Origin of the sequence: Acinetobacter sp. YH12095, assembly GCF_013419245.1 — a bacterium.
GTDB classification, from domain to species: domain Bacteria; phylum Pseudomonadota; class Gammaproteobacteria; order Pseudomonadales; family Moraxellaceae; genus Acinetobacter; species Acinetobacter towneri.
Genome location: NZ_VPAL01000016.1, coordinates 1 through 57,461, shown reverse-complemented (window position 1 = coordinate 57,461; position 57,461 = coordinate 1). Strand labels below are relative to the sequence as shown.

57 protein-coding genes and 3 pseudogenes are annotated in these 57,461 nt (G+C 40.0%); 30 read left to right on the top strand and 30 right to left on the bottom strand.

All coding sequences use genetic code 11. The annotated features are described in order from the left end of the window. The 4 genes and pseudogenes from FTU35_RS10735 to FTU35_RS10720 all read left to right on the top strand — a co-directional run. Positions 1 to 117 (top strand): annotated as a pseudogene (locus tag FTU35_RS10735) (transposase); the annotation flags it as partial. 300 nt (positions 118 to 417) lie between these two features. Then, entirely contained in the window at positions 418 to 723 is a 306-nt protein-coding gene (locus FTU35_RS10730) for a DUF4298 domain-containing protein (RefSeq protein WP_154320729.1), read from the top strand. A 237-nt stretch (positions 724 to 960) separates the two neighbouring features. Continuing rightward, a pseudogene (locus tag FTU35_RS10725) lies at positions 961 to 1,161 on the top strand (I78 family peptidase inhibitor); the annotation flags it as partial. A 188-nt stretch (positions 1,162 to 1,349) separates the two neighbouring features. Continuing rightward, complete coding sequence (locus FTU35_RS10720) at positions 1,350 to 2,531, top strand: MFS transporter (protein ID WP_096901597.1); 1,182 nt, start codon at positions 1,350 to 1,352, stop codon at positions 2,529 to 2,531. An 83-nt stretch (positions 2,532 to 2,614) separates the two neighbouring features. Here the strand turns inward: FTU35_RS10720 and FTU35_RS10715 are convergent, their stop codons facing one another. Then, positions 2,615 to 4,105 carry an amidase gene (locus FTU35_RS10715; protein ID WP_131261947.1) on the bottom strand — a complete coding sequence of 497 codons (1,491 nt, stop codon included), beginning with the start codon at positions 4,103 to 4,105 and terminating at the stop codon, positions 2,615 to 2,617. 51 nt (positions 4,106 to 4,156) lie between these two features. Continuing rightward, on the bottom strand, positions 4,157 to 5,590 hold the full coding sequence (locus tag FTU35_RS10710) for a GGDEF domain-containing protein (RefSeq protein WP_207973578.1): 1,434 nt from the start codon (positions 5,588 to 5,590) through the stop codon (positions 4,157 to 4,159). 230 nt (positions 5,591 to 5,820) lie between these two features. On the opposite strand from FTU35_RS10710, the gene FTU35_RS10705 reads away from it, so the two are divergent. Beyond that, a complete protein-coding gene (locus FTU35_RS10705) occupies positions 5,821 to 6,303 on the top strand; it encodes a hypothetical protein (RefSeq protein ID WP_004973490.1) in 483 nt (160 codons plus the stop codon). Positions 6,304 to 6,790: 487 nt separating this feature from the next. Here the strand turns inward: FTU35_RS10705 and FTU35_RS10700 are convergent, their stop codons facing one another. The 7 genes from FTU35_RS10700 to plsB form a co-directional block, all read right to left on the bottom strand. Beyond that, positions 6,791 to 8,077 carry a mechanosensitive ion channel family protein gene (locus FTU35_RS10700; protein WP_096901601.1) on the bottom strand — a complete coding sequence of 429 codons (1,287 nt, stop codon included), beginning with the start codon at positions 8,075 to 8,077 and terminating at the stop codon, positions 6,791 to 6,793. A 261-nt stretch (positions 8,078 to 8,338) separates the two neighbouring features. Then, positions 8,339 to 8,872: a DUF2058 domain-containing protein gene (locus FTU35_RS10695; protein WP_004973493.1), complete on the bottom strand. Its 534-nt coding sequence runs from the start codon at positions 8,870 to 8,872 to the stop codon at positions 8,339 to 8,341. Positions 8,873 to 8,887: 15 nt separating this feature from the next. Then, positions 8,888 to 9,562, bottom strand: a complete 675-nt coding sequence (locus FTU35_RS10690) for a YoaK family protein (protein WP_131261946.1) — start codon at positions 9,560 to 9,562, stop codon at positions 8,888 to 8,890. Between the two features lie 37 nt (positions 9,563 to 9,599). After that, positions 9,600 to 10,796 (bottom strand): serine/threonine transporter SstT, encoded by a 1,197-nt coding sequence (gene sstT, locus FTU35_RS10685; RefSeq protein WP_154320731.1) that lies wholly within the window; start codon positions 10,794 to 10,796, stop codon positions 9,600 to 9,602. A gap of 212 nt (positions 10,797 to 11,008) precedes the next feature. Beyond that, positions 11,009 to 12,733 (bottom strand): SulP family inorganic anion transporter, encoded by a 1,725-nt coding sequence (locus FTU35_RS10680; protein ID WP_154320732.1) that lies wholly within the window; start codon positions 12,731 to 12,733, stop codon positions 11,009 to 11,011. Positions 12,734 to 12,851: 118 nt separating this feature from the next. Next, positions 12,852 to 13,163, bottom strand: a complete 312-nt coding sequence (locus tag FTU35_RS10675; protein ID WP_154320733.1) for a metalloregulator ArsR/SmtB family transcription factor — start codon at positions 13,161 to 13,163, stop codon at positions 12,852 to 12,854. Between the two features lie 192 nt (positions 13,164 to 13,355). Then, positions 13,356 to 15,860: a glycerol-3-phosphate 1-O-acyltransferase PlsB gene (gene plsB, locus FTU35_RS10670; RefSeq protein ID WP_096901604.1), complete on the bottom strand. Its 2,505-nt coding sequence runs from the start codon at positions 15,858 to 15,860 to the stop codon at positions 13,356 to 13,358. Positions 15,861 to 16,102: 242 nt separating this feature from the next. On the opposite strand from plsB, the gene cysK reads away from it, so the two are divergent. Continuing rightward, the gene (gene cysK / locus FTU35_RS10665) at positions 16,103 to 17,101 is read left to right on the top strand and encodes a cysteine synthase A (RefSeq protein ID WP_004973505.1); all 999 of its coding nucleotides are present in this window, start codon (positions 16,103 to 16,105) and stop codon (positions 17,099 to 17,101) included. 180 nt (positions 17,102 to 17,281) lie between these two features. Here the strand turns inward: cysK and FTU35_RS10660 are convergent, their stop codons facing one another. Further along, positions 17,282 to 17,890, bottom strand: coding sequence for a TetR/AcrR family transcriptional regulator (locus FTU35_RS10660; RefSeq protein WP_004973506.1), 609 nt, complete (start codon positions 17,888 to 17,890; stop codon positions 17,282 to 17,284). 438 nt (positions 17,891 to 18,328) lie between these two features. On the opposite strand from FTU35_RS10660, the gene FTU35_RS10655 reads away from it, so the two are divergent. Beyond that, a complete protein-coding gene (locus FTU35_RS10655; protein ID WP_096901606.1) occupies positions 18,329 to 19,498 on the top strand; it encodes a thiolase family protein in 1,170 nt (389 codons plus the stop codon). 99 nt (positions 19,499 to 19,597) lie between these two features. Here the strand turns inward: FTU35_RS10655 and pcaD are convergent, their stop codons facing one another. From pcaD to FTU35_RS10595, 12 genes are all read right to left on the bottom strand, one after another. Continuing rightward, positions 19,598 to 20,377: a 3-oxoadipate enol-lactonase gene (pcaD, locus tag FTU35_RS10650; RefSeq protein ID WP_096901607.1), complete on the bottom strand. Its 780-nt coding sequence runs from the start codon at positions 20,375 to 20,377 to the stop codon at positions 19,598 to 19,600. Positions 20,378 to 20,447: 70 nt separating this feature from the next. Then, the gene (gene pcaF / locus FTU35_RS10645) at positions 20,448 to 21,653 is read right to left on the bottom strand and encodes a 3-oxoadipyl-CoA thiolase (protein WP_070155120.1); all 1,206 of its coding nucleotides are present in this window, start codon (positions 21,651 to 21,653) and stop codon (positions 20,448 to 20,450) included. A gap of 138 nt (positions 21,654 to 21,791) precedes the next feature. Next, entirely contained in the window at positions 21,792 to 22,445 is a 654-nt protein-coding gene (locus FTU35_RS10640) for a 3-oxoacid CoA-transferase subunit B (protein ID WP_104851987.1), read from the bottom strand. Positions 22,446 to 22,467: 22 nt separating this feature from the next. Next, on the bottom strand, positions 22,468 to 23,154 hold the full coding sequence (locus tag FTU35_RS10635) for a 3-oxoacid CoA-transferase subunit A (protein WP_104851986.1): 687 nt from the start codon (positions 23,152 to 23,154) through the stop codon (positions 22,468 to 22,470). A 27-nt stretch (positions 23,155 to 23,181) separates the two neighbouring features. Next, the gene (gene benE / locus FTU35_RS10630) at positions 23,182 to 24,402 is read right to left on the bottom strand and encodes a benzoate/H(+) symporter BenE (protein WP_154320734.1); all 1,221 of its coding nucleotides are present in this window, start codon (positions 24,400 to 24,402) and stop codon (positions 23,182 to 23,184) included. A gap of 59 nt (positions 24,403 to 24,461) precedes the next feature. Continuing rightward, positions 24,462 to 25,247 carry a benzoate diol dehydrogenase BenD gene (gene benD / locus FTU35_RS10625; protein ID WP_004973522.1) on the bottom strand — a complete coding sequence of 262 codons (786 nt, stop codon included), beginning with the start codon at positions 25,245 to 25,247 and terminating at the stop codon, positions 24,462 to 24,464. Positions 25,248 to 25,285: 38 nt separating this feature from the next. Next, positions 25,286 to 26,302, bottom strand: a complete 1,017-nt coding sequence (benC, locus tag FTU35_RS10620; protein ID WP_154320735.1) for a benzoate 1,2-dioxygenase electron transfer component BenC — start codon at positions 26,300 to 26,302, stop codon at positions 25,286 to 25,288. Positions 26,303 to 26,397: 95 nt separating this feature from the next. After that, on the bottom strand, positions 26,398 to 26,889 hold the full coding sequence (gene benB / locus FTU35_RS10615) for a benzoate 1,2-dioxygenase small subunit (RefSeq protein WP_154320736.1): 492 nt from the start codon (positions 26,887 to 26,889) through the stop codon (positions 26,398 to 26,400). After that, positions 26,886 to 28,274: a benzoate 1,2-dioxygenase large subunit gene (benA, locus tag FTU35_RS10610; protein ID WP_167846022.1), complete on the bottom strand. Its 1,389-nt coding sequence runs from the start codon at positions 28,272 to 28,274 to the stop codon at positions 26,886 to 26,888. The genes benB and benA overlap by 4 nt, the downstream gene beginning before the upstream one ends. A gap of 73 nt (positions 28,275 to 28,347) precedes the next feature. After that, on the bottom strand, positions 28,348 to 29,268 hold the full coding sequence (gene catA / locus FTU35_RS10605) for a catechol 1,2-dioxygenase (protein WP_004973528.1): 921 nt from the start codon (positions 29,266 to 29,268) through the stop codon (positions 28,348 to 28,350). A gap of 147 nt (positions 29,269 to 29,415) precedes the next feature. Further along, positions 29,416 to 29,706, bottom strand: a complete 291-nt coding sequence (gene catC, locus FTU35_RS10600; protein WP_096901615.1) for a muconolactone Delta-isomerase — start codon at positions 29,704 to 29,706, stop codon at positions 29,416 to 29,418. Between the two features lie 13 nt (positions 29,707 to 29,719). Continuing rightward, positions 29,720 to 30,829, bottom strand: a complete 1,110-nt coding sequence (locus FTU35_RS10595) for a muconate/chloromuconate family cycloisomerase (RefSeq protein WP_004973532.1) — start codon at positions 30,827 to 30,829, stop codon at positions 29,720 to 29,722. A gap of 116 nt (positions 30,830 to 30,945) precedes the next feature. On the opposite strand from FTU35_RS10595, the gene FTU35_RS10590 reads away from it, so the two are divergent. The 3 genes from FTU35_RS10590 to FTU35_RS10580 all read left to right on the top strand — a co-directional run bounded on the left by FTU35_RS10590 (position 30,946) and on the right by FTU35_RS10580 (position 34,989). Further along, positions 30,946 to 31,860: a LysR family transcriptional regulator gene (locus FTU35_RS10590; protein ID WP_096901617.1), complete on the top strand. Its 915-nt coding sequence runs from the start codon at positions 30,946 to 30,948 to the stop codon at positions 31,858 to 31,860. A 288-nt stretch (positions 31,861 to 32,148) separates the two neighbouring features. Further along, entirely contained in the window at positions 32,149 to 33,522 is a 1,374-nt protein-coding gene (locus FTU35_RS10585) for an MFS transporter (protein ID WP_180064721.1), read from the top strand. A 108-nt stretch (positions 33,523 to 33,630) separates the two neighbouring features. Then, positions 33,631 to 34,989, top strand: coding sequence for a DcaP family trimeric outer membrane transporter (locus tag FTU35_RS10580; protein WP_179988977.1), 1,359 nt, complete (start codon positions 33,631 to 33,633; stop codon positions 34,987 to 34,989). Positions 34,990 to 35,065: 76 nt separating this feature from the next. Here FTU35_RS10580 and FTU35_RS10575 read toward each other — a convergent pair whose 3' ends face one another. Continuing rightward, positions 35,066 to 36,490: a PLP-dependent aminotransferase family protein gene (locus FTU35_RS10575; RefSeq protein ID WP_180037748.1), complete on the bottom strand. Its 1,425-nt coding sequence runs from the start codon at positions 36,488 to 36,490 to the stop codon at positions 35,066 to 35,068. Positions 36,491 to 36,697: 207 nt separating this feature from the next. On the opposite strand from FTU35_RS10575, the gene FTU35_RS10570 reads away from it, so the two are divergent. The 5 genes from FTU35_RS10570 to FTU35_RS10550 all read left to right on the top strand — a co-directional run bounded on the left by FTU35_RS10570 (position 36,698) and on the right by FTU35_RS10550 (position 39,576). Beyond that, positions 36,698 to 36,847 carry a hypothetical protein gene (locus FTU35_RS10570; RefSeq protein WP_004973540.1) on the top strand — a complete coding sequence of 50 codons (150 nt, stop codon included), beginning with the start codon at positions 36,698 to 36,700 and terminating at the stop codon, positions 36,845 to 36,847. 187 nt (positions 36,848 to 37,034) lie between these two features. After that, entirely contained in the window at positions 37,035 to 37,922 is an 888-nt protein-coding gene (locus FTU35_RS10565; protein WP_131261930.1) for a DMT family transporter, read from the top strand. A 141-nt stretch (positions 37,923 to 38,063) separates the two neighbouring features. Then, on the top strand, positions 38,064 to 38,441 hold the full coding sequence (locus tag FTU35_RS10560; RefSeq protein ID WP_096902818.1) for a hypothetical protein: 378 nt from the start codon (positions 38,064 to 38,066) through the stop codon (positions 38,439 to 38,441). Next, positions 38,431 to 38,889, top strand: coding sequence for a hypothetical protein (locus tag FTU35_RS10555; RefSeq protein WP_228274460.1), 459 nt, complete (start codon positions 38,431 to 38,433; stop codon positions 38,887 to 38,889). Before FTU35_RS10560 ends, FTU35_RS10555 begins: the two co-directional genes overlap by 11 nt. A 198-nt stretch (positions 38,890 to 39,087) precedes the next feature. Further along, a complete protein-coding gene (locus FTU35_RS10550; protein WP_004973550.1) occupies positions 39,088 to 39,576 on the top strand; it encodes a helix-turn-helix domain-containing protein in 489 nt (162 codons plus the stop codon). A gap of 31 nt (positions 39,577 to 39,607) precedes the next feature. Here the strand turns inward: FTU35_RS10550 and FTU35_RS10545 are convergent, their stop codons facing one another. The 4 genes from FTU35_RS10545 to tusD all read right to left on the bottom strand — a co-directional run bounded on the left by FTU35_RS10545 (position 39,608) and on the right by tusD (position 41,090). After that, positions 39,608 to 39,919, bottom strand: a complete 312-nt coding sequence (locus FTU35_RS10545; RefSeq protein ID WP_026438386.1) for a TusE/DsrC/DsvC family sulfur relay protein — start codon at positions 39,917 to 39,919, stop codon at positions 39,608 to 39,610. A gap of 58 nt (positions 39,920 to 39,977) precedes the next feature. Further along, a complete protein-coding gene (locus tag FTU35_RS10540; protein ID WP_154320741.1) occupies positions 39,978 to 40,262 on the bottom strand; it encodes a DsrH/TusB family sulfur metabolism protein in 285 nt (94 codons plus the stop codon). A 65-nt stretch (positions 40,263 to 40,327) separates the two neighbouring features. Then, positions 40,328 to 40,678: a hypothetical protein gene (locus FTU35_RS10535; RefSeq protein ID WP_004973555.1), complete on the bottom strand. Its 351-nt coding sequence runs from the start codon at positions 40,676 to 40,678 to the stop codon at positions 40,328 to 40,330. A gap of 43 nt (positions 40,679 to 40,721) precedes the next feature. Next, positions 40,722 to 41,090: a sulfurtransferase complex subunit TusD gene (gene tusD, locus FTU35_RS10530; protein WP_154320742.1), complete on the bottom strand. Its 369-nt coding sequence runs from the start codon at positions 41,088 to 41,090 to the stop codon at positions 40,722 to 40,724. A gap of 61 nt (positions 41,091 to 41,151) precedes the next feature. Here tusD and FTU35_RS10525 point away from each other — a divergent pair, with 61 nt between their 5' ends. From FTU35_RS10525 to FTU35_RS10505, 5 genes are all read left to right on the top strand, one after another. Further along, the gene (locus FTU35_RS10525; RefSeq protein ID WP_180064720.1) at positions 41,152 to 42,156 is read left to right on the top strand and encodes an SDR family NAD(P)-dependent oxidoreductase; all 1,005 of its coding nucleotides are present in this window, start codon (positions 41,152 to 41,154) and stop codon (positions 42,154 to 42,156) included. A 173-nt stretch (positions 42,157 to 42,329) separates the two neighbouring features. Then, positions 42,330 to 43,724 (top strand): class II fumarate hydratase, encoded by a 1,395-nt coding sequence (gene fumC, locus FTU35_RS10520; protein ID WP_104851973.1) that lies wholly within the window; start codon positions 42,330 to 42,332, stop codon positions 43,722 to 43,724. Between the two features lie 132 nt (positions 43,725 to 43,856). Then, positions 43,857 to 44,045: a type II toxin-antitoxin system HicA family toxin gene (locus tag FTU35_RS10515; protein WP_004973562.1), complete on the top strand. Its 189-nt coding sequence runs from the start codon at positions 43,857 to 43,859 to the stop codon at positions 44,043 to 44,045. Between the two features lie 2 nt (positions 44,046 to 44,047). After that, the gene (locus FTU35_RS10510) at positions 44,048 to 44,431 is read left to right on the top strand and encodes a type II toxin-antitoxin system HicB family antitoxin (protein ID WP_004973564.1); all 384 of its coding nucleotides are present in this window, start codon (positions 44,048 to 44,050) and stop codon (positions 44,429 to 44,431) included. A 375-nt stretch (positions 44,432 to 44,806) separates the two neighbouring features. After that, positions 44,807 to 45,298: a hypothetical protein gene (locus tag FTU35_RS10505; RefSeq protein WP_180064719.1), complete on the top strand. Its 492-nt coding sequence runs from the start codon at positions 44,807 to 44,809 to the stop codon at positions 45,296 to 45,298. Between the two features lie 104 nt (positions 45,299 to 45,402). Here FTU35_RS10505 and FTU35_RS10500 read toward each other — a convergent pair whose 3' ends face one another. Further along, positions 45,403 to 46,320, bottom strand: coding sequence for a LysR family transcriptional regulator (locus tag FTU35_RS10500; RefSeq protein ID WP_104851971.1), 918 nt, complete (start codon positions 46,318 to 46,320; stop codon positions 45,403 to 45,405). 93 nt (positions 46,321 to 46,413) lie between these two features. On the opposite strand from FTU35_RS10500, the gene FTU35_RS10495 reads away from it, so the two are divergent. The 8 genes from FTU35_RS10495 (at position 46,414) to FTU35_RS10460 (ending at position 52,525) form a co-directional block, all read left to right on the top strand. Next, positions 46,414 to 47,655, top strand: a complete 1,242-nt coding sequence (locus tag FTU35_RS10495; RefSeq protein ID WP_004973568.1) for an acyl-CoA dehydrogenase family protein — start codon at positions 46,414 to 46,416, stop codon at positions 47,653 to 47,655. 130 nt (positions 47,656 to 47,785) lie between these two features. Next, positions 47,786 to 48,907 (top strand): phosphotransferase family protein, encoded by a 1,122-nt coding sequence (locus FTU35_RS10490; protein ID WP_179994188.1) that lies wholly within the window; start codon positions 47,786 to 47,788, stop codon positions 48,905 to 48,907. Continuing rightward, positions 48,904 to 49,602, top strand: a complete 699-nt coding sequence (locus FTU35_RS10485; RefSeq protein WP_004973573.1) for a histidine phosphatase family protein — start codon at positions 48,904 to 48,906, stop codon at positions 49,600 to 49,602. The genes FTU35_RS10490 and FTU35_RS10485 overlap by 4 nt, the downstream gene beginning before the upstream one ends. 10 nt (positions 49,603 to 49,612) lie before the next feature. Beyond that, positions 49,613 to 50,356, top strand: a complete 744-nt coding sequence (locus FTU35_RS10480; RefSeq protein ID WP_004973576.1) for an SDR family oxidoreductase — start codon at positions 49,613 to 49,615, stop codon at positions 50,354 to 50,356. Between the two features lie 162 nt (positions 50,357 to 50,518). Then, positions 50,519 to 51,229, top strand: a complete 711-nt coding sequence (locus FTU35_RS10475; protein WP_180064722.1) for an SGNH/GDSL hydrolase family protein — start codon at positions 50,519 to 50,521, stop codon at positions 51,227 to 51,229. 80 nt (positions 51,230 to 51,309) lie between these two features. After that, positions 51,310 to 51,453 carry a hypothetical protein gene (locus tag FTU35_RS10470; RefSeq protein WP_179988972.1) on the top strand — a complete coding sequence of 48 codons (144 nt, stop codon included), beginning with the start codon at positions 51,310 to 51,312 and terminating at the stop codon, positions 51,451 to 51,453. Continuing rightward, positions 51,450 to 51,902: an XRE family transcriptional regulator gene (locus FTU35_RS10465; protein WP_154320746.1), complete on the top strand. Its 453-nt coding sequence runs from the start codon at positions 51,450 to 51,452 to the stop codon at positions 51,900 to 51,902. The genes FTU35_RS10470 and FTU35_RS10465 overlap by 4 nt, the downstream gene beginning before the upstream one ends. A gap of 32 nt (positions 51,903 to 51,934) precedes the next feature. Next, the gene (locus FTU35_RS10460) at positions 51,935 to 52,525 is read left to right on the top strand and encodes a uracil-DNA glycosylase family protein (RefSeq protein WP_104851964.1); all 591 of its coding nucleotides are present in this window, start codon (positions 51,935 to 51,937) and stop codon (positions 52,523 to 52,525) included. Positions 52,526 to 52,602: 77 nt separating this feature from the next. On the opposite strand, the pseudogene FTU35_RS10455 reads toward FTU35_RS10460, so the two are convergent. Then, a pseudogene (locus FTU35_RS10455) lies at positions 52,603 to 54,125 on the bottom strand (phospholipase D family protein). A gap of 237 nt (positions 54,126 to 54,362) precedes the next feature. Here FTU35_RS10455 and FTU35_RS10450 point away from each other — a divergent pair. Then, positions 54,363 to 55,478 (top strand): S-(hydroxymethyl)glutathione dehydrogenase/class III alcohol dehydrogenase, encoded by a 1,116-nt coding sequence (locus FTU35_RS10450; RefSeq protein WP_004973720.1) that lies wholly within the window; start codon positions 54,363 to 54,365, stop codon positions 55,476 to 55,478. Positions 55,479 to 55,995: 517 nt separating this feature from the next. After that, complete coding sequence (locus tag FTU35_RS10445) at positions 55,996 to 57,054, top strand: 3-deoxy-7-phosphoheptulonate synthase (protein WP_104851962.1); 1,059 nt, start codon at positions 55,996 to 55,998, stop codon at positions 57,052 to 57,054. Between the two features lie 105 nt (positions 57,055 to 57,159). Here FTU35_RS10445 and FTU35_RS10440 read toward each other — a convergent pair. Beyond that, positions 57,160 to 57,461, bottom strand: a 302-nt coding sequence (locus FTU35_RS10440; RefSeq protein ID WP_306670063.1) for a transposase, incomplete at its 5' end; no start/stop codon positions are given.

Below are 57,461 nucleotides of genomic sequence, written 5' to 3'. Positions count from 1 at the left end.
TGGAAGCAGATGAAATATTATTGGCGAGATTTTCAAGTCATGACAGCTGATAAAATAGAGCAATGGGTGGAGAGAGTATCAAACCAATTCGGAAAAGAATACATGTTTACTTTTTAATGACAGCTTAATGTTGCCCCTAAAATATATTTCATTTTTGTACCTTTTCTAAAAAATTGAAGCAAACTTATACTAATGACTTTAACTTTTGATAAAAAGATGGAATTACACTTTTATACTAAATTTTACTGAAAGTAATGAAGCTAAAGTTGACTAAATAAATCAGGAATTGTCTTCTTTAAAAATTAATGCAAAAAAATATAGCAATATATGTTTCTTTAAATAAAACCTACATACACTCACATTCCTTGATCTTGAATTATTGTACGCTCATGTCATCTTAATTTTTGAATTTCAGCTATGAGTAAAAATAAAATGTACGATGCTCAAGTTTTACAGCAACAATATGAGCAATGGCATGATTTACATCGACAGATGCGAGAAGCGCAGCAAAAATGGCAAGCTGCAGAAAAGCTCTGGCAAGAATTACAGGCCTATTATCAAAGTGAACAATGGCTTGAGGACTATGAAAATGCGCCTGAACTTAGCTGCCGCGAAGGGGAATATTCTATATTATCGCAAGATACGCTATGGAATGCTTTAGAAGAGCGTCGCCAACATGCAATTGATTGGATGAAACTGAGTTTAAGTGTGATTGAGAATTAAACTTAATCCAAACTTACATCTAATTTATTTTGATCAATAAAACTATCATCACAGTTTTATTCAGTAAATTTACTGCATATTTAATCAGTTATGTTATTTTGAGTTGGTTTGAAGAAATTAAAAACGAGTATCAACATGAAAAAGTTATATAGTGTTTTGGCTGTTTTAAGTGTGGCAACTTTAGCTGCGTGTAGTAATCAGCCTATCAATGAACAAACTCAGGTGCCACAGACCATGCAAAATTGTGTCCCAGAATCTGCTGCGCAGTTAGTTGGTAAAACAGGTTTGACTGAAACACAAATTAAAGCGCTTACCCGAGCTGAAATTGTGAGAATGGTTACACCAGGTCAGCCTGTAACAATGGATTATCGTATGAATCGCGTCACTGTGGTGGTCGATCCGAAAACTAAAATTATTCTACAAGCTTCTTGCGGCTAAACAATTTTAAGAAATTTTCTCAATATTACCCTGAAAATTTGATCTGATTTTCAGGGTTTTTCGTTTTAATCAGCCAATCACTCAAAATTAAAGTACTACAGTGTTAATATATCGGTTGTCTTAAAATTTTAGATCAGGTTAGAAATGCACTTATTTATGTGTTTGAAAAATCAAGGAAATATACATTGATGCAAGCCTTGAATATATCGACACGTTTAGGTGGATTCTACTTTTTCTACTATGCAATTGTTGGGACGTTTTTGCCTTTTTGGAGCCTGTACTTAGAAGATCAAGGCTTTAATTATCAGGAAATTGGTGTTTTATCTTCCATTGCCATTTTAACGCGCTTTTTCGCGCCTTTTATTTGGGGATGGATTGCCGATAAATCAGGCAAACGGATGCTTTTGGTACGCATCGCAACTTGGATGGAAGCCAGCATTTGGTTGCTGATTTTTATTGTTCCGAATAGCTTTCAGTCTGTTGCATTACTCATGCTGATTTTTAGCTTTTTCCAAAATGCAATTTTGGCACAATTTGAAGGCGTGACTTTGTTTTGGTTGGGCGAGAAACGTGCAGAACTCTATGGCAAAGTGCGAAAATGGGGTTCTATAGGCTTTATTGTCGGGGTTTTTGGCATAGGTGCTATTTTAGAAATTATACCAATCTCCATGTTACCGATGTTGCTACTCAGTATTTCTTTACTGGCATTTCTATGGTCGTTCAGTATTCAAGAACCAAGCACCGCACCCATTGCACAAAAACAACTTGAACCCTTATTGCCCATTTTAAAGCGCCCAGTGGTCTATTCATTTTTTATTATTGAATTGATTTTGCTGTTTTCGCATGCACCATTTTATAGTTTTTATAGTAATTTTTTAAGTCAGGCAGGATTTAGCACAAGTCAGATCGGTTTATTGTGGTCTGTCGGGGTGGTTGCTGAAATCATTATGTTTGCCTATGCGAGTTTGTTTTTAAAGCGTTGGTCTTGGCGTTCACTGGTTGCCGTATGTTTAATTTTAACAGGCTTACGTTGGGTGATAGTTGGTTTATTTCCATCCATATTTTTTGCACATTTTTTTGCACAAAGCATCCATGCCTTTAGTTTTGGATTATTTCATATCATTGCCATGCGGGTGATTTTTCAAAACTTTTCTGCAGGGCAACAAGGTCGTGGGCAAGCACTTTACAGTACCATGTGGGGTTTAGGTGTTGCACTGGGGAGTATTTTGGCAGGGCATTATTGGGATATTGTTTCAGGCGAATGGATTTTTATTTTTGCAGGATTATCTACACTCGTTGGTCTGTGTTTTATTTGGGGATTGCCAAAGCAATTAGAATCGCAGTCAATGTCGAGTGATACCAAAGCCTAGTTGGTAATAGCGTTCTTTTATCAAAAATAGAAGCAAGCAACGTTGGATTAGCATAGTTTGCTTGCTTCTTACTCATTGCTACATCAAATACGGATTTTAGCGTATTGATGCCACCACGGTTGAGCCGTTTCAAGTTGTGCAGCCAGTTGTAAAAGCACATCTTCACGTGCAAAAGGCGCAATAAACTGCGAACCCAATGGTAAGTTATCTTTATTCCAATACAATGGCACAGACATTGCTGGCAGCCCAGTAATATTGGCAAGTTGAGTAAATGGCACCCATTTTAGGTTTTCTTTGACAATGCGATCGACCAATTTACCTTGCGCTAACCAATGTGCTTTACCTGCATGTAATAGTGTTTTTAAAATTGGTTTTTGCCATGCAGGAGTTTTAACTTCGCCATTTTTTGGTGCAACTGAGGCAGTTGCAGGGATGAGGTATAAATCATAACGCTCAAAGAATTGATTCATTTGCGCGACATATACCCCCCAATTATTCAAATTACGAATGTAATCTACTGACGTGGTTTTTGCGCCAAAGGCAGCCAAAGCCAAAGAGTCGAGCTCAAAATTATCGGAATGATTTGGCAGGCGAGTTTGAATTTCAGCAATTAAATAAGCAAATTGGCTAAACCATGTGGTAATAAAATCTTTGGCCAATTGCATACCATCAATAGCCGGACGGTCTTCAACAACTTCATGCCCTAAAGATTCTAAAAGCTGTACGGTTTTTTGAATGGCATTGATCGCATCTTGTGAAACAGCTGTACCAATCGGAGATTGGGTCGAATATGCGATTCTTAATTTTTTTGGCGCTTGCTGAATTGCATCTAAATAACTGCGTTCAGGAGCTTCAATTTTGAAAAGTGAATGACCATCTGCGCCATGCGTTGCATCGAGCATTGCCGCACTGTCACGTACACTTTTACTTAAAATATGTTGCATCGCTGCACCATGCATGGCTTCACTGAGTTGTGGCCCCCACGGGGTGCGTCCACGACTTGGTTTTAAACCAAACAAACCACAGTAAGACGCAGGAATACGAATTGAACCACCGCCATCACTTGCCCCTGCAATCGGCACAATACCTGCCGCAACTGCAGACGCAGAACCACCAGAAGAACCACCACTATTGTGTTTCAAATTCCATGGATTTTTACATGCACCCCAAGCATCTGGCTCGGTTATCCCTTTAATCCCAAATTCAGGCGTGTTGGTACGTCCAAAGGTAACGATTCCGCTATTTTCCCAACGATTTACAATTTCTGCATTTTGTTCTGCAAGATGATGCGCACGTTTTAAACCCTGACAACCAAATGAAGTCGGATAGCCTGCATATTGTTGAAATAAGTCTTTGACTAAAAAGGGCACACCTGCAAATGGGCCTGTTAATTTTGTTTGTGTGCGCTGCCGTGCATGTTCATGCATAGGAATAATAATGGCATTTAATTGTGGATTGGTTTGTTCAGCACGTTGTAACGCAATATCTAATAATTCTGAGGCCTGAACATCCTTTTTGGCAACGAGCTCTGCCAAGCCTAAAGCATCATATTGGAGGTATTCTGCAAGTTTCATTTCAATCCTGAAAATCTGTATTGTCAAATTGATGTTGTATGCTATTTTTGTTTAAGAAGCAAGAATGACCCGATTACGACCTTGCATTTTTGCCTGATATAGCGCCTGATCTGCCTGAATAATTAAATCTTGTAAAGGGAGATTGGTGGGTAAGTGTGTATGTGACACGCCCATGCTTACTGTAAAATGAATGGGTTCAAGGTTTTCTAAATTTAACGCTTGATGTTCAATACACATACGAATACGTTCTGCAATGCGTTGAGTTTTATTTAAGTTATTATTGTTCAGCAAAATAATGAACTCTTCACCACCAATGCGACAAAATAAATCGTGATCACGTAAATTGCTTTTAACGATGTTAGAGAGATGTTGCAAAGCACGGTCACCGACATAATGCCCATATTGATCATTCATTTTTTTAAAATCGTCGATATCTAACATAATTAAAGACAATGAATGATTGTTTTTATGCTTTAAAGCTTTTTCACTTAACTGAGTAAAACTACGGCGGTTCAGTGTTTCGGTTAAACTGTCATGATTTGCCAAATACAATACTTCTCTATACAACTGATTTCGGTTTTGGCTAATCACACATAAAATTAACGTGGCAAGACCTAAAATAATTAAACCCACACGAATAGAAATAATGGTGGTTAAATAACTCGAATTCACTTGATCTATAAACAAGCCTGTGACGCTGTGATACAGAGTTAAACAGACCAAGCTATTAATCAGTGCCAAATTAAAAAGTTGATAGCTGGCAGCTGCCCAAATTAATGCAGCCAATGGATACAACAATGCACCTGGTCCATAAAAAATATGGGTGCAGGCGATAGAGATCAGTAATGCAAAAAAGGGCAAGATATCCTGAATTTGAGTTTCTTTAGCATATTGATTATTTATAAGTTTTTTGAATTTAGACCAGCCTGGGGCAGCCAAAATTAAAGGTAAGACAATTACCGCATTTAAAATTTCACCAGACCACCAAGTAAAAAAATCAATCCAACGATTTTCTTTTAACATAAAGGTGTGCGGCAAATTTGGCAGCAGAAGAATGGCAAATAAAGCCCCAAAGAAACAGCCTAAAGTTACAGCAATAATATGTGGATATAGCTCTGACACATTATTATTGCTCGCTGGAAGTTTAGCGCGGGCAAAATTAAAGAAAAACAACCCACTAAAAACAGCTACAAAGTTGGAAAGCGTTAAACCTAGCGTCATCAGGAAAGTATTGTCTGTGACCAAATCGGCGCCCATATAGCCAAAAAAAGCACCCAAAATTCCACCAAAACTTTTTAAAGATGGAAAGCGAATGAGTAGCCCCAACAAGAGGGCGTTGCTTGGCCAAAAAAAAGAAAAGTAGCTAAGTGGGCGAGTAAAAATACCCAATAAACAAGAAAAAAATACCACAACGGCTAGCAGTCCAAAGGCAAATATTTGCTTTTGAGTCGAAGATATAGTTTGCGGTATGCTAAAGTTTTGCAAGTACTAAACTCACTTTTGCAATGGGTTGATAATTAAGAAAAAAACTTGAATGAGTGTGACGTTCACAACAGAAAGGCGATCATATCAAATAACCATTACCTACAAAGTCGATTAAATGTAAACTAAGTCACATTTTCGTTAAATAAAATTGTTGTCTTATGTTTATGCTTGCAGATTTGGATTAAAAATATGCTAAGTTGTCTAAACGGTTTATATCTTTAAATAAATGTATGAAAAAAATATATCTAACCACAGTTTTAAGCTTATGTTCTGTCTGCGCGATTGCGAATGAAAATACAACAATAGATTCAGCCAAGTTAACGCCAGTAGCAGCAGAAACGACCAATAAATTTCGTGTGGTGACCCGTCCAGAAATTGTGGGGCTGTGGGGCATGCAAATCCCAAATAATCGTAAATGTATTGAATATTACAACTTTAAAAGTAATAGCGATGTGGTGATTAAAAGCGGTCAAGAATGGTCTGCAGGTGTATATGATTATCAACCTTCACAAGACCCTGCAAATTCGTTACCGGCTTTAATTTTGCAAGTTAAATATGACAATAATGAAGTGGATTGTTCTGGATATCAGGAAGACCAAACAGGGGACATTTCACAATATTTTGTAAAATGGAAAAATGCGCACACCATTAATTTCTGTAGTAATGAAAAAGCAGAACAATGTTTTGCGACGTTGTACCGCGTCCTGCCTTAAACTTTTCATTATTTGGTCTATTAGAGATCTTTTATAAACTCGTACCCCTCATCCTGTAGCGCGTGTATTGATCATCTAGAGCGCTAAAGCACAAAAGTAGTGAATTTCAATCTTTCATTAGACGAATTATTGATGATCATTTTTCGAATCCAGAATCAATTAACAAGAGCGACACATTTTAGTGAGTTGAAAAGTTAGGTGAATTCTTAGAATCATTAGACTTTTTCAACCGGCAATGACCTTATTACATAAATTTGGAGCAAGCTGTGATTTAAAGGTTTGAGGAAATTTAAATATAATTAAAACACAGTGTTAGATATTTGTTTCAACAAAGCTCTTACAAATAAGACTTTATTTTCTCTTATTTATATACGAGTGTACGAGTGCATTTTAATTTAATGAAAATTTTATCGTCTTGCTGAAAATAAAAACGGCTACTGAGCCATGCAAGCATTTTGCGACACATGGCTCAGCAATAAATCCATAATTATGCCTCGTCAATTTCTAAAGGATTTAGACTTTGGACAGAACTTGCTTTAAATGGTGCAGCAATTTGCTTTAAATCTGAACCCGATGGGGCTTGATACACTTTTAAGCCAAACTCCGGAATAATTGCCAGCAAATGATCAAAAATATCGGATTGAATACTTTCATATTCTTTCCATGCAGTGGTTTTGGTAAAGGCATAAATTTCTAGTGGTAAACCTTCACTGCTTGGCTGTAGTTGACGAATAATCAATGACTGAGATTGATTAATGCCAGGATGCTGTTTCAGATAAAATTCAACATAGGCACGGAACGTCCCTAAATTGGTTAAACGGCGTTGGTTGTATTGTGATTGATTTGCTAACTGCTGATTAAACTGCTCAATTTCTTCATTTTTGCTATGTAAATATTGATCCAATAACAAAAACTCTTTAAGTTTGCTTTGTTCATGTTCAGTCATAAAGTGCACAGAACTTTGATCAATTAAAATGGCACGTTTAATACGTCGGGCACCAGCTTCCTGCATGCCACGCCAGTTTTTAAAGGTATCGGTAATGAGTTTATTGGTTGGAATAGTGGTCAGGGTTTTATCCCAGTTTTGCACGGTGACTGTATGTAATGACATATCAATGACATCACCATCGGCATTTAAAGAAGGCATTTCAATCCAGTCACCAATCCGTACCATATCGTAGGAAGAAATTTGTACCGAAGCCACTAGAGATAAAATGGTATTTTGGAAAACCAACATCAAAACAGCAGCCATCGCACCAAAACCTGCGAGTAAGGTAAACACATCTTTTTTCAGGAAAGTGCCTAAAATCATGAGGGCACAGACCACATAAATAATGAGTTTAACTAACTGCAAATAGCCCTTAATTGGCTTGTTGCGTGACTTAGGGTTGCGTTGATAGAACAGGTTAAAAATATTTAAAAATTCAGAAATTGCCAATGCAATGGTCAGGAATATAAAGGCTTGCGCACCCATTTGCACAAAGCTTTCTACTTTATCTGACAAATGCGGTACGGTGGTGATGCCGTTCATAATCACGACAGCTGGGACAATGTTGGCAATACGTCGGATGACACTATGCTGTGAAATAATTTCACTATTGGCAAAGGTCATTTTAGAAATCAGTTTGCGAATCCCGCGCACTACAATTTGCTTGGCAATAAAGTTGGCTAAAATTGCCAGTAGAATCACAATACTGAGTGAGGTCAGCATTTCTAACCAAGGGTATTGGTTATACCATTCCTGAATATTTTGAATAAAATTAAATTCTTGCAAAAGGTCCTCGCTTTAAGGTTGCTGATTTTCGTCTGCACGGCACTTAGAATTTTGGCCTGCAATTCACCTTAATTCTTCATTGATGTATGAAATTGTTAGATAGTGTATCGACTAAAGTTTAAATTTGAAGGCTGAGTAACTTTTTGCTACATTTCAATTATTTGTTTTTACTGAAAGTTTTCAATCAAGTTGCAGTCATAATAAAAAAGCCAGTACAGATACTGGCTTTGAATAGATACCTAGCATAAATACTTGCGTGATCTACCACATTAAATCATCTGGAATCACATAGGCTGCGTATGGATCTTCTTCATCTGTCGTGGCTTCATTTTTCTCGGCATTATTGACAATAATAAAGCCTTCCATTTTGCTATTAATACGTTCAGCTAAAGCTTTAGGCAGGAACGCATAACTGTCATTTTCTTTGGCAATCACCAAACTACCTGCCACGAGTGCATTGTAAATTTGTTGATTGATATACACTTTTTTAATCTTGCCATCTAAAAACTGATAAGCCACTTCACCATCGGTATCACGAATTTTATGCTGCTGAATCATTTGCATAATTGCTGCTTTCAGTTCTTTTTCCTGTAAAGCGGCTTTCTTTTCTTGCTCAATAGCTTGGTCTTTGGCGAGTTTTTCTTGCTGTGCCTGTGCAATTTTGGCTTTCACTTCAGCATCTTTACTTTCACCTGTGCGCTGTTCGTGTAAGGTTTGTTTAGACAGTTTTTTTGCTTTTTTATTATCCACTAAACCCGCTTTGAGCAATTGTGCCTGTAGTGCATTTTTAACCATGATAATTTCCGAAACTTAATGTTGAAGATGTCGATAGCGAAAATAAATAATCCAATACACCAAACTCAAACTTAGGCTGAGTCCTGCAGGTACCAGAAAAGAATTCAGTTTAAATGTAGGATAAATGGCTGCAGCGAGTAATCCACCCACAAAGAAACCAATTAAAATCAGTAGGTGTAAAACAATACGCCTTTTTTCAACTTGTAAGCCCCGCACTCGATAACCGAGAGCTAAGCCTAAATCGGTCAATACCCCAGATAAATGTGTGGTGCGGATGATGGTGCCTTTATAGTAGCTGATCATGGCATTTTGTATGCCCATGGCAACCGATGCCCAAAGCAGGGCATAACGTGGGAAATAAGGCAATAATGCCCAGCAGATTAAAATAAAAAATGCCACCAAACTCATGGGCAAACCATAACGACGCCCTAAGCGAAAATTGCTATTTCCTAAAATGACGCCGCTATAAAATGAGCCAATCACATAGCACAAAATCACCAGAAACAAGAAAATCATGGCTTCTGGTTTCCAGTCGATTAGCGCCATCGCCAAGATACTAACGTTACCAGTCATGTGCGAAACGGACTGGTGCAATACGGTCACCAATCCGAGTACGTTAATAATTCCAGCATTGACGGCTAGAAAAAAAGCACCAAATTGCACCCAAAGGGGTAAAGTTTGAAAAGGCATAATGGATGATTGCGTAAGTTTCCTAACGCATTGTATCTTAACTCAAACCACGGTCAACCGCAGTAGTAAATAGCACATCGGTAGATGAGTTAAGTGCAGTTTCGGTTGAATCTTGCAATACGCTAATGACCATACCAATTGCAACAACTTGCATGGCAATATCTGAAGAAATACCAAATAAGCCACACGCTACAGGAATCAGCAGTAACGAGCCGCCCGCAACGCCTGAAGCACCACAGGCCGACACCGTTGCAACCACAGATAAAATCAGCATGGTGCTAAAATCGACAGAAATTCCTAAAGTATTTACCGCAGCTAAGGTCAAAACGGTAATGGTGACCGATGCGCCTGCCATGTTAATTACTGCACCTAACGGAATTGCAACACTCGCGGTTGATTCCTGTACGCCTAAACGCTTGGCTAAGTCTAAATTGACAGGGATATTGGCTGCAGAACTACGGGTAAAGAAAGCAGTAATGCCACTTTCGCGTAAGCATTGAAAAACTAAAGGATAAGGATTGCTGCGGGTCACAAATGCCACCATGATTGGGTTGATGACCAACGCGACAAAGAACATCGTACCTAACAAGACTGCCAATAATTGAGCATAACTGGCTAAGGTGCTCAAGCCTGCATCGGCAAATGTCACGGCAACCAAGCCAAAAATACCGAAAGGCGCAAAGTTAATCACCAAGCGAATAACGCGATTGACTGCATTGGCTGCATCATTCAACAATGCTTTGGTGGACTCTGTAGCATGGCGGAAGGCAATCCCTAAAGCCACAGCCCAAGCCAAAATACCAATAAAGTTGGCTTCGGCAATGGCAACTACAGGGTTAGCAACAAAACTAAGTAAAAGATTTTTCAAAATTTCAGCAAGACTGCCCGGCGGGGTTAATTCTGACTGTGTTGCAACATCTAAAAATAATGTACTTGGGAAAAGTGAGCTTGCAATGACCGCACTGAGCGCAGCCAAGAACATACCAATCGCATACATCAGCATAATCGGTTTGATATAAGCATTGCTACTTCCAATTTTAAAATTGGCAATGGATGCCATGACCAAAATAAACACTAAAATTGGCGCAACAGACTTTAGGGCTTTAATAAATAAATCACCCAAAAGGCTTAAATAAGGCGCAGATTCTGGAAATAAAATTGCAACAGCCACACCGAGTACAATTGCAATCATAATTCGGGAGACTAAACTCAAACGCAAAAAAGCTGAAAACATACGAAAATAAGGTAAAAGAAAAGCGGCTATTTTATACTGAAATATCCATGTGCTTAAAAATAATTTTGATTTAAAAGTTAAGTCTATATTTTTAAAAGTGATATTTATTAAACTGTTTAAATTTCAGCAAGATAAAAGTACTCATTGATCAAAAAGTATGTGTGTTGAACATCCAGTTTTAAAGATAAAATTAAAGATCAATTTCTTGATCTTTAAGTCAGTTCAGGCGCAAGCTCTTGCATGGCTAAATAATGTGAAAAAAAAACTTTTCCATTTAAATGCTGCAAAAGTTTTGAGTGTTGTAATTTGTCCATTACCGGGCCTTTAATTTCAGAAAAATGCAGACAAATATTCAATTTTTTTAGTTCAAGATTTAAATCTTCCAGCATTTCGAGTGCGCTTAAATCAATACTGCTAATACTCGAACAATTCACCACTACATGCTTTAACTGAGGGTTTTGGCTGACTTGATTAATAAAAAAGCCTTTTAAAGTATTGGCATTTAAAAAGGTTAGATTTTCATCAATTCGCATGGATAGCACGTGTGGCGCGGTACGCACTTGATGCCGCTGAATATTACGAAAATGTTGTGTGCCTTCAAGTAAACCAATTACCGCAATATGTGGTCGGCTAATACGCCACAACATTAGAATAAAGGTGGACACAATTCCAATAATTAAACCTGTCGAAATATCAATCAATATGACGCCAAAGAACGTCACCCACATGGCTAGACCATCGGCTTTGGAATAACGCCAAGTTTCTTTAAAAGACTGAAACTCGACTAGTTTCCAAATTGAAACAATAATGGTTGCAGCCAAAACAGCCAGAGGTAAATCTTGGAAAAATCCCGTGAAGTATAAACTGACAATAACAATCACAATGGAGGTAAACACACCTGCCATGGGTGTTTTTGCACCTGCATCGGCATTCACGACGGTACGCGACAAACTGCCTGTGACGGGAAAAGAAGAGCTGACACCTGCGCCAAAATTGGCTAAACCGAGTGCAATGAGTTCCTGATTGCTATTTAAGTGACTGCGCTGTTGTAAGGCGGTGGCTTGTGCAATAGACAATGATTCTACAAAACTGATCATGGCAATCATGGCTGCGCCCGGAAGAAGCTGCAGAACGAGTTGTGTATTCCATTCAGGGAGATGAATAGGCGGGAATCCTGAAGGAATTTCTCCCACAGTTTTAATTCCGACTTGTTGCAAATGCAATGAATAAACCAAAGCAATCGAACCGATCACCAATACCAATGGCAAGGCTTTTAAGATAAAACCATTCCCTCGAACACGTTCACGAATGGCATTACTGTTGATGATTTTAGGGGCGTAAATTAGAAATAAAATGGCAGCAACACCCAAGAGCACGCTATAAAGATGGGTTTGTCCCACATATTGCCAAAAGCTGTATAAGAACTCGGGTAAGTTATTGGCTTTAAGGGGGATGTCTAAAAGAAATTTAAGCTGTCCAATCGCAATCATTAATGCAGAGGCAATAATGAAGCTTTTAATAACAGGATGGCTAATGAGTTGAATTAAAAAACCGAAGCGAAAAATCCCTAAAAGTAGCGAAATAATGCCGACCATCACAGCAAGTAAACAGGCTGCTTGAATATAAGCTGCCGAGCCGACTTCAAATAATGGATTGAGCGTCGCAAAGGTCATCATGGAAATAATGGCGACTGGGCCAATGGACAAGGTTGGACTGCCACCAACCAAGGCGTACATGATCATGGGGATCACGCTGGCATATAAACCCATGACAGGAGGTAAACCTGCAAGCATGGCATAAGCCATCCCTTGAGGTACAAGCATGGCAATGACGATAAACGCAGACAGCAGATCAGATTTCAATGTTTCTGCATTGTATTTTCGCAGCCATTGCCAAGCAGGCAGTACATGAGCCAAACGTGAATTGAAATCTGACATACTGAAATCTAAATCATAAATTTAGATATATTATGAACAAAAAATGCTAAGAAGTCTTTGAAATAGCAGGAGAGTATTCAAGTTTTATGGTGATGCCTGATAATACAGGCATTATCATTTAGTCCTGCGGGCAATAAAGTGCATATAGGGTATTAAGTACCTGCACCATTTTTTCATCTTTAATTGAATAAAAAATTTGCTTGCCATCACGGCGGGTATTCACCACATCACTTTTACGCAGCATCATTAATTGTTGCGATAAAGTAGGCTGATGAATTTGAGTTATTTCTTCAATTTGCGATACGTTTAATTCTTGTTGAGATAAATGACAAAGAATTAAAAGACGGTCACTATTCGCCAAAGATTTTAAAATTCCAACAACGGTATCCGCAGATTCACGCATTGATGTGATTTCAAGACCATCGTTCATTGTTTTATTTCTCTTAATTTACAGCTAACCCAATATATATTAGGCGGGAGTGGAAGATAAATTATATAACATAAATCATTATTTATATATGAGAACAAGTATCATTTAAGAAAAGATATCAGCCAATCATAAATAATGGCCTGATATTCTAATCAAAAAATTGATAAAAAAGTGGCTGAGTTACAATAAAACCTATTTTTTCACCTGTTCAAAACTTTTTAATTCTTTCTCACTAAATTCACTCGATGCAGCTAATAACTCGTGAATTTCTGGGTTATACCAAGCAAAGTATTCAGACATTTTGGCACTAAAAGTATCATCTAGGCTTATCTGCGCAGCATTGTGTTGCAACAAGGCTTGCTGATCTAAACTGCTGATAAAACTTTTTAAGGTGGCACTATCAAAATAATATGCAGACTTAAATTGTGCAGAATCTGCAGCGCGTTGTAATACGGTTTTGGTCATTTTTTCCAAAACTTTCAGATTTAAAGGGATGTGTGCGCTATAACGCTGCAAAAGCCCTTGAATCAATACGAAATTATTTAAACTTGGTTTTGCCAGTTCAGCTAAGGCATAGAGTTCATGCTGTGTAGCTGGGTTCGGCTGTAATTGCAGATTTGCTTCTGTAACCCAATTTTGCTGAATAAAGTACGCCACAATTTTTTCGATTTCTTGAGAAAGTTCTTGCGCCGTCCATGCCAAGAAAAACTCTTGCTTCAAATATGGATAAATCGCCTGCAGTTTTTGCATTAAATCTGCGCATGATAATGCTAAATTTTGTTCATTAAACTGCTGCACAATTAATGCTACACACGCAGGCAAAATAAAGCAGTGCAAAATATTATTGCTAAAATAGCTCAATAAGATTTTTTGGCTTTCTGCGACTCGAATCTGTTCTACACCATCTTGGTTATAACGCTCAACTTGTTTAAGTTTTAGCGCATATTCAATAATTTCTTGTGGATTTAAACCCGTAATAATCATACGTGGGTCGTAGCACAATTGTTTGAGCAAACGTCGATATTGTTCAATTCGGGCGAGCAGCTCATCTTGTTTCAATGCATGCTGATCGGCATTTAATAAAATCAGAGAGATGAGGGCGATTGGGTTAATCACCACCGCTTTATTGATATTTTCCAAGATTGCATGCGCAGTATGATCTACCGTGTGAATCACAGAGGTCGGTAGTTCATCATTTATGTTCAGTTTTACATCGCGTGCTTGGTTGGCAGTTAAAACATCATCTAAAAATACAGGTTCGCCAAAGTTGACATAGACCTGACCAAAGACTTTTTCAATTTTACGGGCAGAGTTTAAAATACCCCATAAAGATTCGGCTTCTTTCGGTTTGCCGTTTAATTCATTTAAATAAGATGTGCCTTCAATCAGTTTTTCATAACCAAAATACGTTGGAATAAATGCAATTGGTTTGGTTGCTCCGCGTAAATGGCTTTGAATGGTCATCGACAACATGCCTTTTTTCGGCGGTAACAATAAACCTGTACGTGAGCGTCCACCTTCAATGAAGTATTCGAGTGGGGTGTTGCGTGACAATAAACTGTGTAAATATTCTTTAAATACCGAGGTGTATAATTCATTGCCGCTGAAAGTACGGCGAATAAAATACGCACCTGCACCACGCATTAATTGACCCACAATTGGTAAATTTAAATTAATACCTGCTGCAATATGCGGCACCATCAAGCCACGATTAAAAATCACATAAGACAGCAACAAATAGTCGATGTGGCTACGATGACAAGGGGTATAGACGATTTCATAGTCTTTGGCGAGTTCGCGTACCGTGTCAAAGTGATGCACTTCAATGCCATCATAGAGCTGTGTCCAAAGCTTGGTCAGTGCCAGTTCAGCAAAACGCAAAGTCGAATAAGAAAAGTCCGATACAATTTCAGTTAAATAGCTTTTAGCACGGTTTTCTGCTTCAAACATACTGACTTTTTGTTCGATACTTTCTTTACGAATAGCTTGTTGTACTGCTTCACTTTTCATCAACGCATGAATCAAATTACGGCGGTCAGATAAGTCTGGGCCTAAAATCGCTTCTTTGTGTTGATTAAAATTGTGTTCCAGATGTTGCTCAATAAAGTGCGCAGGCGATAAGTGTGGTTGTTGTTGTGTGGCTTGTTCAATAAGCTGACGTAAGGAAATTGCTTTATGAAACTCGATGTAGTTATCACGTGAATAGAGCGAAATATTAATGGTTTGTTTAAGCTTGTTTGGCGTAGACCATGCATCGGCAAATAATGCTTTAAACCAAGAGTCTTCGTATTCGGGTGAACGTCCCCAAAGTACAGTTACGGGAACTAACAACACATCATGTTCAGGATGTTGCTCTAAGGTTTCAATGAGTCGAATCAATTTAGCAGAGTAGTGATAAGCACTGTGCTGTGGGTTTTTCTCACGCAAGACCAAAATGGAATCGTCTTCCTGATGCTCGGCAATGTTTAAAGGCGCATACACAGAAGGTAAACCACGAGATTGCGTCTGCTGATCAATCAATACGGTATTGCTGAGAGAGGCATCTTGCAGCACATAACAAAATTGTGTTTTTTCAGAGCTTTGTGCAACACGATGTTCTAATTCTGCAGTCGTGCCTAATACTTGTGGCGTCACAATCTTATCTAAGATTTTTTTAGTGAAATTACGATAAAGCTGACTGTAACGTTTATTAGACATTGCATTCCCTACATTTTGTTATGTGTTGCTATTGTCAAAAAATAAATAGCAAATTTCAAACCCAAGTGCCGAGAAAATCGACAATTAAACTGAGGTCGTCATCTCTTTATTCTAATTCGCATTTTGTTGAAAGCTAATCATATTTTTGTATAAAACAATTTTCGTGAAACATCGGCAAAAATTTTATAAAAAGGTATGATAATTTAAATTTTGTTTATATAGATATAACTTAGGGAATAATCATGACCACAGATGCAGCTTTTTCAACACCAGCAAATTTAGGGATTGCCGTATATAGCAATAATGCAGAAGCGATTGGTAACACGCCATTGGTACGCATTAACCGTTTAATTTCTGGCGATGCAACGGTTTTAGCCAAAGTGGAAAGCCGTAACCCTGCATTTTCTGTGAAATGCCGTATTGGTGCTGCTTTAATTGCCGATGCTGAAAAACGTGGCGTGTTAAAAGCAGGTATGCATATTGTAGAACCGACCAGTGGTAATACAGGAATCGCTTTGGCATTTGTAGCTGCAGCAAAAGGTTATGAGATTACACTAACGATGCCTGCAAGCATGAGTATTGAGCGCCGTAAGGTGTTGAAAGCGTTGGGTGCAAATTTGGTGCTGACTGAGCCTGCAAAAGGTATGAAAGGCGCGGTGGATGAAGCAGAGCGTTTGGCAACCGAACATCCTGAAACTTATTATTTGCCGCAGCAGTTTAATAACCCTGCCAATCCGCAAATTCATGAAGAAACCACAGGCCCAGAAATTTGGGCAGCAACAGGCGGCAAGGTCGATATTCTTGTTGCAGGTGTAGGTACAGGCGGTACGATTTCTGGTATTTCGCGTTATTTCAAAAAGGTAAAAGGTCAGGCATTGCATACTGTTGCAGTCGAGCCTGCTGAATCTCCAATTATCGCTCAGGCCAAGCGTGGTGAAGCCATTACGCCTGCACCACATAAAATTCAGGGGATTGGCGCTAACTTTATTCCAAAAAACCTAGATTTAGATTTGGTGGATGAAGTGATTGCGATTGAAAGTGCTGAAGCAATTGACTGGGCGCGTAAAACAGCAACCCAAGAAGGTATTTTAGTCGGTATTTCAAGTGGTGCAGCAATGGCTGCTGCTGCAAAATTGGCGGCACGTCCTGAAAATGCAGGTAAAAATATTGTGGTGATTTTACCTGACAGTGGTGAGCGTTATTTATCTTCAGTATTATTTGAAGATATTAGTGCAGAATGATGTGTCTTTAGACAGTCAAAAGAATTTGAAAAATCCCAAAGTTTGAACTTTGGGATTTTTTATTTAGAGAATAAATTTATGAGGTGAGTTAATACGTTCTGAAAAGCAAATTTCTTTCTACTTAGACGCTAATATTTAGCGGGATCAGCAATGAATCCAACGAAGCTAACTATGTAAAAATCAAACAATCGCAGATACTTTATCTGGCGTCATCAGTGCTTGATTAATATATAGCTTGATTAAGCGTTCACGTGACCCAATAGCTTTTTGATAATGGGTAGAATTGAGTAATAACGACGCACCATAAGTTACTGTCCAAATATAAGACAGATAATCACGGATCGACATCGCGCTGTTAAAGGACTCTAAATAGGCTTGGGTGATGTCCTTAATTTCTAAAATACGCTGCTCACGAATATCGTATAACTGTTCAAACAATTCATTTAGTTTACGTTCATTATTGGTTAAGCGTTCTTCAATCGAGTGCAGCAAAATCGTACGGTTGGAATTAAGCATGTTATACAGCATGTACTGCGAAACATAAGTTTGAAAGTTATGGTGATACTGTTTGGAAATATCCAATAAACGCTGTTCATTTAAAATAATTAACTCTAAATAGAGCTGATTTTTACTTTTGAAATATTTATAAATTGTGCCTTTGGCAATATCTAACTCTGCAGCCAACTCACTTAATGTAATATCATTATGATTTTCCAGTAATAAAACCTCAGCCATTGCCAAAATTTTCTCTTTACGACGTCGGAAATTTTCTTGGCGTAGAGTCGTCATCAATCAATATTCCAATTACAACCAATTAAGCATGTTGGAGTCTAGTGCAGTTTGAGCAACTTGAAAATAGCACCAAGGTCTTGAAAAGGTAAGTTTTAACGTATGTTCATCAGTGAACCAATGAATTTAAAAAATATCATGTGAAAAATAGCACAATCCATAAGCCAAATCGGTTGTCAATAAAACTGAACCAAACAGGTCATTTTAGTGAAATAAAATTGGATTTCTAAAACTTTTATTCTATTTTTCATAAGCAAGGCCTAAAAGTCTAAGATCAATCAAGCATAGCAATTCAGCACTTTGCGAGATTGCAATGCTCATCTTTTGATTTACATTTAACGTGAATTACTTGCTAACTCACAGGGATGTTATTTGTAATTTTAAAAAGCATGGCTTTTACGGTAATCACTTTAAAAAGACGGTAATAAGGGACTAAAAATGATTGTAATTGTAGATGCTGTACGTACCGCAATGGGCGGCTTTCAAGGTTCACTGGCAAGTTGTACAGCACCCGATTTAGGCGCGGTTGCAATTCAACACGCAGTTGCACGTGCAGGTTTAAGTGGGACTGACATTGATGAAGTAATTTTTGGTTGTGTATTGCCTGCAGGTTTGAAGCAAGGCCCTGCACGTCAGGCGATGCGTCAAGCGGGTTTACCCGATAGTACAGGTGCAACCACCATCAATAAAATTTGTGGCTCTGGCATGAAAGCTGTTATGCAGGCAGCCGATGCTATTCAGGCAGGTTCAGCGCAGATTGTGGTCGCTGGCGGTATGGAATCTATGTCGAATGCGCCGTATTTGCTAGATAAAGCACGTGCAGGTTTCCGTATGGGACACGGCAAAGTCACAGACCACATGTTTCAGGAAGGTTTAGAAGATGCTGAAACAGGCTTGTCGATGGGCGTGCTGGCGCAAGACATGGCAGACAAGAAAAACTATACCCGTGAGCAGCAGGATGAATACGCAATTCGCTCTTTAAACCGCGCGGTAGAAGCCATTCAAAACGGTTATTTTAAAAATGAAATCGTGCCTGTCACTGTTCATTCACGTAAAGGTGATGTGATTGTCGATCAGGATGAACAACCGTTAAATGCCAAAGTCGATAAAATTAGCAGTTTGCGTCCCGCATTTAAAAAAGATGGCACGATTACAGCCGCCAATGCCAGCTCTATTTCAGATGGCGCATCTGCTCTGGTGATTACATCAGATGTGGTTGCGGCAGAGCGTGGCTTAAAACCGCTTGCAAAAGTTGTGGCATACGCGACACATTCACAACATCCTTCTGAGTTTACTCTTGCTCCTGTAGGGGCGATTCAAAAAGTGCTAGATAAAGCAGGGTGGTCGGTTGCCGATGTAGATTTGTGGGAAATTAATGAAGCCTTTGCCATGGTAACCATGCTTGCGATAGATGCTTTTGATTTAGACCCTGCCAAAGTGAATATTCAGGGTGGTGCATGTGCTTTGGGGCATCCTCTAGGTTCTTCAGGTTCACGTATTATTGTGACGCTCATTCATGCATTGCAACGTATAGGCGCGAAAAAAGGCGTGGCATCTTTATGTATTGGCGGTGGTGAAGCCACAGCGATTGCGGTGGAGTTAGTTTAAGTCCAGCTCGTCTAACTGCAGATTCATCTATAAAAAATAGAGTTCTCGAAAGAACTCTATTTTTTTAACTTTTAACTTATTAACAATAACAATGAAGTTTTATGCTTGGATAAACTGCTTCACTGCTTGGTTAAATTCATTTGGCAATTCTACGTTAGAAATGTGCGATGCATTGATTTCAAACAATTGGCTATTGGCAATACGTTCAACCATAAATTGACCATCGACAACTGTTGTCACAGGGTCTTGCTGACCTGCAACCACTAAAACAGGCACAGTGATGTCTTTAAGTTGTTCACGTACATCCGCTTTAGCCAAAGCTTCGCAACAGCTCGCATAACCTTCGGCGCTGCCAGCTGCCAAGTCGTTTTGAAGATTGTTGACCACTGTCGCGTTGCTTTGGATAAAGGGTTCAGTAAACCAGCGTGATGCTGCAGTCGAAGCAATCGGTTGTAAACCTTGTTCACGTACCAATGCGGCACGGTCATTCCAAGCCTGTTCTTGACCAATTTTTGCCGCAGTATTACACACCACCACCTGATTAAAACGTTCAGGGCGATGAATCGCTAACCATTGACCTGTTAAACCGCCCATAGAAATACCACAGAATGCCGCTTTTTCAACATTTAAGTGATCGAGTAGATTTACAACATCTTGACCCAATTGATCAATGCTATATGGACCTTGCGGAGCTGATGATGCACCGTGACCACGTGTGTCGTAGCAAATTACAAAAAAGTCTTGCTGGAAAAAATCAATCTGTGCTTGCCACATTTTGAAGTTTGTACCCAGCGAGTTTGAAAAAATCAGTGCAGGTTTTGTAGCATCACCAAAAGTTTGGTAATTGATTTGCGCATCATTTGAGGTAAAAGTTGGCATTTTTTTTAAATCCTTAATCTTATAAATCCCCCTAAATCCCCCTTTATGAAAGGGGAACTTTTAATGAGGATTAAACACGTTCAATAATCAAAGCAATACCTTGACCAACACCAATACACATTGAACATAAACCGTATTTACCGCCAGTTTGTTCAAGTTGGTTCAGTGCTGTAGTGACTAAACGCGCACCAGATGCACCAAGTGGGTGACCTAAAGCAATTGCACCACCGTTTGGATTGACTTTCTCTGAACCATCTTCAATGCCTAAGTCACGAGTACATGCTAATGCTTGTGCAGCAAAGGCTTCGTTCAGTTCAATCACGTCCATTTGTTCAATGGTCAAACCTGTTTGTGCCAACAATTTTTTGATTGCAGGCGCAGGACCAAAGCCCATAATACGTGGTTCAACACCAACAACAGTTGAAGCAATGATTTTGGCACGTGGTTTTAAGCCGTGTTGTGCAACCGCTTCTTCAGAAGCAATCAGTAGGGCAGCCGCACCATCGTTAATACCTGACGCGTTACCTGCAGTCACAGTACCGTCTGCTTTTACCACTGGCTTTAATTTTGCCAATGCTTCTGCTGTGGTTGATGCACGTGGATGTTCGTCTGCAGCAACAACGACAGGCTCGCCTTTACGTTGTGGAATTTCCACTGCAATAATTTCTTTGTCAAAGAAACCGCGTGCTTGTGCAGCAGCAGTACGTTGTTGGCTGGTTAGAGCAAACAAGTCTTGATCGGCACGGTTAATATTGAACTGTTCCGCTACATTTTCAGCAGTTTGCGGCATAGTTTCTACGCCGTACATTTCTTTGAGTTTCGGGTTAATGAAACGCCAGCCCATTGTGGTGTCTTCAATTTTTTGACTACGACCATAAGCAGATTCTGATTTACCCATCACAAATGGAGCGCGGCTCATTGATTCAACACCACCTGCAATAATCAGGTTTGCTTCACCTGCTTTAATTGCACGTGCGGCCATTGCAATTGCGTCTAGCGATGAACCACATAAACGGTTTACAGTGGTTGCTGGCACTTGGTACGGTAAACCTGCTAAAAGTGCAGACATACGACCCACGTTACGGTTGTCTTCACCTGCTTGGTTGGCACAGCCGTAAATCACGTCATCAACTTGTTCCCAGTTTACAGATGGATTGCGTTGCATAAGTGCTTTGATCGGTAATGCGCCTAAGTCATCAGCACGGACTGGAGCTAAACCACCTGCATAACGACCAAATGGGGTACGGATGGCATCGACGATATATGCGTTTTTCATATTTTATTTTCCAAATATCTTAATCTCTCCCAACCTCCCTTTAAAAAAGGGAGGAGATTCCCACCTAAAATTACTTGATGGAAGTCCCCCTTTGAAAAAGGGGGATTTAGGGGGATTAAAAATTATATTTAAAGACGATTAAGCCTGAGTCGCATCAATCAGCTTTGCACCAGTCAATGACTGTAATTCCTCAAAGCTCAAGCCTTCAACTTTTTCAAGAACTTTCATGCCTTCAGGAGTTACGTCAATCACACATAAGTCAGTGTAAATGCGGTCTACACATTTCAAGCCAGTTGCTGGGTAAGTCAATTCAGCCACGATTTTTGGTTCACCTTTTTTGGTGACGTGATCGGTTGTGATAAAGACTTTTTTCGCACCAACGGCTAAGTCCATTGCGCCACCAACAGCAGGAATCGCATCTGGCGCACCTGTGTGCCAGTTTGCCAAGTCGCCATTTTCAGCCACTTGGAATGCACCCAATACTGCGATGTCTAAGTGACCGCCACGCATCATGGCAAAAGAGTCACCATGATGGAAGAATGAGCCGCCTGTTAGCATGGTCACGAATTCTTTACCTGCGTTGATTAACTCAGGGTCTTCTTCACCTGCAGGAGGTGGTGGACCGAAAGCCAATAAACCGTTTTCAGAGTGTAAGAATACGTCTTTGTCTGAAGGCAGGTAGTTTGAAATTTTAGTTGGTAAGCCAATGCCGAGGTTGACATAAGCACCGTCTGGAATGTCTTGTGCCACACGTTCAGCGATTTGATCACGTGTTAATTTGGTATAGCTCATGATGTTCTCCTTCACGTGACAGTTATGCAGATTGTTCAGGTTGTTTTGCGCCAACGGCAACAACGTGCTGAACGAAAATACCCGGAGTGATGATGTGTTCAGGATCTAACGCGCCTAACTCAACCACTTCAGAAACCTGTGCAATTGTCACATCGGCAGCCATCGCCATGATTGGGCCAAAGTTACGTGCAGATTTACGGTACACCAAGTTACCCCAACGGTCGCCTTGCTGTGCTTTAATTAAAGCAAAGTCTGCGCGGATTGGGTTTTCTAGTACGTAGTCTTTACCTTCATAATTTAAGGTTGGTTTGCCTTCTGCAAGTAAAGTACCAAAACCTGTAGGGGTATAGATTGGACCTAGACCCATACCTGCAGCCTGAATACGGCATGCCAAGTTACCTTGCGGCACCAGTTCAAGCTCGATTTTGCCTGCGCGGTAAAGTTCATCAAATACCCAAGAGTCAGACTGACGTGGGAATGAACAGATAATTTTACGTACCGCGCCAGCTTTTAGCAGTTTCGCTAAACCGTAGTCACCATTACCTGCGTTGTTGTTTACAATAATTAAATCTTTGATGCCAAGTTCAATCAAACCATCAATGAGTTCCGCTGGCTGACCTGCGGTACCAAAACCACCAATCATGATGGTTGAACCATCTTTAATTTGCGAAAGGACTTCTGTTAAAGAAGTTTGACTTTTATCAATCATAATGTGTCCTAGACAATTGCCTGTCCATTAACTTTTGGAACTTTGAGTTGAAGGTAGGGGTGCTGCTGAGTTGTCGCGTTTGGTTAATACCCAATGTGCGATCAAACCAATACAGATGCCCCAAAATACAGAACTTAGCCCTAAAAACTGCATGCCAGAGGCAGTTGCTAAAAAGGTGATGAGGGCTGCATCACGCTGTGATTCTTTACTCATTGCAACTGAAATATTGGTGGCAATTGCACCCAAAAGTGCAAGTCCAGCCAAAGCTGCAATCAGTTCTTTGGGCAATAGGCTAAATAGCATGACGATGCTACCCGCAAATAACCCACCTAAAATATAGAAAATACCGTTTGCAACACCTGCAATATATCGCTTTTCTTTCAGTTCGTGCGCATCTTTACCTAAGCATAATGCTGCAGTAATAGAGGCAAGTACAATGGTAATTCCTCCCACACACGCAACGGCAAGAGAAGCGATACTGGTCGCACTAATAATAGGCTTAGCAGGCATGTCATAACCGCTAATTTTAATAATTGCCATACCCGGTAAAAACTGCCCAGACAAGCTGACTAAAATTAAAGGTAATGCCAAGTTTAAGGTTGAATTCCACGTCCATTCAGGAACAATAAACTGTGGAATTGCCAAACTAAAATTGGTGGTGACAGGGTTAATTTTACCGAGCATTAAGCTGAGTATAATGCCTGCAGCAAGCACCCAAATCATGGCATAACGTGGACTAAAACGCTTTGCCAATAAAAATACCGCCAGCATCCCAAATACAATGTATGGCAGGGTATCGGTTGCAGTAAATAAGCCTAAGCCAAATTGAACCAAAATACCTGCCATCATGCCTGCTGCGACTTCTTGCGGAATCCAAGACAGGAGTTTGTCAAAATAACCTGTGATTCCAATCAAAAAAATCATTACAGCAGAGGTGATGTAGGCTGCAACTGCTTCATTCAGAGTAATATCGGGAAACAGTGTGACCAGCAATGCGGTACCGGGTGCAGACCAAGCGGTGACCACAGGTACTTTGTATTTAATGGATAAAAAGATACCTGCGACAGCAGCACCAATAGAAATTCCCCAAATCCATGAAATCATCATGTCTGGGGAAACTTGGGCTTGCTGTGCCGCTTGGAAAAAGATGATCAATGGCCCTGAATAGGAGATCAGCACTGCTAAGAATCCTGCAACAGTGGCTGAAATTGACCAGTCATTTTTTAAAGTTTGGAACAGGTGACTCATTGACGATTTGCCTCCTTGCGTCAAGCAATGATCCTGTTGAAGTTGGTCATGATCTTGGCTTAGCCCTGATCACCACCACCTACAGGTACAACAGTACCTGTCATGTACGATGATTCATCAGAAGCAAGGAATAAAATCGCATTCACTTGTTCCTGAATGGTGCCGTAGCGACCCAAGAAGGTACGATCAATGGTTTGATCGACTACTTGTTGCATCCACTCTTTTTCAGATTCTGAAAGTGGGTTGGCATTACGAGGCACTTTACGTGGTGGCGCTTCTGTACCGCCAGTTGCAATGGCATTGACACGAATACCATCTTTGGCATGTTCAAAGGCGAGGGAAGCCGTTAAACCGTTTACACCACCTTTAGACGCCGAATATGGCACGCGGTTAATACCACGTGTTGCAATTGAAGATACGTTTACAATGGTACCTTTCTGGTTTTTCACCATTTCAGGCAATACTGCGCGGCAGCACCACATAGTAGGGAACAATGAACGATTCACTTCTTTGATAATTTCTTCTTCAGAAAATTCTTCAAAAGGTTTCATCCAAATTGCACCGCCTACGTTGTTGATGAGCACATCAACACGACCATAGGTTTCAAGTGCTTTAGCAACCACGGATTCTGCACCTGCAAAAGTTTCAAGGTTGGCTTTTACGGTTACTGCATCGCCACCATGTTCTTCAATTTCGGCCAACACTTCTTCTACATAGGGAGAAAGGTCTGCCATAACCACTTGGGCACCTTCACTTGCCACTTGTAAAGCCACACCGCGACCAATGCCTTGAGCGGCACCAGTCACGATTACAACTTTGTTTTCAAATCTTTTTGTGCGATTCATTTTATTCTCCGACTGCGTTTATTGAATGTCTAACAAACTTAGTTGGCAGAGAATTTTTCAAATAAGAAGCTAGCAGGTTTAACGCCTTCAGCATCTAACCAACCGCGTACCGCTTCTACCATTGGTACTGGACCACATAAGTAGATGTCTACATCACCACCGTTAAGCCATTCGTTTTCGATATGACCTGTAACATAACCCTTACGCTCATGTGCAGATTCTGGGTTAGCGACTACAGTGCGATATTCGAACCAAGAGAATTTGTCTTGAAGTTCGTTTAATTTTTCAATTGCAACCAAGTCAAAATCATTGGTTACACCAAATACTAAACGTATTGGATGTTCTGAACCTTTTTCTTCAAGCACTTGCAGCATAGACATGAATGGTGCAATACCTGTACCGCCTGCTAACATCACTACTGGACGAGCAACGTTACGTAAGTAGAAGCTACCAAATGGACCCGTAAAGGTCATTTTGTCGCCAGCTTTGGCATTTTGGCTTAAGAATTCGCTCATTTTGCCGTTTGGTACGTTACGTACTACAAAACCAGTTAAGCGGTTACCAGGCTTAGAGCTGAAAGAATATGAACGGGTTTCTGTTGTACCAGGAATACCCACATTCACGTATTGACCTGCAAGGAAGTGAATGTCTGGTTGACCTTCATCTAACTGAATGTCAAAAGTAATGGTCGAGTCAGATAAGTTTTCGACACGAGCCAAAGTACCTTCAAATGCATGAATTTCAGTTTTACATACATCAGAAGTTGCTTGAATTTGGAATACTGCGTCAGAAGTTGGTTTACATTGGCATGCAAGAATGTAGCCTTGTTCAGCTTCTTCTGGTGTCAATGCATCTTCAATATAAGTTTCTTCAGGCATGTCATACGAACCTGATTCACAAAACGCACGGCACGTTCCACATGCACCGTCACGGCAGTCCAAAGGAATATTGATCTTTTGACGGTAAGCTGCGTCTGACAGTGTTTCACCATCTGTAACAGAAATAAAACGTGTAACGCCATCTTCAAATTGAAGTGCAACATTGTGGTTTGACATGGCTGAATATCCTATATAAATCTTTGAAACTAGACCTCTCAGCCAAGATTCCATCTGGCTGAAAGGTTTTTACCTTGCTGTAAATGAATACAGTCTTAGAGGTGGTAGATATCGATTACTTGGTTGATGTAATCGTTTTTCAGCACCACGTACTTGCTTAAAATTTGCGGTTTGTCGCCAGAAAAATCGATTTCATAGCGTGACATACCAAAGTAGCTGTAGTTAGTTTTGTAACGGAAACTTAAAGTGTTCCAGTTAAAACGTACAGTGACTTTATCGCCATCACGTTCAACAATTTCAATGTTGCTGATGTTGTGGCTTGTGCGTGTATCTGGCATGGTTGCAGATGAACGCTCAGTTTTGATACGGAACACACGGTCTTCTAAACCTTGACGGTCTGGATAGTAAATCAAAGAGATTTCAGACTGTGGATCTGTGGTTAATTGGTCATCGTCATCCCAAGCTGGCATCCAGAAAGAAGCAGTAGGAGCGTAGCACTGTAACCACTCATCCCATTGCTCATCATCTAAAAAGCGAGCTTCTTGATAAAGGAACTGCGCAACTTTTTCTAAAGTGATGTCGCTCATGCGTTTTCTCCTTCAGTAGATGCCGCAATTTCTTTTTCAGTTGCGATGCCTTGTTTGATGAGTTCTAACCAGTGTTGGTGCTGAGCAAGGTATAAACCTTCGTCTTCAGTTTTAATACCAGACAGTTTTGGTTTTAAACCAATTTCGTTGGCTGCATCGTCTGGACCTTGGATCCAATGCTTAGAGCCACGGCACATATCGTTCCACTCAAGTGCGATACCTGCGTAGCCAACTTGACATGCACGGAATTCTTCAAGATCGTCTGGGGTTGCCATACCTGATGCGTTAAAGAAATCTTCGTATTGACGGATACGGCGTGCGCGTGCTTCTGGCTCTTCACCTACAGGTGCGATACAGTAAATTGTCACTTCAGTCTTATCGACAGAAAGAGGACGTAACACACGAATTTGTGAACCGAACTGATCCATGAAGTACACGTTTGGATAGATACACAAGTTACGTGAACGCTCGATCATCCATTTCGCCATTGCTTCACCGAATTGCTCGGTGTATTCATCTTTCTTGGCAAAGTTAGGACGGTCTTCTGGGTTAGCCCATTGAGTCCAAAGGAGCATGTGACCATTTTCAAAGCCGTAAGAACCACCGCCTTGTTTGCCCCATGAACCTGCGCTCATTGCACGGATGTTATCGCCAGCTTCTTTTTCTTTACGTTGCTGAGTTGTTGCAGCGTAGTTCCAGTGTACTGCAGACACGTGGTAACCATCGGCACCGTTTTCAGCAGTTAACTTCCAGTTACCTTCATAGGTGTAAGTCGAAGAACCACGTAAAACTTCAAGACCTTGTTGAGATTGACCCACAATCATGTCAATGATTTTAGTCGCTTCGCCTAGGTATTCTTCTAAAGAAGGAACATCTGGGTTTAAGCTACCAAACAAGAAACCTTTATAGCTTTCAAAGCGGGCAACTTTTTTCAAGTCGTGTGAACCGTCTTTGTTAAAGCAATCTGAATAACCTGCATCTGCTGGGTCTTTTACTTTTAACAACTTACCAGAGTTGTTGAAAGTCCAACCGTGGAATGGGCAAGTATAAGTTGCTTTGTTACCACGCTTGTAACGACATAATTGTGCACCACGGTGTGAACACGAGTTGATCATGGCATTCAATTCGCCATTGCGGTTACGCGCAATGATGATTGGCTGACGACCAATGTAAGTGGTGTAGTAGTCATTGTTGTTTGGAATTTGGCTTTCATGTGCCAAATAAACCCAGTTGCCTTCAAAAATGTATTTCATTTCTAGGTCAAACAGGGCTTGGTCTGTGAATACTGAACGGTGTAATTTAAATTCACCAGATTCAAAATCATCAACCAATAATTCGTCAATACGGTCTAAGTGGCTAGTATTGATAACAGGAATACGAGGCATGTCCTTTCTCCGACTTTCCAAGGAGGGCAGTCATCGGGATGGGGCAACGACCACATCCCGATTCCATTTCAAATTATGCGCTTGCGCGGCGACGTTCAACTTCAGTAGAAGGAACGCCAGCTTGATCTTTCTGAAGAACAATGTTGAACTGGATGTGTTTGAAAGGACCTTTCAGACCACGTTTTGCAATTTCAGCTTCATCAGTCACGTCAACCGCAGTTGCCACCAGACCTTCACGAGTCGCGAATGCAAAGTCATCCCACAGGTATTGGTCGCCTTCAATATTGAATTGAGTAGTCAGCTTGCGGTAACCTGGTGCAGATACGAAGTAATGTACGTGCGATGGACGGTTACCGTGACGGCCTAGCTTGTCCAGTACAAACTGAGTTGTACCTTCTGGAGGGCAGCCATAACCCACTGGCATTGTCGTCAATGCAGTATATTGACCATCGGCAGCGGTAATGATGCTGCGACGCAGGTTAAAGTCTGACTGTGACTTGTCAAAGAATGAGTAGTTGCCCAGGCTGTTGGCATGCCAGATTTCAACTTTAGCACCTTCAACACGGTTGCCGTCAGTATCAGTCACTGTACCTTCAATGATCAGCGTCGGGATTTTGCCTTCTTCAGAACCATCGTCCATACGCGCAAAGCTTACTGTTTCAGGTGCGCCAGAGACATAAAGTGGACCTTCAATCGTACGTGGCGTACCGCCAGTAATGCCTGCTTTAGCATCCGCTTCATCAGCACGTAAGTCTAGGTAGTGTTCCAGACCCAAACCTGCAGCCAATAAACCTAATTCGTTCGCTTGACCGGCATCAGTAAAGTATTCCAGACCTTTCCACAGTTCTGACTGAGAAATATCAAGATCTTCGATCGCTTGGAAAAGGTCACCCAATAAACGCACAACAACTTGTTGTACACGTTCATCTACAGGGCCTGTCGCTGTATCAACGTTCATTTGCTTAACTAATGCATCAATTTCTTGGCGATTCATTTTCATTCTCCTTGGAGGTGTGCTTTGGTGGCGAATATCTCTGGACTAAAAACGAGATAATTGGCTGCCACTTTCCTTGTTTACTTGGTTTGCTAAATGTTTACTTTGGTGCTGGAGTAAGGTGCTTACTCCAGTTTCCGAATTAAATCAGGTGTCATCTTCACGAATTGATGAAGGGTGGCGGTTCAATGCCATCACTTCAATATTCATGTAAGGGTAGAGCGGAAGACCTTGCAGAATGTTGTGCAGTTCTTCATTGCTCTCAACATCAAAAATACTGATGTTTGAATACTGGCCAGTAATACGCCAAATATGACGCCATTTACCTTGACGCTGTAATTCCTGCGAATATGCTTTTTCAACGGCTTTAATTTCGTTAGCAGTTTCTGCTGGCATATCCAATGGAATGTTTACATCCATACGTACGTGGAAAAGCATGGGTTTCTCCTAATTACTGACGACGCAAGTTGTCAATTTTGTCTTCATCCAACTCAATACCTAAACCTGCACCTGTTGGAAGGTGTAATTCAAAGTCTTGGTACTGAAGTGGAGTTTTTAAAATTTCTTCGGTCAGCAATAACGGACCAAATAATTCTGTGCCATAAGCTAAATTCTGGAAGGTCGAGAACACATGCGCAGATGCAATCGTGCCGACAGGGCCTTCAAGCATTGTGCCGCCATATAGGTCGATGCCTGCCAACTGTGCAATTGTTGCAACTTCACAACCTTCGATTAGACCCGCAGATTGGGCAACTTTAACTGCAAATACAGATGCAGCATTACGTTTTGCCAATTGATAAGCGCTTTGTGGGCCCATCAATGATTCATCTGCCATGATGGCAATATCAAATTTACGTGTTAAACGCTCCATGGCATCAATGTTGTCAATTGCACATGGTTGTTCAATTAAATCGACACCACCATCTTGTAAAAGCTGGATGCCTTTAATTGCTTCAAGTTCTGACCAAGCACGGTTTACGTCTACACGAATAGAAACGTCTTTACCCAATGCTTGTTTGATTGCCAATACGTGTTCTACATCTTGCTCTACTGGGCGTGAACCGATTTTGAGCTTGAATGTGTTGTGGCGTTTAGCCGCAATCATTTTTTGTGCTTCAGCGATGTCTTTTTCTGTATCGCCAGATGCAAGTACCCATAACACAGGAACCGAGTTGCGTAGGCGACCACCTAAAATTTCACTTAAAGGTTGGTTTAAGCGCTGCGCTTGAATATCTAATAAAGCAGTTTGAATGGCACATTTCGCGAAACGGTTGCCATTGATATTCTTTTTAATGACCTGTAAAGTTTGCGCAACATTCAAGCCAGCTAAAGTTTTTAGCAATGATGCGAAATATGTTTCGATATTGGTTTTTACGCTTTCTGGGCTTTCTTCACCATAGCCCAAGCCGCCAATCGTGGTTGCTTCGCCCCAGCCAACAAAACCATCTTCAGTGGTGATTTTGACTAATACAAGGGTTTGGGTTTGCATGGTTGCAACCGCCATCTTGTGTGGACGGATGGTTGGTATTTCCACCAGCAAAGTTTCTACTGACTTATACATGGTTTGCCCTTCATATCATTGCTTTATTACAGTTATGTGATATACCTTAAAAGAATAAATTGCATTGGTCGAAGATCAAATATGCATTTTTTTATACTTAAAAGGTATTTTGAGCTATGGAACTCAGACATTTACGTTATTTTGTTGCTGTTGTAGAAGAGCAAAGTTTCACCAAGGCAGCAGAAAAACTCTTTATTGCTCAACCACCTTTGAGCAGACAGATCCAAAATTTAGAACAAGAGCTTGGAATTCAACTATTTGAGCGTGGAAGTAGACCGCTTAAGACCACCGAAGCAGGCCAATTCTTTTACCAACATGCCGTTAAACTTTTGTCTAATGCGGAAGAAATCAAGTCGATGACAAAACGTGTCGGTATTGCTGGTCGTACTGTGACTATTGGCTTCGTTGGTTCTTTATTGTTCGGATTATTGTCAAGAATTGTGTATTTGTTTAAGCAGCAGCATCCGCATTTAAAAATAGAAATGGTGGAAATGACCACCAATGACCAAATTCAGGCACTTAAAGAAGGGCGTATAGATGTTGGATTTGGACGCTTAAGAATTTCTGATCCTGCAGTTAAACGTATCTTATTACGTGAAGAACGCTTGATGGTTGCAGTACATTCGAGCCACCCATTTGCGGCACAAAAAGAAGGTGTATATTTGGCGGATGTTGTTGATCAACAACTATTTTTATATCCAAATCACAACAAGCCAAACTTCTCTACCCAAATTCGTGGCGTGTTTTCTGAGTATGGTTTAGAACCTCGCAAAATTCGTGAAGTGCGTGAATTACAATTGGCGTTGGGTTTTGTTGCTGCAGGTGAGGGCTTGTGTATCGTGCCAGAAAGCGCACAAAATATTCATTTGGCACATTTGCACTTTATACCTTTATTAGATGACTCGGCTGTAAGTCCTGTGTTTATGGCAATTCGTAATATGGATGAAAGTGAAGACATTCGATCTTTGTTTGACTGCATTTATCAAGTTTATGATTTGGAAGCATTTACTTATGATCGCAATGTATTCTAGTAAAGCCATATAAAACAAATATTTATAACTATATTTTTTATATAAAAGCACAGATATTTTTAACAAAATACTGTTATGTGAATTGCCTGAAAAAACTTTTTTAAGCATCACATTACAGTATTTTTTTCGCCTTGTTATTTTTATCTATTTTAAAATCAATATCTTACAAATTATAGACTTTTTAGGTATGTATCCATGCCTATTCAGTTTTGGACAAATTTTAACTTATTATTCATTGTGTGCATCTGAGTTGGAGTAACGGACTTCACAATTAGGAGGTGAAGCAAGATGCAAAGCAATAAAATTAATATTAATACCTTGATTGACGAGGCCAAGTTCACGCCATTCCATTGGGGCGTATTGTTTTGGTGTTTGATGATCATTATTTTTGACGGTTACGATTTGGTCATTTATGGGGTTGCATTACCATTACTTATGCAAGAGTGGGCGCTCAGTGCGGTACAAGCAGGTTTACTGGCCAGTACGGCATTGTTTGGCATGATGTTTGGTGCCATGACCTTCGGTACGTTATCGGACAAGTTGGGTCGTAAAAAAACCATTATGATCTGTGTGGCTATTTTTAGTGGCTTTACCTTCTTTGGCGCATTTGCGACTAACCCTGTTGAATTTGGTATTTTACGTTTCCTTGCAGGCTTAGGTATTGGCGGTGTAATGCCAAACGTAGTGGCATTAATGACTGAATATGCGCCAAAGCGTATTCGTAGTACTTTAGTTGCACTTATGTTCAGTGGTTATGCGATTGGTGGTATGACATCAGCATTGTTGGGTGCATGGTTAGTGCCAGAGTTTGGTTGGAAAATCATGTTTTACATCGCAATTATTCCATTGGTGGCTTTACCATTAATTTGGAAATTCTTGCCTGAGTCACTCATGTATTTGACCAACAAGAAAGAAATTGAGCAAACTCGCAGCATTGTGCAAAAAATTTCACCAAGCCAACAATTAAATGGTGACACTGAGTTTGTACTGAATGAAGTGACTAAAGGCGATGAAGCACCTGTAAAAGCATTGTTCCAGCAAGGCCGTATGTTCAGTACGTTCATGTTCTGGATCGCATTCTTCATGTGCTTGTTAATGGTTTATGCTTTGGGCAGCTGGTTACCAAAATTAATGATCCAAGAAGGTTACTCACTTGGTGCAAGTATGATCTTCTTATTCGCCTTGAACATTGGTGGGATGATTGGCGCGATTGGTGGTGGTGCGCTGGCTGACCGTTTCCATATCAAAAAAGTACTGACCATTATGTTTATCTGTGGTGCAGCAGCGTTAATTCTACTTGGTTTCAACAGCCCGCAAATCGTGTTGTATACCTTAATTGCAGTTGCAGGTGCAGCGACAATTGGTTCACAAATCTTGCTTTATACTTTCGTCGCACAATATTACCCATCTACTGTACGTTCTACAGGTATGGGCTGGGCGTCAGGTATTGGTCGCATCGGTGCAATCGTTGGGCCAGTACTCACAGGTGCACTATTAACCATGAATTTACCGCACCAAATGAACTTCTTTGCTATTGCGATTCCAGGTGTAATTGCTGCCTTAGCAATCTTCATGGTGAATTTAAAAACGTCTGTAGAAGCTAAAGCCGCTGCGGAGCCTGCTGTAGAAAGCAATCCAGTCGCACAAAAAGCAACCCAATAATTTCTTTACCTTTCCATTAATCTACAGTCATCAATGATATAGATCGCCATCGTAAGAGATGGTGATCTGTTGCTAGAATTTGATGGCACAATAACAAGCGAGTTTAGGATGAACGCGAAAATATTAACCCAATCTACACATTTTCAATCTACAACGGTTCGACCAACAATGCAGCGTACGCTCATGATGAGCATGATTGCATTGAGCATGGGCGGTATGAGTGTTGCAGCACAAGCGCAAACTCAACAGCAAAAAGAAATTGAACAACTTAGACAAGAAGTTCAGGCTTTACGTGGTTTGATTGAGCAGCAAAAAGTACAAAATGCACAAACTGCAACAGCAATTGCCAATGTGCAACGTACTGCAGCAGCGCCAGTTGCTAATCCTGTGTTAAAAACTGCCAAAGGTGCCGAATTTAATCTATATGGTAATGTGCGTTTAGATGCTTCTTATCAGGTAGAAGGTGGCGCTAAAGATATGCCGTATAACCAAATTAACGGTGTACCACTTGAAGGCAATAAAGAACAAAGTGATCGTTTAAGATCAACACTTTCTGCAACCCGTTTAGGTTTAGATTTTAAAAGCCCTGTGGGTGAACAAGACGTAAAAGGTAAACTTGAAGTTGACTTCTTGGGTGGAGCAAATCTTGATAACTTACGTATTCGTCATGCTTACTTGAACTACGGCAACTGGTTAATTGGTCAAACTTGGTCAAACTTTGCGATTCCAGACTATATGCCAGAAACCATTGATGCTTTGGCGTATGTTGGTGGTGCGGTGAAACGTACACCACAAGTACGCTATACAACAAAGTTTAGCCCACAAACCAATTTGGTGGTTGCAGCTGAAGACCCTAAAGACAGTTCAATCAACCAGCGTTTACCTGCATTAACTGCGCGTTTAAATCATCAATTTGCAGATAATTTAAATGTCAGCGTACGTGCGATGGGACATGAAAAACGTGTCAATTCTGATGAAGAAATGGCATGGGGTGTCGGTGTAGGTGCTAAATACGATGTTGTACCGGGCACGACTTTAAAAGCCGATTATTACCATGTAAAAGGTGATAGCAGCTTTGTATCATTTACCAACAAAGGTGTTGCTGTTACTAACCTTGATGACAAAGGTGCGATTACTGCAACGAGTGCTATCGCAGCGCAAAGTGAATTCGATTCAATTATGGTCGGTATTACACAAAAGTTTGGTGACAAAGTGCATGGCACTTTGGGTTATGGTTATATGAGTTTTGACAAAGACCCTAACTACATTGCAGCAACGAAAGACACAACCACGATTAACAAAGACTTATGGCAAGCTTGGGCAAACGTATTCTATAGCCCACGTAAACCGTTAAGCTTTGGTTTAGAATATGTTTATGGTGAGCGTGAAGCATTTGGTGAAGCAGCAAATGGCAGCAAAACAGGTGAAGATAACCGAATCAATGCAGTCGCAATTTATAACTTCTAAAATTGTACTGTAAACCACAAAAGAGCTGAGCCAAAACTCAGCTCTTTTTTATTGTCGGGTGATCGGCTCTGTAATTTTAGGCATGAGTATATTGGGTGATGTGTTGCTGTATTACCGCAGACAAAACATCCAATGCAGCAGCAATATCACTGTTCCAAGCAAAAGAGCAGTTTAAACGGATAAAGTTCTGGCTGACCTGTTCAGAACGGAATAACTGACTTGGCGCAATGCCAATCTTGTTTTGAATCAATAGCTGATAAATCGTATAGCCATCTATATATGCAGGCAGTTCAATCCATAAAAAGTATCCACTAGAATAGTAGTGAATTTTGCAGGTTGGGTTTAAGCGTTGTTTCAACTGCTGATAAAACACTTTTTTGTGTTTTTCTAATTGCTTGCGTAATTGACGCAAATGTTTTTCATAATGATGATGTGACAGAAAATCGACCAAAGTGTTTTGCAGTAAGGGACTTGCAGAAACCGTGCTCATGAGTTGCAAATGCTGAATAGCATTGGAAAATTGTCCTGCATAAACCCAACCAACCCGCACAGCAGAACCCAAAGTTTTAGAAAAAGAAGCGCAGTGCAGTACCCGTTGTTGTCGGTCAAAATACTTCATGGGTAGCGGTTTTTGCGTTCCGTAATACAATTCTTGATAGACATCATCTTCAATTAAATACACTTGATATTCTTCAAGCAAACTCGCAATACGTTGCTTAATTTCATCTCTGACACTAAAGCCAATAGGGTTATGAATATTCAACATCAACCAGCAGACTTTAATTGGGTATTGTTTTAAGGCTTGTTCAAATGAGTCTAAATCGAAACCTGAAACAGGGTGTTCTGGAATGGTAATCACCTGTAAACCAAGACGTTCAGCCGCTTGCCATGCACCATAAAAAATAGTTTCTTGTAATAGAATAAAATCTCCAGGTTTGGTCAAAGCTTGTAATGACAAATTGAGCGCATCTAATGCGCCAGATGTAATGACAATGTCATTTGCATGGGTGGGTATGCCTTGTAAACAGTAGCGATTTGCAATTATGGTTCTTAATTCATAATTGCCCGGTGGCATGTGGTCGTGGCTAAAATAACTGCTTTTTCGCTTGGCGTGCTGCGCTAAAATTTGCATTAACTTTGGGTTAAACAGTAATTCTGCATTGGGAAAGGCAGAGCCTAAAGGACTGACATCTGCAGACTGAATTGATTTTAAATAGCCAAAGACCAAAGAGTTCATTTGAATATGTGCATTTAAACTCAAACTGCTTGGTACAGGTCGTTCAGTTTGATTGAGACGTTCTGCGACATAAAACCCCGACTTTTGTTTAGCGTAAACCAATCCCTGAGCTTCAAGTTCTTGATAAGCGTTTAGCACGGTCATTAAGCTATAACCACTGATTTGTGATTGTTCTCTTAACGAAGGTAACTTGCTATGTGCTTTCCATGCACCATTTTCAATGAGTTGCCGAATGTTCAACGCCAATTGTTCAGATTTATACATGGTATGACTCAAGCATTTTTTGCAGCTGTTACTTATTTTGATCTATTTTTAGGTTTAAAACATTAAATAATTTCTTTTTTTATAACAGATTGGCATGTATCTAAAATCAACTGTTATAGTTTTTAATGAATATTTTGTATCTACAGCAATGCTTTAGAATTTTACATAATCTGTATATCCCCATAATCTGGCTAGATTGGAGTCGATATGCAAGAAGATAACTCACGCAAACCACAGAAATATGCCGATAGCAGTATTTCAGACAAAGCATTTAAGCACATGATTATTTGGTTTACCGTGTATGTAGCTTTATTTTGTATCGGCGTGGCTGTTGTGGTGAATTTAGATAAGTTCTAAACAGTTTTTGAATAACAGCACACCTATAATCGCTTCAAGATATGAAAAACATTCATTTGAATTTTAATGAATGTTTTTTTTGTTTATAAAAGAGATCGTAAGCGCATAACTCAAAAGCAATAAAGATCGCAAAAATAACGGAATAGGCGTAAATTATAACTTTATCAGTAAAGCATTTGTGGTTGCAATGATTTCGAGTTGGGTGCTCTTTACCTTAATGGCTGCATTTATGCAGGCATGGCGCAATGCCTTTCAAAAACAACTCAGCACAAGTGTAGATGTTTATGGCGTGACTTTGGCACGTTTTATTTTTGCCTTGCCTTTTGCATTGGCGTATTTAAGCATTTTACAATGGCAGCAGCCTGTTCAAGCCAAACTACATTTTAGTTCGGTGTTTTGGCTGTATATCATTATTGCAGCAGTGTGTCAGATTTTAGCCACGGCTTTAATGGTAAAACTGTTTCAACAAAAAAATTACGCAGTAGGTGTCGGGCTTGCCAAAAGTGAAGCAGTTTTAGCCGCAATTGTAGGCGTGATTTTCTTACAAGAACATTTAAGTGCATTGGCTTGGTTCGGCGTTGCGATAGGCGGTATTGCGGTATTTCTACTCAGTAAAGGCAATCAACGCAGTGATTTTTCATTCACGACTTTAGCCATTGGAATCGGTAGTGGACTCAGCTTCGCGGTGACTTCTTTATTGGTGCGTGAAGCCAGTCTAGAACTCGATTTCTTACCGTTTATTCATCGTGCTGCATGGGTTTTGGTGTGGGTTATTGGCTTACAATGTTTTATCTTATTGGCTTTTTTAGGCATATTTAAACGACATACCTTATATGCCATGTGGCAGCGGGTTGGATTAACTTTTAAAGTGAGCGTCTGCAGTTTTTTAGCATCATTGGGCTGGTTTAATGCCATGAGTATGCAAACTGTGGCGATTGTGAAAACACTCGGACAAATTGAAATATTATTCAGCTTACTTATTTCAGCGTATTTCTTTAAAGAAAAACTTGCTCGTACCGATCATTGGGGATTGGGATTGGTCGTGCTTGCGGCAATGTTGGTTATTTGGGCGTAGCATCATATTTCAAAGCTAAGTAATTTCAAATTCATGTCATATCCGTTGCACTTCATTTGAGCATCTCAGAAATATAAAAATAAAGATTCTCTATCCGTACAATCTCGTTAGAATACTCACAGCTTATCTTAGAGAATTGTCATGTCTAAACCACAGCAAAAGCAAAAAAACTCAGCCTTGGCAGAATTGATAGAAGAACAAAAACTGCTCTGTGAAGAATTTGGTTCAGCCTATATTGCAGTGAGTGGCGATGATGTTGTCGCAGTTGCAGTCCAGACCTTAAATAAAGACCCAATTGTGGGCTTGCGTAAAGCGCCAGAAGGTGAAGAAAAAGTCGCGTGGTACATTTATGGCGGTGAATTGGGTGAAGATGAAGTGAACTTTGAAACCATGCCTGTGCGCGAGTTGCAAGATATTTTGCCTGACGTGCTTCCATATCTGGCTTTAGAACAAGGCTACCGCTTTATGATTGATGCTGATGACTATGAAGATGTCTGGAAAGAAGGCGATGAGTCTTAAGCTTATGCGCATGTCGAACATGGCAAAAATATCGGTGAGCATTATGCTTGGACTGCAAAGTCTGAGCGTAATGGCACAAGGTATTCAAGCGCAGCAGTTGGCACTTGAAGCATCATCGACGCCTATTACAATCCAACACGCAGTCGATGGATTGACCCAAACGCAATATCAATATTTGTTAAATCAATACACGCAAATTGTGAATGACAGCAAAAAAATACTGGATGACCCAGCTAGCCAAGCAACGGCAGAACAACAAAAACAGGCATTTTGTGCACGCTATCACGCCTATAAAAATATTGCTGAAATTTCCGAGTACAATCCAAACTTGTATCCTGCACCTGTGATGTTAATGGTGGCAAGGCGTTATTTAGAACAGCAGCACAACAGTTTCACGGCTTCAGGTATGACTGAACAAGTTTTTTGTGCAGGAGCTATATCTAAATAGTGTGATCTGCCTTATAAGTGAATAGCAAATTTAAAGATTGAAGATGCAGGTGTATAAAGCCCCAAAAACTGGGGATTCCTTTTAAGCAGATTGTGAAGTCATACTTCATTTTTTATCAATTTTCATGCAAAACTAACTTTGCAAAGACTGTAGAATCTTTTAACTTGCAGGTAGTGAACTGAGGGATAGGCGACATAGATGAAATGGGATGAAATTGGCGAGCAGCCTTGTTCGATTGCACGAACCTTGTCGGTGATTGGTGACCGTTGGACGATGCTGATTATTCGTAATGCCTTTATGGGCATGCGTCGCTTTGATGATTTTCAACAACATTTGGGCGTAACGCGGCATGTATTGTCAGATCGTTTAAAGCGTTTGGTGGAACATGAAATTTTAGTCAAAGTGCCTTATGTAGAGCGCCAAGAACGTTTTGAATATAAATTGACAGAGAAGGGCTTGGAGCTTTATCCCTTAATGCTGTCTATGGCAAATTGGGCAGATAAATGGATGGATCAAGGTTTAGGTAAGCCTGTGGAATACATCCATAAAAATTGTGCTAAGACGTTTCAACCTGTCGTAGTATGTTCGGAATGTGGTGAAGAACTGCATGCCAAGCAAGTAAAACCACATTTTACCCCAGTGTATTATCAGTACATCCAAGCACAGCAGAATTTAAAACAAGCCTAAATCAGTGCTGTATTAATCAGCAACAGTTTGTCTATAAGCAGTTGGCTGGTTTAGGAATACCCGCTAAACGACTTAAATGCCGTGCCACCAAACCTGTATTAAATTTTTCCTGCAAAACAGCGTTGTTAATCTCTGGGCTTACAGTTTTCATTAAAAATTTGATTAAAGGACGGGTTGCAGGTGAGTGTCCAAATTGCTGATAAAATTGGCGTACAGCGTGCAAAACTTCAAAATGCCAAGCTGTGAGTTCAAGCTCTAAACTTTGCGCCAATTCTTGCGCCACTTGTTCATTCCAGACAGTGTAATCCAGCAAATGTCCATCTTGATCTAATTCTAGTGTCATCTCTTGTTTCATTCACCCTTAAAAATGCTTTGCATTGGTTTCATATCATTACGGCTTGCTATTTTAAGCTGATACAGCGCTGATGTGTTAAACACAGCGTTGCAAAAGCTGCATAATTAATCGGCTGTACATTTTCCGCCAAATGACCATTCAATATTTCTGCATCATTTTCCAGTACATATATTTTGTCTAGCTGGGCACAGAGTGGATGTTGCTGATGCAATACCGCATCACCCATAAGTACAACGCTGTCTTGCGGAGCATACAAGGCATTTAGCTCTGCTAAAATTGTTGCGGTGCTATCAAAGCTCGCTTGGATTAAATATAAATTTGCGTCAGACATGCTTTTCTCTTTAGATGTTTAGATATGGTCAAATGATCAATCAGATTGTTAAACCACCGATCAACCTACCAATATAAAACCCGATCAAAGGTTTGAATCAGCTCCCGATTCAGTTCCACCCATTCAATTTCATGTACCGTATTTTTGATAAACGGCGAGTTAGCATGTTTATTTTCAATCAAAATTGGGCTGAGGTCATAAAACTCAAAGCTATCGACCAAATTGGATGCCACTTTAAAAGCATGTTTTAGTGAATCAAATGCCAGTTCCGACTGTAATAGGCTTAATGCCGCATCTTGTAATAACACTTTGACTTCACAACCAAAAGTTGCCAGTACCATTGTTGCAGACAAGCTTTCATGCACTTGTAAGCTGTTTAAATTGGCCTGACGTAAAACCACGAGTACAGTTTTCACACAATTTACCTTTTAAATGCAACAGATTTACAAAATGAATCGCTTAAAATTGAATCAGGCGTTCTGTGCTTTGCACTGCATCGGCCAGTTCGCCCAAGCCAACCAATTCAAAGCCTGCGGCTAAATTGTGTTGGCTCAGTTGATGGCGTTTGGCATTGTCTGCATCGCTAATACCACGTGCCAGTGCGGCACTTACACATACGGGTAAACGAATAGACAATTTTTGCCATTCTGTTTTGAGGTTGCGTTGATCATCGGGTACCCATTGCAACTCATTCGCTACAGCAACGCCATCTTGATAAAAAAACACACGAAAAGCCTCATTTTTCTGTTGTAAGGCTTGAGCAAGACCGAGTGCATGCCATGCATGAATAGAGGTTGGTGCGGAGGTTATTAGTAATAAGGTGCTCATCAAAATTCACTAATGCAATGTGCCAAGGCGCATTCAGACTTTATAAAAAAAGGTAGTATAAATGATTTTAGTGACTGGTGGTTTAGGCTTTATAGGCTCACACATTGCATTAAGCCTAATGGCTCAAGGGCAAGAGGTCATTATTGTAGATAATTTATCCAATGCAAGTATGCAGACTTTAGAGCGACTTGAATATATTGCAGGGCGTTATGTGCCTTTTGCCAAACTGGATGTAAGAAATACGCCTGCGCTGAACAAAGTTTTTGAACAATATTCGATTATTGCGGTGGTGCATTGTGCAGGGTTTAAATCTTTAGAAGAATCAGTGCTTAAACCACTGGAATATTATAACGATAACGTCAGTTGTATTATGAGTTTATTGCGTTCCATGCAACGTACAGGTGTGCGTCGTTTAGTGCATCTTTCAAGTATAGCGGTCTATGGCAAGTCAGGATTGAATCTGGAAGAAAGCCAGAGTTTTAATTACACCTATGCCAATCCGTATGTGAAATCTCAGCAGATGGTTGAAGAAATCATCCGCGATACTTTTAGAACCGATAATGAATGGAATATTGCTATTTTGCGCTTGAGTAATATAGCAGGTGCATTTGAACACGGCATTTTAGGTGAAGTCGTTGCTCCGTTACCTAAAAATATTATTCCTTTGGCGATGCAAGTCGCAGTACAGCAGCGTGAAGCGATTGAATTACGTCAGCATGCTAATACTGCAGATCAAACTGTAGAACGTAGCTTTGTGCACGTACTCGATGCCTGTGATGCTGTGATTGCAAGCCTGCATTGGTTATTTGAGCAAACGCATAGCTGTGAAGCTTTTAATATTGCGGGAGAAGTGGTTTCAATTCAACAATTACTTGCACGTATTAGTGAAGTCACTGACACTGAAATTGCTACAGTTCCTGCAATTCATTATGAATATCCTGAGTTAGATCAGTTAGGTGCAGTCGTAGATAAGGCACAACAGTATTTACACTGGCAGCCAAAACGTAGTCTGGAAAAAATGCTAGAGGATGAATGGCGTTTTTATCAAAATACGCTTAAGCATTAAAAGTAAGCGCTATAAAATTCGTTGAGATGCGATTCACGAAGCCTCATAGCTGAAACAGATACAATGCAACGGAATTATTGATAATAATTATCATTTACTAGGCTGTCTGTTTTTTATAAGATCGAGATAAGAGCACATGACATCATTGAAATCACGAAGGAATGAGGCTGAACATGCAAACACGTATTGAACATGACACCATGGGTGAGGTTGAAGTTCCGAATGACGCGCTTTGGGGCGCACAAACTCAGCGCAGCTTACAAAATTTTAAAATCGGCAATGAGCGTTTACCACGCGCCATGATTCGCGCTATGGGTTTGGTTAAAAAAGCTGCGGCAATAACCAATGCAAACTTAGGGCAAATCCCTCAAGAGTTGGCGCAGTACATTGTCGGTGCAGCAGATGAAGTCATTGCAGGGCAGTGGGACAGTCAATTTCCTTTGGTGGTGTGGCAAACAGGTTCGGGTACGCAAAGTAACATGAACTGTAATGAAGTGATTGCCAATATCGCCAATCAAAAACTGGGGAATCCTTTAGGTGCACAAAAGCCTGTACATCCGAATGATCATGTCAACCGCGCCCAATCGACCAATGATTCTTTTCCAACTGCAATTCATGTGGCAGCGAGTTTGCAAATTAATGAACTGCTCATTCCTGCAGTAAAGAGTTTGCGCGATACGTTGCATGCGAAAAGTGAAGAATTTTCTGAAATTGTCAAAATTGGACGTACACATTTACAAGATGCGACACCATTAACTTTAGGGCAGGAATTTAGTGGCTATGTATCGCAGCTAGATCATGGTTTAAAACGTCTAGAACAGGCTTTAACAGGCTTGTATGAGTTGCCATTGGGCGGTACAGCAGTCGGTACAGGCTTAAATGCACATCCTGATTATGCGGTACAGGCAGCGGAGCAATTGGCACAGCTAACAGGCTTAGCATTTGTGACTGCACCAAATAAGTTTGAGGCTTTGGCGGGGCGTGATGCTGCGGTATTTGCTTCAGGTGCATTAAAAACTTTGGCGGTGAGTTTAAATAAAATTGCCAATGATATTCGCTGGTTAGCCAGTGGCCCGCGTTGTGGTTTTGGTGAGTTGCGTATTCCAGAAAATGAACCTGGTTCAAGTATTATGCCGGGTAAGGTTAATCCAACACAAAGCGAAGCGATGACCATGGTAGTTGCACAGGTATTGGGCAATGACACCACGATTAACGTGGCAGGTGCATCGGGCAATTTTGAGCTGAATGTATTTATGCCAGTGATCGCATATAACTTATTGCAATCTATTCAACTCTTGGGTGATGCCTGCAATAGCTTTAATGAGCATTGTGCCGTTGGCATTCAAGCAAACCGTGAAAAAATAGATCACTTTTTGCATGATTCACTCATGTTAGTGACCGCTTTGAATCCTGTAATTGGTTATGAGAATGCAGCGAAGGTGGCTAAAACAGCTTATAAGGAAAATAAAACCTTAAAGCAAGTTGCAGTAGAGCTGAATTTGGTCACAGCAGAGCAGTTTGATGAAGTGGTACGTCCTGAACAAATGATTGCACCGAATACCAAGTAATCAGTTTTAAACAAATTCAAGGTCTGTGTTTGTCTGCACATGATGCGAGGTAGACACAGACTTTGTTTATGAAAATCAGGGAAAATTTTGGGCATCCTTCCTTATTAAAATTATGTTGTGTATAATTACACAATGAACAGCAAAGACATTATTAAGCGTCTTGAGCAGGAAGGCTGGTACAAAGTGGGTGGTAAAGGCGACCATGAAAAGTATAAGCATCCTGAAAAGCCTGGACATGTTGTGGTACCACATCCACGTAAAGATATGCCAATAGGAACTCTACGCAATATATATAAACAGGCTGGTTGGGAGTGGAGGTAAAAATGTTATATCCAGTATATGTTCACAAAGATGAAGATAGCGCATACGGTTTAACCTTTCCTGACTTTGATGGATGCTTTAGCGCAGCAGATGAGATGCAAGATATTCAGCGCATGGCACAGGAAGCGGTTGAAGTTCACTTTGATGGTGAAGATATTCCGTTACCAGAACCATCAAGCCCAGAGCAATGGTTAGGTGATGAGCGATTTGAGGGGGGGTTTTGGTTGTTAGTTGATATTGATACAACAAAAGTAAATACAAAGTCTATTCGTATTAATATCAGCATGCCAGAAGCTTTAGTGAAACGTATTGATGCTGTTGCAAAAAAACAACATTTAAGCCGTTCGGCATTCTTAGCTAAAAGCGCGGAAATGGCGTTGCATTAATCAAGTAAAATATACTAAACCCAGCCTAAATGCTGGGTTTTCTATTGCACCTAATTTGAATGTAGAGGGGTAATTCATCCTAATACGATTTTAAATTTATGTGTTGGTGTAAAGACATAATTTGCATAACGGCAGAATAGGCTGCTACAAGGTGCTATCTAAATGTAATAGTTCAAAACCCGTCATTTAGTCGCATTAACCACTTTTAGATGCTTTCTTTTATGTCCGTTCCTTATTCAACTTACATTGATTAAGCTGCCATAATTGCTAGAATACGCAATACTTCAAAATACTGTTTTGCTAAAGTTTTGCATTTATTTTGCAAAATTTAATTTTTTTATAAGCAACTCAATATCTTAACTACGGAAATTTTCAATGCTCTCAATTTATTTAACAGATGTTCAGCAACACGTGCAATTTAAAGATTACCCGGGTGAGCAGCCTGTTAAATTTATCTTGAATTTTAAAAAGATTTTTCCAAGTGTAATGGAGCTTTTACTACCTGTATTGCCTGAAAATGAAAATCTGGAAGAAATGACGTGGGAATCAACCACTGCAGATTTAGAGTTATTTAAATTGCTGCTCAGTGGGTGGGGCGTGATTGAATTACGTTTAAATGCGCTCAGTCAGTTCAAGGGCAAGGCATTTGCAGATCAGTTAGTGAAACAAGCCCAACAAAAACGTAAAGATTTCGCCAAAGCACAACAACAATTACAAACTGTGGAGCTAGATTACTTATTTATGCATGAAACACATGCCTTAATTGATGCTGAATTGGTAGAAGTAGGTGAAAAGTTCTATTTGCCAATTTTGCGTGATTTATGGAAAGGCAAAGTATCTACAAAAGTATTGGAAGCGAAGTTTTAAGAACAAACCCATATTAAAAAGCTGTCTCGGCGGCTTTTATTTTTTATAGAATCATACAAGACGATTAGCAACCACTTGCAAATTCAAGATTAATTCAAAATAGCCTAAGCAAAGATTTTAGAAATTTCCTCTCTTAAGAAATAATGCCTTGAATTTTCCTGTAAATCTTTATGCCAATACATCCCCATATTAATTACAGGCAAGTCTACAGGCACATCAAAAATATTCAATTTTTGGCTCATATTCAAATGCTTTAAAATCATTTTAGGAATAGTTAGTATGGCTTGAGGATGCTGCTGTAAAATCTGTAACGCCGTAGAATAGTGCTGACAACGTAAAAAAACCTGCCGTGATAATTGCTTTTGATGCAAATAAATGTCTTCTAGCAACATACCAGTACGCCGTGATGAAACCCCAATATGTGCAGAAGATAAATAAAGTGCAGTATTCATTTCTTGTTGTGAACTACAGACCACAAATTGGTCTTGAACTAAGGATTGAAACTGAATTTTATCGCCAAAGTTTTGTTCTAAATCAATTACAAAATCAATTTGTTGTGTTGCTAAATCTGCCAAAACCGTTTTGCGGTCTAATTTGTGGCTCAGAAATTGAATATCCAAGTTCAACTTTTGAAAATGCGCCACCAATTTAGGAAAAATAATCGGTTCAATTTCATCATGGATAGCAATTTTGAGCGATTGCAACATATTCGGCTCAAATTGCTGTTTCTGTATTGCAATACTTTGAATCGCCAACAAGGCATTTTTAATAGTCGGATAAATTTGCTCGGCAAAAGGCGTAGGCAGCATTTTATTGCCACTTCGCACCAGTAAATCATCTTGTAAATGTTGTCTTAAACGCTGCAAAGCATGACTGGCGGCAGATTGGCTAATACACAAAATTTGTGCAGCTTTGGAAATACTGCGCTGCTCATAAATTGCAACAAACATCGGGTATAAATTGATGTCTAAACGATGAAAAACGGTAAGATCAACTTTTGCATTGTTATGAACATGATTCATAGTGTTTTATTGAATTAAATCATTTTGTTCATATTACTTTTCAAGTTAAGGTGTTGTAAAGCAATGAATACAATATTTTAAGGGATTTGAACCATGTTTGAGCTATCTGCACGCGCCAAAGACTATATAGAACGTACCAAAGCCTTTATTGCCAAAGAAATTGAGCCGATTGAAGCTGAATTCTGGGCAGAAGTTCACGAATTAAATCAGGGTGGTGACTGGACTAAATGGCAATGGCCAGCACAATTAGAACAATTAAAAGCCAAAGCCAAAGCTGCAGGTTTATGGAATATGTTTTTACCTTGTCCAGAATTAGGACAAGGTTTGTCGGTACAAGAATATGCACACATTGCAGAGTTGAGTGGACGCAGTTTGATTGCGCCAACCGTATTTAACTGTAATGCACCCGACAGCGGCAACATGGAAGTTTTATGGCGCTATGGTTCTGAAGCACAAAAGGCAGAATGGCTGACACCGCTGCTTGAAGGTAAAATTCGTTCTGTGTTTTGTATGACTGAACCTGCAGTGGCTTCCAGTGATGCGACCAATATGCAGGCAACAGCAGTCGTAGACGGCGATGAAATTGTCTTGAATGGTCGTAAATGGTGGTCTTCAGGTTTGGGCGATCCAAATGCCAAAATTATTATTTTTATGGCGCATACACCCGATGAAACCAAAGACCGTCATCATCAACACTCTATGGTTTTAGTCCCTGTGGATACTGCGGGCGTTAAAATTCAACGCATGTTACCTGTATTTGGTGATTACGACGCGCCACACGGTCATGGCGAAGTCAGTTTTGATAACGTGCGTGTGCCTGTTGCCAACTTTATTGGCGGTGCAGGACAAGGTTTTGAAATTGCACAAGGTCGTTTAGGTCCGGGGCGTATTCACCATTGTATGCGTTGTATTGGTGCAGCCGAAAAATCTTTGGAGTTGATGATTGACCGTGGCATGAGTCGTACCGCATTTGGCAAGGAAATTCTGAAACTCGGTGGCAATTTGGAGCGTGTAGCGGAAGCACGTGTGGCGATTGACCAAGCACGTTTATTAACTCTCTATGCAGCCTATAAAATGGATACTTTAGGCAATATGGCAGCACTTACCGAAATTTCTGCCATTAAAGTGGTTGCACCAAGTGTCTTGGAAAAAGTAGTTGATATGGCGATGCAGATTCATGGTGGTGCAGGCGTATCTAGAGATACACCGTTGACAGGTTTCTTTGCCCAAGCGCGTAGTTTACGTCTTGCCGATGGACCAGACGAAGTACACAAAGGCATGATTGCCAAACTTGAGTTGGCTAAACGTGGTTATCGTAGCAGCCGCAAAAAATAAGTCAGTTGCGAATTTTTTATTGTGTCGCTTGGTAGTGTATTCGGCAATATTTCTGATATTGCCGAAACATCTCAAGAGAACACAGAAAATCTATGTTAGATTAAAAAAATTGGAAAATTAGGGAAAAATAATGTCAGTTATTGATGTAGGCGGCACAGTACGCGAAGGCGAAGAACTCGATATTCAGGCAGTGACAGCATGGTTAAAACAACAAAATGTCGATGTCGTAGAACCTGTAGAAGTCACACAATATTCAGGCGGTGCATCGAACTGGACATATCGCCTTAAGTACAGCAATGCTGATTTAATTTTGCGTCGTCCGCCCAAAGGTACTAAAGCTAAATCTGCACATGACATGGCGCGTGAATATCATGTGCAAAAGAATTTAGCCCCGTTTTATCCTGTGTTACCTGAAATGGTGGCGTTGTGTCAGGATGAAGCTGTAATTGGCTGCGATTTTTACGTGATGCAACGTATTGAAGGCATTATCCCACGTGCAAAATTGCCACCAGAGCTTGATTTTAGCGAAACTCAAGTACATGAACTTTGTGTAAATGTCATTGATAAACTGATTGAGCTGCATCAAGTACCTTATGCAGGAACTGAGCTAGAAAAATTAGGGAAAGGTGATGGTTATTGCCGACGTCAGGTAGAAGGTTGGGATGCACGCTATGCCAAAGCACATACCATCAACGTGCCATCTTTTAAATATGTGCGTAAATGGTTGTTAGACCATATTCCTGTAGATTCAAAAACCTGCATTATTCATAACGACTGGCGTTTTGATAATGTGATTTTAGACCCGAAACATCCGACTCAAGTGATTGGCGTTTTGGACTGGGAAATGGCAACACTGGGCGATCCACTCATGGATTTAGGCTCGGCTTTGGCATATTGGGTTGAAGATACCGATAATCAAATTTTTAAAGCCACCCGTCGTCAACCAACGCACTTAAAAGGCATGTTCACACGTCAGCAAGTGGTGGACTATTATTTGCAAAAAACAGGCTTGAGCACCGATAACTGGACATTCTATGAAGTGTTTGGAATTTTCCGTTTAGCGGTGATCGCCCAGCAAATTTATTATCGTTATTTCCACAAGCAAACCAATAATCCTGCATTTAAGGATTTCTGGATTGTCATTCATGCTTTGCATATTCGTGCCTTAAAGTTAATTGGTTTACAAAAACTGGAAGCAAATGAACTAGCACAAAAATATATCGCCAAATTTAAGGAATTGATGCCGAAATGACCACCATTTATTTAATTCGTCATGGGCAAGCATCTTTTGGGGCAGAAAGTTATGATCAACTTTCGCCTAATGGTGAGTTACAAGCCAAATTGCTCGGACGTTATTTTGATCGCATTTTAAAAGAAGCACCCTATGTGGTGGCTGGTTCAATGCAGCGCCATCAGCAAACTGCACAACTGGCTTTGGCAGAATGTTTTCCTGAGGTCGAAATTCATACCGACAGTGCATGGAACGAGTTTAATCATCAACAGGTTTTCGCGCAGTATGAACCGCGTTTTAATCAACCTGAATTGATGAAAGAAGATGTCGCCAAAGAGGTCAATCCTCGTGCATATTTGGCAAAAATTTTTGAAGGTGCGATAGAACGCTGGACGGGCGGTGAATATCACCATGAATATGAAGAATCTTGGCCGCATTTTAAACAGCGTGTCGAAGATGCATTGCAGCATTTATGTGATGACTTAGCCCAAAAACAACCACGATATGCTGTGGTATTTACTTCTGGTGGTGTGATTTCTGTGGCTGCAGGTAAAATTTTAGGCTTAACGCCCAATAAAACCTTTGCATTGAACTGGGCAATTACTAACTCAAGTATCACCACTTTACGTTTGGTCGGCAGTGAACCACAACTGTTAAGCTTGAATGAACATCATTTTATTAAAGCTGAAAACTCAAATTTATTGACTTGGATTTAAGGATCAAACCATGACAAAAACAATTCTAATTACAGGTGCAAGTTCAGGTATTGGTGCGGGTATGGCACGTGAATTTGCTCAAATGGGTTATAACCTTGCAATTTGCGCCCGACGTTTAGAGCGTTTGGAAACGCTGAAACAAGAACTGGAAAGCCAGTTTGGTATTCGTGTTATTGCAAAAACGCTGGATGTCACCAATTATGATCAGGTGTTTCAGGTGTTTCGTGAATTTAAACAAGATTTTGGACAAATTGACCGCATTATTGTCAATGCAGGCGTGGGCGAAGGACGTCGCATTGGTAAAGGTAATTTTGCCATCAACAAAGCCACAGTAGAAACCAACTTTATTTCAGCTTTGGCGCAGTGTGAAGCCGCGGTTGAAATTTTCCGTGAGCAAAACTCAGGGCATTTGGTGATGATTTCATCTATGAGTGCCATTCGTGGTATGCCAAAACATCTTACTGCTTACGGTGCAAGTAAAGCTGCAGTAGCACATTTAGCAGAAGGAATTCGTGCAGAATTAATTGATACACCTATTCAAGTTACGACTATTTTCCCTGGTTATATTCGTACCGAAATCAACGAAGGTGCAAAAAAACTACCTTTTGAAGTTGATGAAAAAACAGGTTCACGCTTACTTGCTGCAGAAATTGAAAAAGCGCCAATTAAAGCCTATGTACCTAAATGGCCATGGTTGCCATTGGGCTTAGCTATGAAAGTTTTACCATTAAAATTGGTCAATAAACTCGGCTAAATAGCAGCGATATCATAGTATTTGAATAGCATCCTGAAATTTAAAGCTGATGATGAATGCAATCACTTTAAATGACACGATGCTATTTTTATATTTGAGTCTCTACTTTTGTTTGGGTTTAAAATTTGTATTTTCGGTTTTCGTATTTAAGAGTGAAATGTGATGTGGCTTAGAACAGCAACCCTTGCCTTAATTCCCGCTTTGGTGATTCAGGGAAGTCGTGTTAAAAAGAACAAGATCCGATTGCCTGAAGCCGAAGGCGCACGAGAAGGTATTACAGGGGAAGGGCAAACGCTGTCATTATTGATTTTAGGCGATTCTGCCGCTGCAGGCGTTGGGGTAGCACATCAAAATGATGCGCTTTTAGGTGCGGTGATTTCTGCTTTGCAGCATCAGTACCAAGTACATTGGCGTTTAGAGGCGCAGTCTGGAGATACTACCTCACAAGTCATTCAAAAAACGAAAAAACTGGTAAATCAAAAATATGATGTTGTGGTTACTTCTGTTGGTGTCAACGATGTAACACGCTTAATGTCGGCACAGACTTGGATTAAACAACAGCAACATTTTTATCAACTTATTCAAGCGAAATTCCAACCTGAATTAATCATTGCTACGGGGGTTCCACCAATGCATTTATTTCCCGCATTGCCCAATCCATTATCTTGGCTATTTGGACAATACGCAAAACAAATGAACTTACAATTAGAAAAAATGATTGCACAACAAGAAGATATGCAGTGGATTGAATATGATATTCGAAAATATCAATCCATGAATTTAGAAATGGCAAAAGATAGTTTTCATCCAAGTAAAGAAATTTACCAGATTTGGGGGAAAGAAGTCTCGGATAGGATTTTGGAGTGGTTTTAGGTAAATTAACTTAAATAATGGTATAGTGTTAACAATCGTCAACATTAAATTATAATTAAATCATCAAGCAGAATGAAAATATGAAGAAACATCCCAATAAACATATTCGCGAAGCAATTGAATATGCGATTGAAAACGGCTGGGATGTTATCGATTCAGGTAAATCAGCACATGCAAAACAAATCTTGCGTAAAGTAAAGCAATGTCATGGAGATGAACTATGAATAACTATCACTTTACTGTTGTGGTACGTGACGCACGTTCTGATCTGTCTGTGCTAGAAGATAAGTTCTTTGAAGCGGGTTGTGATGATGCATTAGTTTGCAGTTATAACGATACAATTTATCTTGAGTTTGACCGTGAAGCTGAAAATGCAGAACAAGCGATTCACTCAGCATTAGACAATATTCGCTCATTAGGATTTCATGATCTGATAGTAGAAGAGCAAGGTTATTCAACTTTGGCAGTAATGGCTGAACGTGCTGGAATGACTCGTCAAGCATTATCTTTATATGCGCAAAATAAACGTGGTGACGGAAACTTTCCACGTCCGATGTATGGACTTGCATCTAGATCTGCAATGTATTTTTGGCCAGAAGTTGCGACATGGTTATTCAATCAAGGGAAGTTACATAAAAATCATTATGAAGTTGCTCGTACTGCAATGTCTTAGCTTAATTTAAAGACCAAAGGTTCAATCTATAAATGTCTGATTCTAAAATAGAAACCCATCCACTCGAACCCTTTTTACCAGCCAATGCCAAGCTGTTAATGCTTGGGAGTTTTCCACCACCTAAAAGCCGTTGGAAAATGGATTTTTATTATCCGAATTATCAAAATGATATGTGGCGAATTTTGGGCTTATGCTTTTTTCAAGATAAAAACTACTTTTTAGATTTAGAAGCTAAAAATTTTCATCTTCATAAAATTATTGATTTTTTAAACACCACTGGCATTGCTATTTCAGATACGGCGCAGCAGGTGATTCGCTTAAAAGGCAATGCATCAGACAAATTTTTACAGATTGAAAAACCAATGGATATTGCAGCACTTTTAAGCAAGATACCTTTATGTCAAAGCATTATGACCACAGGCGATAAAGCGACTGATACACTCATGTTATCTATGCCTGAATCTGCCGAAAAACCTCAAATTGGGCAGGCGACACATTGCTATTTTGCCAAGCGTGAGCTGCATTTATATCGGATGCCTTCATCTTCACGAGCCTATCCTTTAGCTTTAGAGAAAAAGGCAGAAGCGTATTTTAACTTATTTAAAGAAATAGGCTTACTATAAGTAACTTTAAATAATTGTAGACAGTGATGGCAGAGAAAGGAAAATACGCTTCCATAATTAATGTCTATCTATTGTCATTACATCATCCATTCAATAGGGAATAATGAAACTGTTTTCATCATAAAACGCTGAAACTGTGTGGTTTCAGGATCATGATGATACGTTTGAATACTGCCATCTGCCTGATGATCTAACCAAATAATTTGACCGTTTTCGTCTAATTGCAGTTCATACGCAATTTGTGGCAAATAGCGGTCTAAAGATTGAGAAACATCGTTTTGCAATTGTTCAGACTCTAACACCAAGCCACTTCGGTATTTAATTTTGCAGAACGAGGATCAAGGTTAAAAGAACCTACAAAGACCATGCCATCTATATCAAAGAATTTGGCATGTAAACTCGAGGCGTTTTTGCCTTTGGCAGGAATTACGTTACCCGTTGCAACTTCATACCAAGTACGCTTTTTTCGTTCAATATAAGGCTTAAATTCATATAAACGAATACCTGATTTAAGTAAATCTACGCGATACTGCTGATAAAATGCATGTACCAAAGGCACATCATTGGCTAAAAATGAATTGGTCAATACACGTATCTGTATTCCTTTTTCAGCCAGTTGAGTGAGTGTTTTAAGACCATCTTCTGTTGGGACAAAATAGGCAGAAACCAGTTCTAAATGTTGTTTGGGCTCACCCATTAACTTTAACATTTGTTTGTAAATCAGTTGCTCGCCTTGAGTTGTACCCCGAATTTTATTCGGAGAATCTGCCACAAAATGCGCACATACCCACTGTACAGGATGTTGTTCTAATTTGATGCTGACTTCTTCTTGCGCGTTAGCCACACGTTCACGAATTTTATCTTTATATTTGGCATTTAATTCATAGCGATTACGCAATTCTCTCAATTGCAACGCGTTGCCTGTGCCTAATAATTGCTTTACTGAATAGCTTAGTTCGTCATTCCAAAACTCTAAAAACACGGCATTGGCTTGGGGGACAGCACTGCCATAGAATAGAATATCCATATCAGTAAATTGAAAATTTTCACTGGCATCAAAATATTCACGGCTAATATTACGCCCACCTGTCACGGCAATCGCCCCATCGGCAATAATTAGTTTATTGTGCATACGGCGATTGATTTGTTTAAAACGAAACAAATAATCCATCACACGAAAATGCCGATATTTGTACGGATTGAAAATTTTTATTTCAAAATTAGGATGCTGAGCAAGCCGTTTTAAGGTTGGATCAAGTTGCGTACCATTTTGATCATCAATTAATAAACGAACTTTTACACCACGATCTGCTGCTTTGAGCAGTTCAGCCAACATCAACTGACCAATTAAATCATCTTCCCAAATGCAATATTGTAAATCTAAATGGTGCTGTGCTTTTTGAATCAAATATAAACGCGAGGCGATGCTACTAAAGGCATCATTTAGAGAAAGATACGCTGTTAAATTTTGGGATAAATGTGCATCAATTTCCTGACCATTCAGCCAATGATCTACATAATGCTCAACAGGGCTATCTTTGCTCGCTTGATTCATCGGTAAACTGCATCCTGTCAGTAAAATAGCGAAAAAAGCCAACATTCCAAGCCAGTAACAAGGTCTTTGGATCTTCATGATTATTCTTAAGTCATTCTGTATTTATACATGGAGATTATCCTCATGTTAATGCTTGAAACTCTGAATAGAAAGAGGGTATTGTGAGAGTCTGTTGATATTTTATAAATAGCTTGCGAGATATCTCTCTCACATCGCAAACATAGACGAATTGTCAGCAGCCCCTTATCATCTGTTAATGTATTTTTTAGGGATAATTTGCTCATGAAATCACGTGCAGCCGTCGCATTCGGCCCAGGTCAGCCGCTTGAAATTGTTGAAATTGATGTTGCACCGCCGCAGGCTGGAGAAGTCTTGGTCAAAATTACCCACACAGGGGTATGCCATACCGATGCATTTACCTTATCGGGTGAAGATCCTGAAGGTGTTTTCCCTGCAGTTCTTGGCCATGAAGGTGCAGGTATTGTGGTTGAAGTTGGTGAGGGTGTGACCAGTGTTCAACCAGGCGATCATGTGATTCCGCTTTACACAGCAGAATGTGGCGAATGTTTATTCTGTAAATCTGGTAAAACCAACCTATGCGTTTCCGTACGTGCGACACAAGGTAAAGGTTTAATGCCTGATGGCACGACACGTTTTTCTTATAATGGACAACCGATTTATCACTACATGGGCTGTTCAACCTTTAGTGAATATACGGTAGTTGCTGAAGTATCTTTAGCAAAAATTAATCCTGAAGCCAATCATGAGCAAGTTTGCTTATTAGGTTGCGGTGTTACAACTGGTTTAGGTGCAGTTAAAAATACTGCAAAAGTCCAAGAAGGCGATACCGTTGCGGTATTTGGCTTAGGTGGTATTGGTTTAGCAGTTGTGCAAGGTGCGCATAAAGCCAAAGCCAGCCGTATTATCGCCATTGATACCAACCCAGAGAAATTCAAATTGGCAGAACAATTTGGTGCAACCGAATTCTTAAATCCAAAAGATTATGACCGCCCAATTCAGGAAGTCATTGTGGAAAAAACAGGTTGGGGTGTAGATCATTCTTTTGAATGTATTGGAAATACCAATGTGATGCGTTCCGCTTTGGAATGTGCGCATCGTGGTTGGGGACAATCCATTATTATTGGTGTTGCAGGTGCAGGTCAGGAAATTTCAACTCGTCCATTCCAATTGGTGACAGGTCGTACTTGGAAAGGAACTGCGTTTGGTGGTGTAAAAGGTCGTTCGCAATTGCCAGGCATGGTTGAAGAAGCCATGAAGGGTGATATTCAACTCGAACCATTTGTAACGCACACCATGGGGCTAGACCAAATTAATGAAGCCTTTGATTTAATGCATGAGGGTAAATCTATTCGTAGTGTGATTCATTTTGATCAATGATGAGTAACGCGCTTAAATAAAGACCCAACAAAAACCAAGCTTCGGCTTGGTTTTTTTAACCCCTGGATTCGCTAAAACAGCAGCTTAATTTTAATAAATACATCCAATAAAAATTATTTTACAAAAAGGATTGCCAAACGGAACAATACAGCGTATTTTAATTTTAACAGCTCATTTTTTGATGAAAACAAGATGTTAAAGCAACCTTTAATCGCAAACGCTTACTATTACTTTTGGCAGTTTCAATGATTGCCTGAGTCGCATTCGGGCAAAAGGTTGCCCACCAGTTGATACCTGATCGGCAACCCTGATCAGGTTTTTTTATGTCTGGTGTTTTGAATTTTATAGGTTTTTCGGAGATTTAATCATGTACAACGTTAATTATTCATACTTTAGCAACTTTTATTGGTTTTACTTTAGTCAATCTATGACTCAAACCTTGCAATCCATTAGACCCATAACGCTGAAATAAATGATCGGACTGTAAAAAAGAGAAACAGTCCAAAGGAACAGACCAATGAATGCTTTAAATACTGCTTTACAACAACAGACCAACAATACTGAAATTAGTTTAAGTTTACCGCATCAACTCAAAGCGCAACTCCCACTTTCATCTGCGCTAAAACAACAAATCGCACAACATCGACAGATTATTCAGAACATTTTAGCGGGCACAGACCCTCGCTTATTGGTCATTACAGGACCTTGTTCAATTCATGATCCGCAAGCAGCACTCGAATACGCAGAAAAATTAAAACAATTACAAAGCCAAGTTTCAGATCAAATTTTCTTGGTGATGCGCGCCTATATCGAAAAGCCACGTACTACGGTAGGCTGGAAAGGCTTTTTGTATGACCCAGACTTAGATGGCTCTGCAAACATGCAATTAGGCTTAGAAAAATCACGTGAACTGTATCTACAAATTATAGAAATGGGTTTACCAATTGCTTCTGAAATTTTAAGCCCAATGGCAACGGGATATTTTGATGATGTACTGGCTTGGGGTGCAATTGGCGCACGTACCAGTGAATCACAAATTCACCGTGAAATTTCTAGCGCCATGCCGTATAGCATTGGTTTCAAAAACGGAACTGATGGCTCAATTCAAATTGCATTAGATGCAATTCAATCGGCAAGTCATCCACATCAATTCATGGGAATGAGCCAGTCGGGTTTACCTGCTATTTTGTCATCACAAGGTAATCCACACGCGCATTTAATTTTACGTGGCGCAAATTCAGGGCCAAATTATCAATTGGCAGAAATTGAGAAAATTCAGCACAAAGCCAAAGGGCAGTTGCCTGCATTGATTATTGACTGTAGTCACGGTAACAGCCATAAAGACCCACAACAACAACCGCAAGTCTTGCGTACCATTGTGGCAGAACGTGAACAGACGCAAGTCCGTGGCATCATGTTAGAAAGTCATTTGGTGGATGGAAATCAAAAGATTTCTTGCGAGATGACTTATGGTCAATCTGTTACCGATGGCTGCTTGGGTTGGGATAAGACTGAACAACTGCTTATTGAGGTCGCTGAAAGCTTAAATCGTCAGGTTTTGGCTAAAACTGCATAAAAAATAAAACTCCAGAAACCCAAAAAACCTGAAATTTCAGGTTTTTTGGGTGGGAGAGTATTTAAAAATCAACTCTTCTTAGATTAGTTTTTAAAATAACCCCAGTTACGGATAAGCCAAAGATTTAATCACATGAATTTTAGGCTTATTCTTTTGGCAAAGTTGATACGCACATAGTGAAGAAAATACGCTTGCTAAAAAACCAGCAATCGAACGATGTTTACTCGTAACTAAGTGATATTTTTCTTTCAATAATCCTATCAATGTTTCAATTTTTTTACGTTGTCGTAGATGAAATTCATCAGAAAATGGCAATAAGGTCACTCTCATATTTTTTCTTGGATAAGTAATTAAATCAATGCCTTGCTCTTTAAGTGTTTCTTTCAATGGTTGGCTAATGTAGCCTC

Coding starts and splice junctions, on each gene's coding strand:
- FTU35_RS10730 (WP_154320729.1), top strand. CDS start 418: ATGAGTAAAAATAAAATGTACGATGCTCAAGTTTTACAGCAACAATAT.
- FTU35_RS10720 (WP_096901597.1), top strand. CDS start 1,350: ATGCAAGCCTTGAATATATCGACACGTTTAGGTGGATTCTACTTTTTC.
- FTU35_RS10715 (WP_131261947.1), bottom strand. CDS start 4,105: ATGAAACTTGCAGAATACCTCCAATATGATGCTTTAGGCTTGGCAGAG.
- FTU35_RS10705 (WP_004973490.1), top strand. CDS start 5,821: ATGAAAAAAATATATCTAACCACAGTTTTAAGCTTATGTTCTGTCTGC.
- FTU35_RS10695 (WP_004973493.1), bottom strand. CDS start 8,872: ATGGTTAAAAATGCACTACAGGCACAATTGCTCAAAGCGGGTTTAGTG.
- FTU35_RS10690 (WP_131261946.1), bottom strand. CDS start 9,562: ATGCCTTTTCAAACTTTACCCCTTTGGGTGCAATTTGGTGCTTTTTTT.
- sstT (WP_154320731.1), bottom strand. CDS start 10,796: ATGTTTTCAGCTTTTTTGCGTTTGAGTTTAGTCTCCCGAATTATGATT.
- FTU35_RS10680 (WP_154320732.1), bottom strand. CDS start 12,733: ATGTCAGATTTCAATTCACGTTTGGCTCATGTACTGCCTGCTTGGCAA.
- FTU35_RS10675 (WP_154320733.1), bottom strand. CDS start 13,163: ATGAACGATGGTCTTGAAATCACATCAATGCGTGAATCTGCGGATACC.
- plsB (WP_096901604.1), bottom strand. CDS start 15,860: ATGTCTAATAAACGTTACAGTCAGCTTTATCGTAATTTCACTAAAAAA.
- cysK (WP_004973505.1), top strand. CDS start 16,103: ATGACCACAGATGCAGCTTTTTCAACACCAGCAAATTTAGGGATTGCC.
- FTU35_RS10660 (WP_004973506.1), bottom strand. CDS start 17,890: ATGACGACTCTACGCCAAGAAAATTTCCGACGTCGTAAAGAGAAAATT.
- FTU35_RS10655 (WP_096901606.1), top strand. CDS start 18,329: ATGATTGTAATTGTAGATGCTGTACGTACCGCAATGGGCGGCTTTCAA.
- pcaD (WP_096901607.1), bottom strand. CDS start 20,377: ATGCCAACTTTTACCTCAAATGATGCGCAAATCAATTACCAAACTTTT.
- pcaF (WP_070155120.1), bottom strand. CDS start 21,653: ATGAAAAACGCATATATCGTCGATGCCATCCGTACCCCATTTGGTCGT.
- FTU35_RS10640 (WP_104851987.1), bottom strand. CDS start 22,445: ATGAGCTATACCAAATTAACACGTGATCAAATCGCTGAACGTGTGGCA.
- FTU35_RS10635 (WP_104851986.1), bottom strand. CDS start 23,154: ATGATTGATAAAAGTCAAACTTCTTTAACAGAAGTCCTTTCGCAAATT.
- benE (WP_154320734.1), bottom strand. CDS start 24,402: ATGAGTCACCTGTTCCAAACTTTAAAAAATGACTGGTCAATTTCAGCC.
- benD (WP_004973522.1), bottom strand. CDS start 25,247: ATGAATCGCACAAAAAGATTTGAAAACAAAGTTGTAATCGTGACTGGT.
- benC (WP_154320735.1), bottom strand. CDS start 26,302: ATGTCAAACCACAATGTTGCACTTCAATTTGAAGATGGCGTTACACGT.
- benB (WP_154320736.1), bottom strand. CDS start 26,889: ATGAGCGACATCACTTTAGAAAAAGTTGCGCAGTTCCTTTATCAAGAA.
- benA (WP_167846022.1), bottom strand. CDS start 28,274: ATGCCTCGTATTCCTGTTATCAATACTAGCCACTTAGACCGTATTGAC.
- catA (WP_004973528.1), bottom strand. CDS start 29,268: ATGAATCGCCAAGAAATTGATGCATTAGTTAAGCAAATGAACGTTGAT.
- catC (WP_096901615.1), bottom strand. CDS start 29,706: ATGCTTTTCCACGTACGTATGGATGTAAACATTCCATTGGATATGCCA.
- FTU35_RS10595 (WP_004973532.1), bottom strand. CDS start 30,829: ATGTATAAGTCAGTAGAAACTTTGCTGGTGGAAATACCAACCATCCGT.
- FTU35_RS10590 (WP_096901617.1), top strand. CDS start 30,946: ATGGAACTCAGACATTTACGTTATTTTGTTGCTGTTGTAGAAGAGCAA.
- FTU35_RS10585 (WP_180064721.1), top strand. CDS start 32,149: ATGCAAAGCAATAAAATTAATATTAATACCTTGATTGACGAGGCCAAG.
- FTU35_RS10580 (WP_179988977.1), top strand. CDS start 33,631: ATGAACGCGAAAATATTAACCCAATCTACACATTTTCAATCTACAACG.
- FTU35_RS10575 (WP_180037748.1), bottom strand. CDS start 36,490: ATGTATAAATCTGAACAATTGGCGTTGAACATTCGGCAACTCATTGAA.
- FTU35_RS10570 (WP_004973540.1), top strand. CDS start 36,698: ATGCAAGAAGATAACTCACGCAAACCACAGAAATATGCCGATAGCAGT.
- FTU35_RS10565 (WP_131261930.1), top strand. CDS start 37,035: ATGATTTCGAGTTGGGTGCTCTTTACCTTAATGGCTGCATTTATGCAG.
- FTU35_RS10560 (WP_096902818.1), top strand. CDS start 38,064: ATGTCTAAACCACAGCAAAAGCAAAAAAACTCAGCCTTGGCAGAATTG.
- FTU35_RS10555 (WP_228274460.1), top strand. CDS start 38,431: ATGAGTCTTAAGCTTATGCGCATGTCGAACATGGCAAAAATATCGGTG.
- FTU35_RS10550 (WP_004973550.1), top strand. CDS start 39,088: ATGAAATGGGATGAAATTGGCGAGCAGCCTTGTTCGATTGCACGAACC.
- FTU35_RS10545 (WP_026438386.1), bottom strand. CDS start 39,919: ATGACACTAGAATTAGATCAAGATGGACATTTGCTGGATTACACTGTC.
- FTU35_RS10540 (WP_154320741.1), bottom strand. CDS start 40,262: ATGTCTGACGCAAATTTATATTTAATCCAAGCGAGCTTTGATAGCACC.
- tusD (WP_154320742.1), bottom strand. CDS start 41,090: ATGAGCACCTTATTACTAATAACCTCCGCACCAACCTCTATTCATGCA.
- FTU35_RS10525 (WP_180064720.1), top strand. CDS start 41,152: ATGATTTTAGTGACTGGTGGTTTAGGCTTTATAGGCTCACACATTGCA.
- fumC (WP_104851973.1), top strand. CDS start 42,330: ATGCAAACACGTATTGAACATGACACCATGGGTGAGGTTGAAGTTCCG.
- FTU35_RS10515 (WP_004973562.1), top strand. CDS start 43,857: ATGAACAGCAAAGACATTATTAAGCGTCTTGAGCAGGAAGGCTGGTAC.
- FTU35_RS10510 (WP_004973564.1), top strand. CDS start 44,048: ATGTTATATCCAGTATATGTTCACAAAGATGAAGATAGCGCATACGGT.
- FTU35_RS10505 (WP_180064719.1), top strand. CDS start 44,807: ATGCTCTCAATTTATTTAACAGATGTTCAGCAACACGTGCAATTTAAA.
- FTU35_RS10500 (WP_104851971.1), bottom strand. CDS start 46,320: ATGAATCATGTTCATAACAATGCAAAAGTTGATCTTACCGTTTTTCAT.
- FTU35_RS10495 (WP_004973568.1), top strand. CDS start 46,414: ATGTTTGAGCTATCTGCACGCGCCAAAGACTATATAGAACGTACCAAA.
- FTU35_RS10490 (WP_179994188.1), top strand. CDS start 47,786: ATGTCAGTTATTGATGTAGGCGGCACAGTACGCGAAGGCGAAGAACTC.
- FTU35_RS10485 (WP_004973573.1), top strand. CDS start 48,904: ATGACCACCATTTATTTAATTCGTCATGGGCAAGCATCTTTTGGGGCA.
- FTU35_RS10480 (WP_004973576.1), top strand. CDS start 49,613: ATGACAAAAACAATTCTAATTACAGGTGCAAGTTCAGGTATTGGTGCG.
- FTU35_RS10475 (WP_180064722.1), top strand. CDS start 50,519: ATGTGGCTTAGAACAGCAACCCTTGCCTTAATTCCCGCTTTGGTGATT.
- FTU35_RS10470 (WP_179988972.1), top strand. CDS start 51,310: ATGAAGAAACATCCCAATAAACATATTCGCGAAGCAATTGAATATGCG.
- FTU35_RS10465 (WP_154320746.1), top strand. CDS start 51,450: ATGAATAACTATCACTTTACTGTTGTGGTACGTGACGCACGTTCTGAT.
- FTU35_RS10460 (WP_104851964.1), top strand. CDS start 51,935: ATGTCTGATTCTAAAATAGAAACCCATCCACTCGAACCCTTTTTACCA.
- FTU35_RS10450 (WP_004973720.1), top strand. CDS start 54,363: ATGAAATCACGTGCAGCCGTCGCATTCGGCCCAGGTCAGCCGCTTGAA.
- FTU35_RS10445 (WP_104851962.1), top strand. CDS start 55,996: ATGAATGCTTTAAATACTGCTTTACAACAACAGACCAACAATACTGAA.